49 protein-coding genes, 1 tRNA gene and 1 riboswitch (2 of these 51 only partly in view) are annotated in these 57,047 nt (G+C 68.0%); of the genes, 33 read left to right on the top strand and 17 right to left on the bottom strand.

Annotated elements, in window-relative coordinates; all coding sequences use genetic code 11:
* A protein-coding gene (locus J1C47_RS04070) for an MFS transporter (RefSeq protein ID WP_207349434.1) crosses the window boundary here: on the top strand, positions 1-450 show its 3' end. Its footprint begins 828 nt before the window's first position; the window shows 450 of its 1,278 coding nt (coding positions 829-1,278); its start codon lies off the left edge, out of view; the stop codon is at positions 448-450.
* Between the two features lie 270 nt (positions 451-720).
* Here the strand turns inward: J1C47_RS04070 and J1C47_RS04065 are convergent, their stop codons facing one another.
* The gene (locus J1C47_RS04065; RefSeq protein WP_207349458.1) at positions 721-1,167 is read right to left on the bottom strand and encodes a host attachment family protein; all 447 of its coding nucleotides are present in this window, start codon (positions 1,165-1,167) and stop codon (positions 721-723) included.
* Between the two features lie 245 nt (positions 1,168-1,412).
* Here J1C47_RS04065 and J1C47_RS04060 point away from each other — a divergent pair, with 245 nt between their 5' ends.
* Positions 1,413-2,180, top strand: coding sequence for a cell wall hydrolase (locus J1C47_RS04060; protein WP_245396333.1), 768 nt, complete (start codon positions 1,413-1,415; stop codon positions 2,178-2,180).
* A 46-nt stretch (positions 2,181-2,226) separates the two neighbouring features.
* Here the strand turns inward: J1C47_RS04060 and J1C47_RS04055 are convergent, their stop codons facing one another.
* The gene (locus tag J1C47_RS04055) at positions 2,227-3,129 is read right to left on the bottom strand and encodes a LysR substrate-binding domain-containing protein (protein WP_207349433.1); all 903 of its coding nucleotides are present in this window, start codon (positions 3,127-3,129) and stop codon (positions 2,227-2,229) included.
* A gap of 100 nt (positions 3,130-3,229) precedes the next feature.
* On the opposite strand from J1C47_RS04055, the gene J1C47_RS04050 reads away from it, so the two are divergent.
* The 4 genes from J1C47_RS04050 (at position 3,230) to J1C47_RS04035 (ending at position 8,333) form a co-directional block, all read left to right on the top strand.
* The gene (locus J1C47_RS04050) at positions 3,230-3,517 is read left to right on the top strand and encodes a hypothetical protein (RefSeq protein WP_207349432.1); all 288 of its coding nucleotides are present in this window, start codon (positions 3,230-3,232) and stop codon (positions 3,515-3,517) included.
* Positions 3,518-4,054: 537 nt separating this feature from the next.
* A complete protein-coding gene (locus J1C47_RS04045; RefSeq protein ID WP_245396332.1) occupies positions 4,055-5,833 on the top strand; it encodes a methyl-accepting chemotaxis protein in 1,779 nt (592 codons plus the stop codon).
* Positions 5,833-6,315, top strand: a complete 483-nt coding sequence (locus J1C47_RS04040; protein WP_207349431.1) for a chemotaxis protein CheW — start codon at positions 5,833-5,835, stop codon at positions 6,313-6,315. Before J1C47_RS04045 ends, J1C47_RS04040 begins: the two co-directional genes overlap by 1 nt.
* A 236-nt stretch (positions 6,316-6,551) precedes the next feature.
* Positions 6,552-8,333 carry an SLC13 family permease gene (locus J1C47_RS04035; RefSeq protein ID WP_207349430.1) on the top strand — a complete coding sequence of 594 codons (1,782 nt, stop codon included), beginning with the start codon at positions 6,552-6,554 and terminating at the stop codon, positions 8,331-8,333.
* 32 nt (positions 8,334-8,365) lie between these two features.
* On the opposite strand, the gene ppdK is transcribed toward J1C47_RS04035, so the two are convergent.
* The 3 genes from ppdK to J1C47_RS04020 form a co-directional block, all read right to left on the bottom strand.
* Positions 8,366-11,026, bottom strand: a complete 2,661-nt coding sequence (gene ppdK / locus J1C47_RS04030; RefSeq protein ID WP_207349429.1) for a pyruvate, phosphate dikinase — start codon at positions 11,024-11,026, stop codon at positions 8,366-8,368.
* A gap of 225 nt (positions 11,027-11,251) precedes the next feature.
* The gene (locus J1C47_RS04025; protein ID WP_207349428.1) at positions 11,252-12,052 is read right to left on the bottom strand and encodes a DsbA family protein; all 801 of its coding nucleotides are present in this window, start codon (positions 12,050-12,052) and stop codon (positions 11,252-11,254) included.
* A 160-nt stretch (positions 12,053-12,212) separates the two neighbouring features.
* Entirely contained in the window at positions 12,213-12,743 is a 531-nt protein-coding gene (locus J1C47_RS04020; RefSeq protein WP_207349427.1) for a DUF721 domain-containing protein, read from the bottom strand.
* Between the two features lie 315 nt (positions 12,744-13,058).
* Here J1C47_RS04020 and mutY point away from each other — a divergent pair, with 315 nt between their 5' ends.
* Both mutY and J1C47_RS04010 read left to right on the top strand, forming a co-directional pair.
* Positions 13,059-14,189 carry an A/G-specific adenine glycosylase gene (mutY, locus tag J1C47_RS04015; RefSeq protein WP_207349426.1) on the top strand — a complete coding sequence of 377 codons (1,131 nt, stop codon included), beginning with the start codon at positions 13,059-13,061 and terminating at the stop codon, positions 14,187-14,189.
* The gene (locus tag J1C47_RS04010) at positions 14,179-14,805 is read left to right on the top strand and encodes an HAD family hydrolase (protein ID WP_207349425.1); all 627 of its coding nucleotides are present in this window, start codon (positions 14,179-14,181) and stop codon (positions 14,803-14,805) included. The genes mutY and J1C47_RS04010 overlap by 11 nt, the downstream gene beginning before the upstream one ends.
* A 54-nt stretch (positions 14,806-14,859) precedes the next feature.
* Here the strand turns inward: J1C47_RS04010 and J1C47_RS04005 are convergent, their stop codons facing one another.
* Positions 14,860-16,377: a sensor histidine kinase gene (locus tag J1C47_RS04005; RefSeq protein ID WP_207349424.1), complete on the bottom strand. Its 1,518-nt coding sequence runs from the start codon at positions 16,375-16,377 to the stop codon at positions 14,860-14,862.
* A 236-nt stretch (positions 16,378-16,613) separates the two neighbouring features.
* Here J1C47_RS04005 and J1C47_RS04000 point away from each other — a divergent pair, with 236 nt between their 5' ends.
* From J1C47_RS04000 to J1C47_RS03980, 5 genes are all read left to right on the top strand, one after another.
* On the top strand, positions 16,614-18,101 hold the full coding sequence (locus J1C47_RS04000) for an RAD55 family ATPase (protein ID WP_207349423.1): 1,488 nt from the start codon (positions 16,614-16,616) through the stop codon (positions 18,099-18,101).
* A complete protein-coding gene (locus J1C47_RS03995) occupies positions 18,101-18,469 on the top strand; it encodes a response regulator transcription factor (RefSeq protein WP_207349422.1) in 369 nt (122 codons plus the stop codon). The genes J1C47_RS04000 and J1C47_RS03995 overlap by 1 nt, the downstream gene beginning before the upstream one ends.
* A 160-nt stretch (positions 18,470-18,629) precedes the next feature.
* Entirely contained in the window at positions 18,630-20,540 is a 1,911-nt protein-coding gene (locus tag J1C47_RS03990) for a propionyl-CoA synthetase (protein WP_207349421.1), read from the top strand.
* 257 nt (positions 20,541-20,797) lie between these two features.
* The gene (locus tag J1C47_RS03985; RefSeq protein ID WP_207349420.1) at positions 20,798-21,043 is read left to right on the top strand and encodes a type II toxin-antitoxin system VapB family antitoxin; all 246 of its coding nucleotides are present in this window, start codon (positions 20,798-20,800) and stop codon (positions 21,041-21,043) included.
* Positions 21,043-21,474 (top strand): type II toxin-antitoxin system VapC family toxin, encoded by a 432-nt coding sequence (locus tag J1C47_RS03980; RefSeq protein ID WP_207349419.1) that lies wholly within the window; start codon positions 21,043-21,045, stop codon positions 21,472-21,474. The genes J1C47_RS03985 and J1C47_RS03980 overlap by 1 nt, the downstream gene beginning before the upstream one ends.
* Positions 21,475-21,521: 47 nt before the next feature.
* Here the strand turns inward: J1C47_RS03980 and J1C47_RS03975 are convergent, their stop codons facing one another.
* Positions 21,522-22,040 carry a histidine phosphatase family protein gene (locus tag J1C47_RS03975; RefSeq protein WP_245396331.1) on the bottom strand — a complete coding sequence of 173 codons (519 nt, stop codon included), beginning with the start codon at positions 22,038-22,040 and terminating at the stop codon, positions 21,522-21,524.
* A gap of 268 nt (positions 22,041-22,308) precedes the next feature.
* Here J1C47_RS03975 and argB point away from each other — a divergent pair, with 268 nt between their 5' ends.
* Positions 22,309-23,208, top strand: a complete 900-nt coding sequence (argB, locus tag J1C47_RS03970; protein ID WP_207349417.1) for an acetylglutamate kinase — start codon at positions 22,309-22,311, stop codon at positions 23,206-23,208.
* 49 nt (positions 23,209-23,257) lie between these two features.
* Here argB and J1C47_RS03965 read toward each other — a convergent pair.
* The 3 genes from J1C47_RS03965 to J1C47_RS03955 form a co-directional block, all read right to left on the bottom strand.
* A tRNA-Pro gene (locus tag J1C47_RS03965) sits at positions 23,258-23,334 on the bottom strand.
* Between the two features lie 99 nt (positions 23,335-23,433).
* Positions 23,434-24,756 carry a nucleotide sugar dehydrogenase gene (locus J1C47_RS03960; protein WP_207349416.1) on the bottom strand — a complete coding sequence of 441 codons (1,323 nt, stop codon included), beginning with the start codon at positions 24,754-24,756 and terminating at the stop codon, positions 23,434-23,436.
* A gap of 172 nt (positions 24,757-24,928) precedes the next feature.
* Positions 24,929-26,008 carry a 2'-deoxycytidine 5'-triphosphate deaminase gene (locus tag J1C47_RS03955; RefSeq protein WP_342591926.1) on the bottom strand — a complete coding sequence of 360 codons (1,080 nt, stop codon included), beginning with the start codon at positions 26,006-26,008 and terminating at the stop codon, positions 24,929-24,931.
* Positions 26,009-26,114: 106 nt separating this feature from the next.
* Positions 26,115-26,192, top strand: a riboswitch (SAM riboswitch).
* 65 nt (positions 26,193-26,257) lie between these two features.
* Here J1C47_RS03955 and J1C47_RS03950 point away from each other — a divergent pair.
* Both J1C47_RS03950 and J1C47_RS03945 read left to right on the top strand, forming a co-directional pair.
* Complete coding sequence (locus J1C47_RS03950) at positions 26,258-27,454, top strand: O-succinylhomoserine sulfhydrylase (protein ID WP_207349414.1); 1,197 nt, start codon at positions 26,258-26,260, stop codon at positions 27,452-27,454.
* A gap of 118 nt (positions 27,455-27,572) precedes the next feature.
* Positions 27,573-28,544 carry a hypothetical protein gene (locus J1C47_RS03945; RefSeq protein WP_207349413.1) on the top strand — a complete coding sequence of 324 codons (972 nt, stop codon included), beginning with the start codon at positions 27,573-27,575 and terminating at the stop codon, positions 28,542-28,544.
* Positions 28,545-28,588: 44 nt separating this feature from the next.
* Here J1C47_RS03945 and J1C47_RS03940 read toward each other — a convergent pair whose 3' ends face one another.
* On the bottom strand, positions 28,589-29,194 hold the full coding sequence (locus J1C47_RS03940; RefSeq protein WP_207349412.1) for a CDP-alcohol phosphatidyltransferase family protein: 606 nt from the start codon (positions 29,192-29,194) through the stop codon (positions 28,589-28,591).
* 56 nt (positions 29,195-29,250) lie between these two features.
* Entirely contained in the window at positions 29,251-30,960 is a 1,710-nt protein-coding gene (locus tag J1C47_RS24090; protein ID WP_207349411.1) for an SEL1-like repeat protein, read from the bottom strand.
* Positions 30,961-31,131: 171 nt separating this feature from the next.
* On the opposite strand from J1C47_RS24090, the gene apaG reads away from it, so the two are divergent.
* The 4 genes from apaG to J1C47_RS03915 all read left to right on the top strand — a co-directional run bounded on the left by apaG (position 31,132) and on the right by J1C47_RS03915 (position 34,548).
* Positions 31,132-31,524 (top strand): Co2+/Mg2+ efflux protein ApaG, encoded by a 393-nt coding sequence (gene apaG / locus J1C47_RS03930; protein WP_207349410.1) that lies wholly within the window; start codon positions 31,132-31,134, stop codon positions 31,522-31,524.
* A gap of 132 nt (positions 31,525-31,656) precedes the next feature.
* The gene (gene pheA, locus J1C47_RS03925) at positions 31,657-32,463 is read left to right on the top strand and encodes a chorismate mutase (RefSeq protein WP_207349409.1); all 807 of its coding nucleotides are present in this window, start codon (positions 31,657-31,659) and stop codon (positions 32,461-32,463) included.
* A gap of 37 nt (positions 32,464-32,500) precedes the next feature.
* Entirely contained in the window at positions 32,501-33,598 is a 1,098-nt protein-coding gene (hisC, locus tag J1C47_RS03920; RefSeq protein ID WP_207349408.1) for a histidinol-phosphate transaminase, read from the top strand.
* Positions 33,595-34,548, top strand: a complete 954-nt coding sequence (locus J1C47_RS03915) for a prephenate/arogenate dehydrogenase family protein (RefSeq protein ID WP_207349407.1) — start codon at positions 33,595-33,597, stop codon at positions 34,546-34,548. The genes hisC and J1C47_RS03915 overlap by 4 nt, the downstream gene beginning before the upstream one ends.
* A gap of 156 nt (positions 34,549-34,704) precedes the next feature.
* Here the strand turns inward: J1C47_RS03915 and J1C47_RS03910 are convergent, their stop codons facing one another.
* Complete coding sequence (locus J1C47_RS03910) at positions 34,705-35,289, bottom strand: TetR/AcrR family transcriptional regulator (RefSeq protein WP_207349406.1); 585 nt, start codon at positions 35,287-35,289, stop codon at positions 34,705-34,707.
* Between the two features lie 216 nt (positions 35,290-35,505).
* On the opposite strand from J1C47_RS03910, the gene J1C47_RS03905 reads away from it, so the two are divergent.
* The 7 genes from J1C47_RS03905 to J1C47_RS03875 all read left to right on the top strand — a co-directional run bounded on the left by J1C47_RS03905 (position 35,506) and on the right by J1C47_RS03875 (position 44,714).
* Entirely contained in the window at positions 35,506-35,997 is a 492-nt protein-coding gene (locus J1C47_RS03905; protein ID WP_207349405.1) for a (2Fe-2S)-binding protein, read from the top strand.
* Positions 35,994-37,052: an FAD binding domain-containing protein gene (locus tag J1C47_RS03900; protein ID WP_207349404.1), complete on the top strand. Its 1,059-nt coding sequence runs from the start codon at positions 35,994-35,996 to the stop codon at positions 37,050-37,052. Before J1C47_RS03905 ends, J1C47_RS03900 begins: the two co-directional genes overlap by 4 nt.
* Positions 37,045-39,312, top strand: a complete 2,268-nt coding sequence (locus tag J1C47_RS03895; RefSeq protein ID WP_207349403.1) for a xanthine dehydrogenase family protein molybdopterin-binding subunit — start codon at positions 37,045-37,047, stop codon at positions 39,310-39,312. The genes J1C47_RS03900 and J1C47_RS03895 overlap by 8 nt, the downstream gene beginning before the upstream one ends.
* Positions 39,313-39,378: 66 nt before the next feature.
* Positions 39,379-41,646 carry a xanthine dehydrogenase family protein molybdopterin-binding subunit gene (locus J1C47_RS03890; protein WP_207349402.1) on the top strand — a complete coding sequence of 756 codons (2,268 nt, stop codon included), beginning with the start codon at positions 39,379-39,381 and terminating at the stop codon, positions 41,644-41,646.
* A 224-nt stretch (positions 41,647-41,870) separates the two neighbouring features.
* Positions 41,871-43,388 (top strand): acyl--CoA ligase, encoded by a 1,518-nt coding sequence (locus tag J1C47_RS03885; protein WP_207349401.1) that lies wholly within the window; start codon positions 41,871-41,873, stop codon positions 43,386-43,388.
* Complete coding sequence (locus tag J1C47_RS03880; RefSeq protein WP_207349400.1) at positions 43,385-44,362, top strand: 2-dehydropantoate 2-reductase; 978 nt, start codon at positions 43,385-43,387, stop codon at positions 44,360-44,362. Before J1C47_RS03885 ends, J1C47_RS03880 begins: the two co-directional genes overlap by 4 nt.
* A gap of 1 nt (position 44,363) precedes the next feature.
* On the top strand, positions 44,364-44,714 hold the full coding sequence (locus J1C47_RS03875) for a hypothetical protein (protein ID WP_207349399.1): 351 nt from the start codon (positions 44,364-44,366) through the stop codon (positions 44,712-44,714).
* A gap of 283 nt (positions 44,715-44,997) precedes the next feature.
* Here the strand turns inward: J1C47_RS03875 and J1C47_RS03870 are convergent, their stop codons facing one another.
* Positions 44,998-46,500 carry an NAD(P)H-hydrate dehydratase gene (locus J1C47_RS03870; protein ID WP_207349398.1) on the bottom strand — a complete coding sequence of 501 codons (1,503 nt, stop codon included), beginning with the start codon at positions 46,498-46,500 and terminating at the stop codon, positions 44,998-45,000.
* A gap of 292 nt (positions 46,501-46,792) precedes the next feature.
* Between J1C47_RS03870 and J1C47_RS03865 the strand changes: the two genes are divergently transcribed.
* From J1C47_RS03865 to parE, 3 genes are all read left to right on the top strand, one after another.
* Positions 46,793-47,131: a P-II family nitrogen regulator gene (locus J1C47_RS03865; RefSeq protein ID WP_134759306.1), complete on the top strand. Its 339-nt coding sequence runs from the start codon at positions 46,793-46,795 to the stop codon at positions 47,129-47,131.
* 147 nt (positions 47,132-47,278) lie between these two features.
* On the top strand, positions 47,279-48,688 hold the full coding sequence (glnA, locus tag J1C47_RS03860; RefSeq protein WP_207349397.1) for a type I glutamate--ammonia ligase: 1,410 nt from the start codon (positions 47,279-47,281) through the stop codon (positions 48,686-48,688).
* A gap of 291 nt (positions 48,689-48,979) precedes the next feature.
* Positions 48,980-51,004 (top strand): DNA topoisomerase IV subunit B, encoded by a 2,025-nt coding sequence (gene parE / locus J1C47_RS03855; RefSeq protein ID WP_207349396.1) that lies wholly within the window; start codon positions 48,980-48,982, stop codon positions 51,002-51,004.
* Between the two features lie 201 nt (positions 51,005-51,205).
* Here the strand turns inward: parE and J1C47_RS03850 are convergent, their stop codons facing one another.
* Entirely contained in the window at positions 51,206-51,658 is a 453-nt protein-coding gene (locus tag J1C47_RS03850; protein ID WP_207349395.1) for a hypothetical protein, read from the bottom strand.
* Here J1C47_RS03850 and J1C47_RS03845 point away from each other — a divergent pair.
* Positions 51,648-52,628, top strand: a complete 981-nt coding sequence (locus tag J1C47_RS03845; protein WP_207349394.1) for an omptin family outer membrane protease — start codon at positions 51,648-51,650, stop codon at positions 52,626-52,628. The two genes, J1C47_RS03850 and J1C47_RS03845, sit on opposite strands and share 11 nt — an antisense overlap.
* A 312-nt stretch (positions 52,629-52,940) precedes the next feature.
* Here J1C47_RS03845 and J1C47_RS03840 read toward each other — a convergent pair whose 3' ends face one another.
* Positions 52,941-53,750 (bottom strand): outer membrane protein, encoded by an 810-nt coding sequence (locus tag J1C47_RS03840; RefSeq protein ID WP_207349393.1) that lies wholly within the window; start codon positions 53,748-53,750, stop codon positions 52,941-52,943.
* Positions 53,751-54,035: 285 nt separating this feature from the next.
* Between J1C47_RS03840 and J1C47_RS03835 the strand changes: the two genes are divergently transcribed.
* On the top strand, positions 54,036-54,593 hold the full coding sequence (locus J1C47_RS03835; RefSeq protein WP_207349392.1) for a hypothetical protein: 558 nt from the start codon (positions 54,036-54,038) through the stop codon (positions 54,591-54,593).
* Between the two features lie 112 nt (positions 54,594-54,705).
* Here J1C47_RS03835 and J1C47_RS03830 read toward each other — a convergent pair whose 3' ends face one another.
* Positions 54,706-55,413, bottom strand: coding sequence for an alpha/beta fold hydrolase (locus J1C47_RS03830; RefSeq protein ID WP_207349391.1), 708 nt, complete (start codon positions 55,411-55,413; stop codon positions 54,706-54,708).
* A 140-nt stretch (positions 55,414-55,553) separates the two neighbouring features.
* Here J1C47_RS03830 and J1C47_RS03825 point away from each other — a divergent pair, with 140 nt between their 5' ends.
* Positions 55,554-57,047 carry the 5' portion of a DEAD/DEAH box helicase gene (locus tag J1C47_RS03825; RefSeq protein WP_207349390.1) on the top strand. It continues 54 nt past the right edge of the window, so only the first 1,494 of its 1,548 coding nucleotides appear in the window; the start codon lies at positions 55,554-55,556; its stop codon lies off the right edge, out of view.

Raw genomic sequence — 57,047 nt, 5'->3', positions numbered from 1 at the left:
TGGGGAAGTGGCCGTGTGCTTGCCGTCGGACTGATCCTGTTGACGGTCGGCGCGATGCTTCTGGCTCTTGCGCCAGATATGACGGGCGTCGGCGGCTATCTGTTGTCCATCATCGTGCTGACACCGGGATATCAGTTGTTTCAGGCGGCCAATAACACAGGCGCGCTGGCGAATGTGCCGAAGGACCGGCGCGGCACGGTTTCCGGCGCGTTGAACCTGTCGCGCAATATCGGGCTGATCGCCGGGGCATCGTTCATGGGAGCCGTCTTCGCCTTCGGCGTCGGAACCGAGGAGTTCACCAATGCCCTCCCGACGGATATCGCCGCCGGAATGCGCCTAACCTTCCTTCTGGCCGGTGCCATGATGCTCGTCGCGATGGGATCGCATTTGGCCGCCGTGAGCCCGCCAAACGCCCGCATTGACCGCCATTACCCACGCAATCGGCACTGAGACCGCCGATCGCGAAATAATTTCGATGATTTCCTCCGGGATCAGAGGCTCATGGCGGGCCCGTCCTGCCCGTCGTCGTCGGGCGCTGCCCGCCAGCGTCTCGAATGCCTGACCCGGCATGATTGCGGCCGGCGCCCACGGCCGGAATTTCATGGACGCATGCGGTCCCCGTGTCGTCCAACCAGGCGCCGGACGGCCGCCGCGGGGGTGGCCGTCCGGGCATTTGATCAATTGCGGCCGCGGCGGATGCCGCCGGGCGATGGTTCGCCGTCAGGCCGCGAGCAGCTGCTCGATCCTGTCGACCGGATGGTTGGTGAGGTCCTTCGCGACCTCGCCGACCACGCGCGCCTCGACCTCCTTGTGCAGATGCTGGCGCATCTCGCCGAGAATCTTCGGCGGCGCGACCAGGACGATCTTCTCGAAGCGGCCGCGATGCGCCATCCGGTAGAGCATCTCGGCGATCGATGCCGCAAAGCGCTCCTTGCCGAGTTCGTGCCAGTCGGTGTCCGCCACCGCCGAGCGGTGGCCGCTGCCGGCATCGCCGAGGCGGCCGGGGCGGTGGGCGCCCTGCTCGCGGTCCGGCGGGTTCTCCTGCTCCTCGACCCGGCGGATCTCGAAATTCGGCAGTTCGCCGTCGCCGACATTTTCCAGAAACAATGCCTTCTCCCCGTCGGCGACGAGGATCCAGGTCTTGTAGTCGATCGGCTTGTCGAACATGGCGATCTCCTTCTCGTTCGGCTGGCCGGCCATCGCCGGTCGTTTTTCTCCAACGTGCGAGACGGCGATTGCGTTTCGAGATCGCCGTTTGAGGCGGCGGCCGGCCGCTCGCATTTGAGGCAAATGTTAACCCTCTTGGCGAATTCTCAGCGATGCATGGCAAACGGGCACCACCCGTTAAGGCCCCGCCGACAATATCGCAGGCTCCAAACGCCCGAATCGAGACCGGTCATCCGAGTTCCTGCATGCTGTCACCGAAATCGGCACGAGCCCTGCGCAACCTCTCCCTCGTCCTTGTCGCCGCCAGCCTCACCGGCTGCGCCTCGTCCTCGATCTTCGGACGGCGGGTGATGAGCGAGCACGAATGCATGACGCGGGTCATGTATTTCGAATCCAACCGTTCGAGCCCCGAGGGCATGCTCGCCGTCGGCACGGTGGTGATGAACCGGGTGGAGAGCAAGCAGTATCCGAACAGCGTCTGCGCCGTCGTCGGCCAGCCGAACCAGTTCGCCCCGGGCGTCCTGACCCGCCGGATGGACCGCGGCAGCCGGCTTGCCGCCGCCATGGCGAGCAAGGTGCTGGACGGCGGGCGCCACCGCTACGTCGGCAACGCCAAGTTCTTCCATACCGCGGGCATGACCTTCCCCTACACCAACATGCACTATCTGGTGGAAGCCGGCGGCAACGTCTTCTACGAAAAGCGCAAGAACTCGCGCCAGAAGAGCGATCCCGCCTTCGTCAATCCGCCCGGGCTGGAGGCGGCCAACCGGGCCGCGCGGGTGATGCTGATGGGTTATCAGACGACGCCGGCCCAGACGATCTACGCCGCGCCCACGGCGCGCCTCGTCAAGTCCGCCCGGCAGGCGCAGCCCGCGGCGATCCCCCTGCCCGGGACGCCCCCGCAAGGCGATGTGGCAAGCCTCGGCGAGCGGCCGGCGCCGCGCGCCGGCGATGCCATGCTGGCGCCGATCAGCATCGACGAGATCATCGCCCAGGGCGGCGGCATCCAGTAGGCCCGCGCCCGGACCGGCGGCGCGGCGCGCCGCCGGCCAGCGGCCGTCAGGCGAAGATCCGTTCGCCGCGCCCGCCGATCTCCCTGAAGCTCGCGAGGACGTGCTGGCCGAGCTTTTCGGCGACCGGCCCCGCCCCCTCCCGGGTCATCAGATAGACGCGGTAGTTCGCGAGGGACGGCAGCCCGCCCGCCATGTCGAGGCGGACGAGATCGCGCGACAGGACGCTGATGGGCAGCGGCGCGATCGCAAGATCGGCGGCGACGGCGGCGATCTGCGCCTGGCAGTTCTTGCTCGTATAGGCGACCCGGTAGGCTAGGCCCGCTCTGTCCAGCGCGTCCAGCGCCGCGGCCCGCCACAGGCAGCCCTGGTCGGCGAGCGCCAGCGGCAGCGGATCGCGCCGCATCGCCGCGCCGTTGCGGTGGCCGACCCAGACCAGCGGCTCGCTATGCGCCTCGACGGACAGGAAGCCCGGATTTTCGTCGGTCGCGACCAGCGCCACGTCGAGCGTGCCCTCGATGCACTGGCGCTTCAGGTCGCCGCTCGATTCCAACCTGACGTCGACGTCCACCTGCGGGTGCGTCGAGGCGAACATCTTCAGGATCGTCGGGATCGCGAAGATCCCGGCATCGTAGGGAGCCCCGAGCGACACCCGGCCCTCGACCGGCGGCGTGCGGAAATAGTCGAGCGCCTCGTCGTTGAGCTTCAGCATGCGGCGGGCGACGCCGAGGAGATATTCGCCGTCGACCGTCAGTTCGACGGCGCGCGTCTCGCGCCTGAACAGCGCCCGCCCCACCGTCTCCTCCAGCCGCTTGACCTGCAGGCTGACCGCCGAGGGCGAGCGGAAGACCCGCTCGGCGGCGCGGCTGAAATTGCCGCTTTCGCAGATCGCGACGAAGGTACGCGCGAGGTCGATGTCGAGATTGGTGACGGTCGGGACGAGCTGGTTCACGGCGGCACAATCCTATTTATGAGCTTTCCTCACGATGTAAGTTAATTCTTTTCGTTAGACTCATCAATCCCGATCGCCCACCTTGTCCGTATCGAAGGACATGGAGGAAGCGATGCTTCAGAATATCTATCTGCCCACCGTCGACGGTCCGTCGCACAGCCGGGACGGCCTGGGACTGCGCGGCTGGCTGCGTTCGTGGACGGCCGAGCGCCGGCACCAGAAGCTGCGCCGCGACGCGATCGCGACGCTGCTGCGGGTCGACGACGACATCCTGCGTGACGTCACCGGCCTCGAACGCCGGCAGGTCGAGGCCGCGGCGCGGCTGCCTCTCTGTATCGACGCGCTCGAGCATCTGCAAAGGCTGCAGCAGCGGCAGATGCGGGGATGAACGGGCCGCGACCCGCGGGCACGAGGGATCCGCTGCGTCCGTCGGACGCGGCGGCTCTCGCCGCTCCGGACGGGAATGTTCCCGGCGCATGGAGGTGGCCGGTGTCGCATCGAAGCCTCGGCACTCCCGCCGCCTGCCGCAAATGCCTTTGCCGAGTTGCAAAGCGAATATTATAAAAATTGTCTCGTCCGTGCGATTCCAAGATGAATGCACGACTTATGTCTTCTGGGTCGATAACTTCTCGTTGTTCTATCAGATTTTTTCTTTGCTGCCGTTGTCCGATCGGGCCGTTCCGGTTGCCGCCGACAGTCGCCAGGACAAACGCAGATTTCGGCGACGGGCAGTACAATCATAGACTTGCATTGGATCACGCCTGAAGTTTTTGCACATTTTTAATCCGTTCTGCCTTATTCGTAGGCGGCGATACATCCAGGAAAATTAGTAAAATCCAATAAAACCAGCGCCGTGCGCATAGCTTTCCCTGCTGATCAGGGCCAGCGGCACGGTTGGCGAAACATGGACCGAATGGAGGAGTGCATGTTCGGTATCAACGGCAAGGCGGCGGCAGCGGCACAAGTCCTCGCGGCGCTCGACAAATCCCTGGCGATCATCGAGTTCAAGCCCGACGGAACGATCGTCACGGCAAACAAGAATTTCTGTGCGGCGCTGGGTTACGACCTGAGCGAGATCGCCGGCAAGCATCATTCGATGTTCGTCGATCCCCAGGAAGTCCAGTCGGCGGCCTATCGCGACTTCTGGACAAAGCTCGCCCGCGGCGAGTTCGATGCCCGCCAGTACAAGCGTTTCGGCAAGGGCGGCAAGGAGATCTGGATCGAGGCGTCCTACAACCCGGTGCTTTCCGGCCGGAGCGTCGTAAGGGTCGTCAAGGTCGCCACGGACATCACCGCCGCCAAGCGCGAGGCGAGCGAGCGGGCCGGCAAGCTCGACGCCCTCTCCCGCGCCCAGGCGACGATCGAATTCTCCCTCGATGGGACGATCCTCACCGCCAACGAGAACTTCTGCAAGGCTCTCGGCTACGCCCTCGACGAGATCAAGGGGCGCCATCATTCGATGTTCGTCGACCCGGCCTATGCTGCCAGCGGCGACTATCGGGAGTTCTGGGCGAAGCTCGGCCGGGGCGAATTCGTCGCGGACGAGTTCAAGCGCCTCGGCAAGGGCGGCAAGGCGGTTCACATCCAGGCCTCGTACAATCCGATCTTCGATCCGAACGGCCGGGTCAGCAAGGTCGTCAAGTTCGCCACCGACGTCACCGGCCGTGTCGAGGCCGTCGGAACCATCGCGAAGGCGCTCGGACGCCTTGCCGACGGCGACGTGTCGCAGGAACTCGATGTCGCCTTCATTCCCAGCCTCGACAGGCTGCGGCAGGACTTCAACGCCTCGGTGGCGGTGCTGCGCGACGCGCTCAACTGCGTGAGCGATACCGCTGCGACGATCGCCGCGGCCACCAGCGAGATCCGCGTCGCCTCCGACGATCTCGCCCGGCGCACCGAACAACAGGCCGCCTCGGTGGAGGAGACGTCGGCGGCGCTCGGCGAACTCACCGACACGGTGCGCGGGTCGGCGGCCCGGGCCGAAGAGGCCGGCGCGCTGGTCGGCAAGACCAAGGCGAGCGCCGAGGCCTCCGGCAAGGTGGTGACGCGGGCCGTCGCAGCGATGAGCGAGATCGAAGCGTCCTCGTCCCAGATCTCGCAGATCATCGGGGTCATCGACGAGATCGCCTTCCAGACCAACCTCCTGGCGCTGAATGCCGGCGTCGAGGCGGCGCGGGCCGGCGAGGCCGGCAAGGGTTTCGCCGTCGTCGCCCAGGAAGTCCGCGCCCTCGCCCAGCGTTCGGCCGAGGCCGCCAAGGAGATCAAGGGGCTGATCCAGAAGTCGTCGTCGCAGGTCGAAGAAGGCGTCAAGCTCGTCGGCGAGACCGGCGCGGCACTGCAGGGCATCGTCTCGGAGGTCCAGTTCATCGACCAGAACGTCCGGGCGATCGTCGAGGCGGCGCGTTCGCAGGCCGTCGGCCTTGCCGAGATCAACAAGGCGGTCGGGTCGATCGACGAGGGCACCCAGCAGAACGCCACGATGGTCGAGGAATCGACGGCGGCCTGCCACAACCTCGTCGAACAGACCCAGGAGCTCGACGCGCTGATCGGCCGCTTCTCCATCGCCCGCAAACGCGACGCCGCGAACGCCCCCCGCAAGCGGCCGGCCGAGTCCCCCGTGCGTAAACTTCAAAGCAACCTGAAGCATGCATATTCGACGGCGGGAAACACTGCGCTCAAGCAGAACGACTGGGAAGACTTCTGATGCTCGCTCAGACTTTGGACATCACCGATCTCGGCGCTGCCGCCATCGAGATCATCGCATTCGAGATCGGCGGCCAGCAGTTCTGCGTCCGCACGACGGCGGTCCGCGAAATCCGGGGGTGGACGAAATCCACCCCCCTGCCCGGCTCCCCGCACGAGGTCATGGGCATGATGAACCTGCGCGGTTCGATCATCCCCATCGTCAACATGGCGTCGAAGCTCGGCATGGCGCCGTCCGAGCCCGACGCCCGCAGCGCGGTGATCGTCGCCGAGGTGCAGAGCGCGGTGATCGGCCTCCTGGTCGACCGGGTGGCCGACATCCTGACGGTCGAGGCCAGCGCCGTCCAGCCGACGCCGGAAATGCGCGGCAGCTTCACCGGCGGCTACGTCACCGGCGTCCTCGCCACCGCCCACGGCATGATCTGCTTCCTCGACCTCGACAAGATGTTCGCCGGCTTCACGATGGACGAGGAAGCCGCCTGAGGCGAGCGGCGCCCCCGGCTTTCCGGCCTCACTGACGGGCACCGCAAGCGACCGCATGCGGTGCTTTTTTCGTGCGGCTCCGGCCCGATCCCGCGCCGCCGCCGGTAGCAACGCCGCCCGGCACAGCCGCGTCAGGCCTGCCTCGGGGTTGCGGATTCGGCGGTTTTCGCAATGGCCACCTTGCCTTGGCCACCGCCGACAACAGCTTTGTGCCGTCTCTCTCGATCCGGACGCACATGGCCGACTTTCTCGCGCAGCATTCCGCCCTCATCGGGCTGGCCATCATCACCCTCGTCTTCATCGCCTTCGCCATCGAGCGCTATCCGCCCGAAGTGGTCGCGGTGGGCGGTGCCGTCGCCTTCCTGCTCTGCGGCTACGTGAAGACCGAGGAGATCGCCTCGGTCTTCTCCAATCCCGCCCCGATCACCATCGCGGCGATGTTCGTCCTGTCGGGCACGCTGGTCCGCACCGGGCTTCTCGACGCGGCGGCGAGCTGGCTGGTCAGCCGGGCGGCGAGCCGACCGGCCGCAGCGCTCGTCGCGACCGCCGCCGGCGTCATCTTCGCCTCCGCCTTCATCAACAACACGCCGGTGGTGATCGTGCTCATCCCGATCGCCATCGAGATCGCCCGGACCCTGAACATCGCCGAGACGAAGCTGCTGATGCCGCTGTCCTTCGTCACCATCCTCGGCGGCACCTGTTCGATGATCGGCACCTCGACCAACCTCCTCGTCGACGGCGTCGCCCGTGGCCAGGGGCTCGAACCCTTCACGATCTTCGAGATCACCCCGGTCGGCATCGTCACGGCGGTGGTCGGGCTCCTCTATCTCGCCCTCGTCGGCTGGCGGCTGCTGCCGTCCCGCGACGGCGTCGGCAGCAAGCTCTCCGACGGCGGCGAGGAGGGCTATTTCACCGAGGTGGTCGTCAGGGAAGGCGCCAATGCCGTCGGCAAGCCGCTCGGCGAGGTCGGCGCGCTGTCGGCCCGCGGCATCAGGCCGGTGGCGGTGCGCCGCGGCGCCGAGACGCTGCGCCGGGACCTTGCCGAGGTGGTGCTGCAGAAGGCCGACCGGATCATCATGTATGCCAGTCCCGAGGAGATCCTGACGCTGCGGGCGAGCGACGGCTTTCGCATCGCCCGCAGCCAGCCGGTGCGCCCCGGCGAGGAGCGGATCGTCGTCGAGGCGACGGTCGCGCCGCACCGGCGCGGCATCGGCCGCGGCGCCTTCGAACTCTCGGGCCTTTCCGGCACCGGGACCTCCGTCCTCGGCGTGCAGCGGCACCGCCACGTGCCGGGGCCGAGCCTGCAGGAAGTCAGGCTGCGCCCCGCCGATCGGCTGCTGCTCGAGGGCCCGGTGGAGGCGATCGCGCGGATCTCCGACGAGAACGACCTCGTCGGCGTCAACGTCTCGGCTGCCCGCCGCTTCCGCCGCGAGAAGGCGCCGCTCGCCATCGCCGCCCTCGCTCTGGTGATTCTCGTCTCGGCCTTCGGCCTCGCCCGCATCCAGACCGCCGCCTTCGTCGCCATCGCCGCGATCCTGCTGCTCCGGGTGATCGACGCCGACGAAGCCTGGCGCACCATCCGCGGCGACCTGCTGATCCTGATCTTCGCCATGCTGGCGATCGGCACCGGCATGGAAAAGGCCGGGACGGCGCAGATGCTCGTCGACGCGTTCACGCCGCTGATCGAGCATGCGCCCTATTTCGTCGTGCTTCTGGTGGTCTACGGCCTGTCGTCCTTCCTCACCGAGATCGTCACCAACAACGCCGTCGCGGTGATCGTGACGCCGATCGCGGTGGCGCTGGCGACGAAGCTCGGGGTCGATCCGCGCGGGCTGGTGGTCGCGGTGATGTTCGGGGCCTCGGCCTCTTTCGCGACGCCGATCGGCTACCAGACCAACACGCTGGTCTATGCGGCGGGCAACTACCGCTTCATCGACTTCATCAAGGTCGGACTGCCGATGAACATCATCGTCGGCATCGCGACGACGATCGCGATCTATTTCTATTACGGCAGCTGACGGCGCACCGGCGCTTCGCCGAAAGCCATGGCTCAGCGGCGGCCCCGCGTCCGTCCCGAGCGGCTGAGCCGGATCGCCGACTGCGCCGCGGCGAGCCGCGCGATCGGCACGCGGAAGGGCGAGCAGGAGACGTAGTCGAGGCCGGTCTCCTCGAAGAAGGCGATCGACGCCGGGTCGCCGCCCTGTTCGCCGCAGACGCCGAGCGAGATGTCGGGCTTGGTGCGCCGCGCCTTCTCGCAGGCGAGCGCGATCATCTCGCCGACGCCGTCGACGTCGACGGTCTGGAACGGGTCGCGGGTGAGGATGCCCTGGCGGACGTAGGTGGACAGGAAGTTCGCCGCGTCGTCGCGCGAGATGCCGTAGACCGTCTGGGTCAGGTCGTTGGTGCCGAAGGAGAAGAACTCCGCCGCCTCGGCGATCGTGTCGGCCCTGATGATCGCCCGCGGCAGCTCGATCATCGTGCCGACGAGATAGTCGATGCGCCGTTCCCGCTCGGCCATGACGTCGCTCGCCACGGCGTCGATCCGGGCCTTGAGGAAGTCGAGTTCGCGCCTGAGGCTGACGAGCGGCACCATGATCTCCGGCACCACCGCCGCGCCGGCCCGCTCGCCGGCTTCGATCGCCGCCTCGAAGATCGCCCGCGCCTGCATCTCGGCGATCTCCGGATAGGAGATCGCGAGGCGGCAGCCGCGATGGCCGAGCATCGGGTTGAACTCCTCGAGCGCCGCGATGCGCTGGCGCACGAACGCCTCGTCGACGGCAAGCTGCAGCGCCGTCTCGGCGATTTCGCTCTCGCTCTTCGGCAGGAATTCGTGCAGCGGCGGATCGAGCAGCCGGATCGTCACCGGCAGCCCGGCCATGATCTCGAACAGCTCGATGAAGTCCGAGCGCTGGATCGGCAGCAGCTTGTCGAGCGCCCGGCGCCGGCCGGTCTCGTCGGAGGCGAGGATCATCTCCCGCATCGCCTGGATGCGGTCGCCCTCGAAGAACATGTGCTCGGTGCGGCAGAGGCCGATGCCCTCGGCCCCGAAGCTGCGGGCGGCGCGGGCCTCGTGCGGCGTCTCGGCATTGGTGCGCACGCCCATGCGCCGGGCCGTGTCGGCAAAGGACATCAGGGTCGCGAAGTCGCCGGTCAGACTCGGCCGGATCAGCGGCACCGCGCCCTCGATCACCTCGCCGGACGAGCCGTCGATGGTGATCCGGTCGCCTTCCCTCAGCACCCGGTCGCCGGCATGCAGGAGCCCGCGCTCGGCATTGATGCGCAGCGAACCGGCGCCGGTCACGCAGGGCTTGCCGATGCCGCGGGCGACCACCGCGGCATGGCTGGTGGTGCCGCCGCGGATGGTCAGAACCCCTTCGGCGACGTGCATGCCGTGGATGTCTTCGGGATGCGTCTCGTTGCGCACCAGGATCACCGGCCGCGATTCCGCCGCCATCGCCTGGGCCCGTTCGGAGGTGAAGGCGATCTCGCCGCTGGCGGCGCCGGGCGACGCCCCCATGCCGCGGGCGAGCACGCTCAGGCCGGCGTCCCGGTCGATCGCCGGATGCAGCAGGAGGTCGAGCGAGGCGGGATCGATGCGCAGGATCGCCTCCTGCGGCTCGATGATGCCGTCGGCGACGAGTTCCACCGCCACGCGCACGGCCTCCGCCGCCTCGCGCCTGGCGCTGCGCGACTGCATGAGGAACAGCTCGCCGTCCCCCACCATGAACTCGACCTCGACGGCGTCGCCGATATGCGCCTCGATGCGCCGCACGTGCCGTGCGAGATCGGCGATGACCGGCGCGAAGGCCGAATTCGCATCCGCCGCGAGGGTCGCGAGATCGACCGGCTCGGGAACCGCGTCGAAGGCCTCGATGCGTCCGCCGGGCGCGAACTCGCCGGTCAGCGCCGCCTTGCCGGTGGAAAGGTCGCGCGACAGCGCCCGCCCGCGGCCGGATTTCTGGTTCCGCTCGTTGAAGATCATGCCGTGGATGGTGACCGCCAGCCCGGCATTTTCGGGGATGGCGTGGAGCATGCGGTGATTGCTCGCCCCGAGGCTCCGCCAGCTCGCAAAGCTCGCCTGCACCACCTCGACCAGCTGCTGCAGCGGCGTCTGCGGCACCACCGCATCGAGCTCGCGCTCGAGGAAATCGTGATAGCGGCCGATCAGCATCCGCCATTCGCTGGCGTTGCGCGGCTCGAGCCGCCAGCCGACGCGATCCTTCTCGCGGTCGGCGAGATCCTCGAACTCGGCGAGGTCCGCGTCGAAGACCAGGGCCGCATAGCTCTCGATGAAGCGGCGATAGCTGCGATAGGCAAAAGCGGTGTCGTGGAGTTCGGACGCGACGATCTCGACCGTCCGGTCGGTCAGCCCGACGTCGAGGACGCTCTCCGCCAGCCCAGGCATCTGCGTTCCGGCGCTGGTGCGCACGGCGAGCAGCAGGGGAAAGTGGTCGCCGCCGAAGCGCCTGCCGGTGACCTCTTCCAGCCACTCGACCGCGGATCTCAGATCGGCCTTCAGCGACTGGGGAAGGTCGCCGCCCGCCCCCTTCATCTCGCGCCAGGCATGGGTCGCGATGGTGAAGCCGGGCGGCACCGGCGCATCCAGCGAGGCGAGCAGCGCGAGATTCGCCCCCTTCAGTCCGAGCGACGCAACGGCGTCCGCCGTGCGCTCGGCATCGCCCTGCCTGAAGGTGTAGATCCGCTTGGGCATCCCTCTGCCATGTGTTTGGACGAGACCTGCGGCCGGTCAGCCGGCCTTTCTGTCACTGGTCTAAAGCATAACCGTGCCGCAGCCAATTGCTGCAATGCAAAAGGCTTAACCGCCGCGCCGTGCCGCGCCCCCCGCATGACGATCGCCGGCGCCGAACGCGAACGGGCCGGAGCGACTGCCCCGGCCCGCGAAGAATGGCGAGATCCGGCCGCAGCCGGGCCGTGGTCACATGTGCTTTTCGATCACCGCGCCCATTTCGGCCGCGCCGAGGGCGCCGGCATATTTGTCGCCGTTGACGAAGAAGGTCGGCGTCGCATTGACGCCGAACTCGTTCTCGCCGGCCTGCTGCACGTCGACGACCTTCTTCTGCAGTTCCTTGTCGTTGAGACAGGCCTTGAACTGGTCCTCGGTCATGCCGGCGAGCCGCGAGATCTTCAGGAGTTCCGCCGAGGCCTGATTCGAATAGGCCCATTGCGGCTGCTGGTCGAAGAGGACGTCGACCATGGCGATGCGCTTGGCGTCGTCGCCGGCGCAGCGCGCCAGCATGAAGGCGGCGAGCGCACGCGGATCGAAGGGGAACTCGCGTATGATCAGCTTCGCCTTGCCGGTGTCGATGTAGTCCTTCTTGATCTGCGGATAGGATTCCTGGTGGAAATCGCGGCAGTGCGAGCAGGTCATCGAGGCGTATTCGACGATGGTCACCGGCGCCTTCGCGTCGCCGATGACGACGTCCGGCAGCGCCTGCTTGGCCATCAGCTTCTCGACGTCGACGTGGCCCTCGGGCTCAGGCAGCTTGACGTCGCCCTTGGCGGCCGTCTCCGCCGGCTTGGCGTCGCCCGCCGCGTCGGAGGAGGACGCCTGGGCGAGGAGCAGCGGCCGGGTGCCGTTCTCCGCGGCATCGGCGAGGCGCGTCGCCTGCGGCACGGCGCCGACGGCGAAAAGCGCCGCCAGCGCGGCGGTCGCGGCAAGGCTGCGGCGCGTCTTCTTCTGCAGGGAGGCCTCGGGTTTCGCGGACTGGACTGTCATTGACGAATGTTCCTCTCGTTGCCGTTGAGCGGCGCTTCGCCGGGGTTTACGAAACAAGCGTGCCTTTTGAAAGGCTGGCTTTTGAAGTTCCCCGCCCGCTTTACGCTCTTGTGTTCGCCGCGACGATTACATTTCGTTCATGGCGCGGCGTGCGCGGCGGTCACCGCGGCGGCAGGCGGGCGAGCGTCGCCTCGGCATAGGCGACCAGCGCCGCCTTCAGCTTCGGATCCTCGATCCGGGCGACCATCGCCGCGATCTTCTCCCTGTCCCCGGCGCCGAGCGTGCGCATTCGCGGGCGCATGTCGCGCTTCGCCCGGGCGACGGGCTTCTGGACGAAGCGGATCTTTGCCACCGCGTGGAACCCGAAGAAACCGTTGACCCGCGACAGGATCTCGCCGGTCTGGTGCTGCAGCCGCAGCGCCGCCTTCGGCTCGGCCGCGACGACGAGGGTCGCCGGCGAAAAGGCGTCGCCCTGGGCCCTGTCCTTCGGCCATTGCAGCTTCTCTGGCAGCGTCGTCTCGGCGAGGCGGTCGCCGACGATGCCGGCCCAGGCCGCGACGAGGCCGGTGGTCATGCCGGCCTTGCGGCGCAGGATCGGGTCCATCAGCTCGCCCGAGACCTCGGCGAGGGGGCGAGCCCCCCTTGGCCGGCGCGGCGCCGGGCGCCGGGTCTCGTCGGATCGTCCGCTCATCGCGACTTGCCTTCGGCCATTTCGGCGGTCGCCGGGCGGCCCGCCTGCATCGGATGGCGCCATCCATAGAACGGCCCCGGCGCGTCCCGCAACTCGGCCGCAACTCGCCCGCAACTCTGGTTGCCCGGCCCCAGGGCCCGCCGCGTCCTGCGGCGCACGGCCACGGGCGCAGTTCGGCGGTTGTAAAGCCTCTGGGAGCATGCGACGAGATCCGGACGCGCCGGCCGGGGCATTCGGCCCGGGCCGCCGCCCCGAAACGCCCGCCTCCGGACCAACTGCCGACCGACCGACCGACAACCGACCGAGCGCCAATCCATGCAGACCGACGGTCCGAAGACGTTTTCCGCCGCGCTGCTCGCCTGGTACGACGTCCATCACCGGGCCCTGCCCTGGCGCGTCTCGCCGCAGGACCGCGCCGCGGGCGTCGCGCCCGATCCCTATCGCGTCTGGCTGTCGGAGATCATGCTGCAGCAGACGACCGTGGCGGTGGTGAAGGCCTATTTCGAAAAGTTCATCCGCCGCTGGCCGGACGTTTCGGCCCTCGCCGCCGCCCCTGAAGGCGAGGTTCTCGCCGCATGGGCGGGGCTCGGCTACTACGCCCGCGCCCGCAACCTCCATGCCTGCGCGAAGACGGTGTCGCGCCTTCATGACGGCCGGTTTCCCGAAACGGCGGCCGCGCTCAAGGCCCTGCCGGGCGTCGGCGACTACACCTCCGCGGCGATCGCGGCGATCGCCTTCGACGAGCCGGCGCCCGTCGTCGACGGCAATGTCGAGCGGGTCGTGACCCGGCTCGAGGCGATCGAGACGGCGCTGCCGCGGGCCAAGCCTCAGATCCGGGCGAAGACGGCCGAGCTGACGCCGCCGAAGCGCCCCGGCGACTTCGCGCAGGCGATGATGGATCTCGGGGCGACGATCTGCACCCCGACCCGGCCGGCCTGCGCCATCTGCCCGGTCCGCCCGTTCTGCACGGCGGCAAGGCGCGCGGATCCCGAGCGCTTCCCGGTGAAGGAGAAGAAGAAGGCCGTCCCGGCGCGCCGCGGCGCGGCCTTCGTCGCGAGGCGCGGCGACGGCGCGGTGTTCCTGCGCCGGCGGCCCGGCACCGGCATGCTCGGTGGCATGAGCGAACCGCCGACCACCGCCTGGTCGGCCCATGCCGACGGGGCGACCGGGGCCGCCGCCGCCCCCTTCCCCGCCGCATGGGCGAAGACCGGCGAGATCGAGCACGGCTTCACGCATTTCCGCCTGACGCTGGAAGTCTGGACCGCCGATCTCGCCGGCGATCCACCGGTCGAGGGCTGGTGGTCGACGCCCGCCGATGTCGCCGGCGAGGCCCTGCCGACCGTCATGCGCAAGGTCCTGAAGGCGGCGGCGGGCAGCGGCTCCTCCACCGGGCATCCCTCTCACAAGACAGGCAACAGCGAGCAGGAACCGTTTCATGACAGCTGAGACACCCAAGCACGTGGTGTTCGACATCGGCCGCGTGCTGATCCACTACGATCCGCATCTCGGGCTCGAGGAAGTCATCCCCGACGAGGCGGAGCGGCGGTTCTTTCTCGCCGAGGTCTGTACGCACGAATGGAATCTCGAGCAGGACCGCGGCCGGCCCTGGGCGGAAGCCGAAGCCGAGGCGATCGCCCGGCATCCGGACCGCGCCGATCAGATCCGCTCGTTCCGCCGCAACTGGTCGAAGATGGTGCCCCATGCCTATGACGACAGCGTCGGCCTGATGCTCGGCCTGATCGAGGCGGGCGTCGACGTCACCATGCTGACGAATTTCGCGCCGGACACCTTCGTCGAGGCCCGCGCGAAGTTTCCGTTTCTCGACCGCCCGCGCGGCGTCACGGTCTCCGGCGAGGTCCGCGAGATCAAGCCGGACCGCGCGATCTACGACCTGCACGTCGAACGCTTCGGTCTCGATCCGTCGGCGAGCCTGTTCATCGACGATTCGCAAAAGAACGTCGACGGCGCCCGCGCCGCCGGCTGGCAGGCGGTCCTCTTCGTGTCCCCCGGCCAGCTCGCCCGGGACCTTTCGGAACGCGGGCTGCCGGTCGCGGCCGGCTGATCGCCGCGTCGCGGTTCGGCGGCGACAGGGTGCCGGCCGTTGCGGCTCAGGATTTCAGCGGGAGATCGTCCTCAGTGGAATTTCCGCCTCGAGCCGCATGCCGGCGGGCGGCCAGGCGACGTCCAGCGTGCCCTCGAGCTGGGTTTCGACGCAGAGGCTGATCAGCCGCGAGCCGAAGCCCTTTTCGGCCGGCGCTCCGGCCAGTTCCGGCCCGCCGGTCTCGACCCAGCGAAACCGCAGCGTCTCGGCGTCGACGCTCCAGCCGATCGCCAGCCTGCCGTCCTCGCCGGAGAGGGCCCCGTATTTGGCGGCGTTGGTGGCCAGCTCGTGGAGCAGAAGCGCTACATAGGTGATCGAATTGACGCCGAGGCGCAGCGGCTCGCCGTCGATGGTAAGCCGATCGCCGCCGGGCTTGCGGAACGGCTCCACCAGGATCCGCACGAGCTCCGAAAAGACGATGTCCTGATAGTCCTTCTCGCAGTCTCCCGAGGTGACGGGCCGGATGAGGTCGTGGGCGCGGGCGAGCGAGAACAGCCTTCCCTGCAGCGCCTCGGCCATCCGGGCCGGGTCGCTGGCACTGCGCGCCGTCATCGAGATCATGCCGCGCACGATGGCGAAGAGGTTCTTGATGCGGTGGTGGAGTTCGCGCACCAGGAGGTGGCGGGCTTCCAGCGTCCGCTGGCGGGCCGTGGCGTCGCTGAAGAACAGCGTCGTCGCCTCGTCGCCGGGCACCAGCCTCGCCTCCAGCCAGCGCCCCATGTCGCCGCAGTGCACGAGGCCCTCATTGCCGGCGCCCGTCATGCGGACCGCCTCCACCATTGCGACGAACCTGTCGTCGTCGCCGACGGGAAACACGTCCCACAGCCTTTGCCCGGCGAGCGGACCGTCGGCACCGAGCAGCGCATGGGCGCCCCGATTGGCGTAGCCGACGACGAGGTCGGGGCCGAACGTCATGACGCCGTCGCCGGTCTTTTCGAGAACCAGCGCCAGCCGGGCACGGTCGGCATCCGCCTTCTCCTGCAGCTGCCGGCGCCTCTCCACCTCGATCCGCAGGCGGATCTCGCTCTCGACGCCCTTGGCGATCGCCTGCAGCGTCGCGATCTCGTCGACGGTCCAGCTCCGCGGCACAGAGTCGATGGCACAGAAGGAGCCGAGGACATGGCCGTCGGACGTCACCACCGGCACGCCGATATAGGCGATCACGCCGAGATCGCGGATGGCGGCATTCTCCGCGACCAGCGGGTGCGCCCTCGCGTCCTCGACGACCAGCATCCTGCGGGTCGCGACGACGTGCTGGCAGAAGGAATGGGTCAGCGGCGTCTCGCGCAGGCTCGCCGTGGGTTCCGGCAGGCCGGCCTGCGCCTTGAAGAACTGGCGGTCGCGGTCGACGAGCGAAAGCAGCGCGACCTTGGTGCCGAGGAGCCGCGTCGCCAGCTGAACGCCGCGGTCGAATACCTCCTCGGCCTCGGAATCGAGAAGCTGGCTGCTCCTGAGAAGGCCGAGCCGCTCCGGATCCGTCAACGGGCTCTCGATGGTGGATTCGAATTCGGATGTCTGGACGCAGTCCCGCATCAAGCGAACTTTCGTAGTGTTCTTCAGGCGACATCTCGCCGCTGGCGCAGGAAAGCTCCGGTCCCCGCGGGGATGTCGGAATTGCCTGCCAGTCATGTATTGCCGACGCGTCGCGCCTTCCCCTATGACGAAATAGGGCCGCTCGACGGCCGCAGTGCGTCCGAGTTAGCCGGTTTCCGATCGCGGGCAACTGCCGATGCAGGAGATTTCCGAGACATGGTCAAGTCGACAATTTTATGAACACCCGATCCACCGAGCTTAAGGCGTCGCCGCTTGCGCGAATCGAGAGCGGGCTTCCGAGCCTGGACGGCATCCTCGGCGGCGGCTTCGTCGAAGGCGCCTGCTACATCCTCCAGGGCTCGCCCGGCACCGGCAAGACCATCCTCGCCAACCAGATCTGCTTCGCACAGGCGGAACGGGGGGCGAAGGCCCTCTACATGACCCTGCTCTCCGAGAGCTTCTCGCAGATGTTCGGGTTCCTGGCCTCGCTCGACTTCTTCGACCTGACGAAGGTCCCGGCATTCATCTACTACGCCAGCGTCTATTCGACCCTCAAGAACGAGGGGCTCGGCAAGCTGCTGCACCTCATCGTCCACGAGGTGCGCGAGCGGCGCCCCAAGGTGCTGGTGTTCGACGGCATCTTCACCATCGACGAGTTCTTCGAGCGGGAAGCCGGTGAAAACCAGTTCCGACGCTTCCTCAACGAGCTGAGCGCGCTTGCCGCCCAGAACCGTCTGACCATCATCCTGATCACCAATTCCGACCGGCGTCCCTCCTCGCCGGAATACACCATGGTCGACGGCTGGATCGAGCTGATCGACGATCTCGCGCCCGATCAGCCGCGCCGTTACCTCACCGTCCACAAGCATCGCGGCGGGCCGATCCTGCGCGGCCGGCACGAATACCGCATCGCCGCGCCTGGCCTCCTCGTCTATCCCCGAATCGAGACGCGGGCAGTGCCCCGCGCGCTCGCCGAGGCGCCCTCCGGCCGCCTGACCAGCGGCATCGCCAGCCTCGACGCGATGATGGCCGGCGGCGTGCCGACGCGCTCGACCACCGCGGTGATCGGGCCGACCGGAAGCGGCAAGACGACGGTGGGCCTGCATTTCCTCGCCGCCGCGTGCGAGGCCGAGCCGGCCCTGTTCTTCGGCTTCTACGAGCCGCCGGCAAGGCTGATGCAGAAGGCCGAGGGTCTCGGCCTGGCGCTCGGCGAAAAGGTCGCGGCCGGGACCGCGCGGCTGATCTGGCAGCCGCCGGGCGAACGGCTCATCGACGAAATCGGCGAGAGCATCCTTCATGCGGTCGAGGCGTCGTCGGCGAAGCGCATCGTCATCGACGGCCTCGCCGAGACCTGCCGGCCGCTCGCCGACGAACAACGGCTGCGAAGCTTCCTGCGCTGTCTCAACGGGCAACTGCTCGGCCGCGGCGCCACCGTCTTCTACACATACGAGGTGCCGCGCCTGTTCTTCCCCGACGAGCTGGTCTCCGGCCGGTTCTCGGGACTTGTCGACAATACGCTGCTCTTGCACTATGCCCTCTCGGGTGAAACGGTGGAGCGTCGGGCCACCCTCCTGAAGGTGCGCGACAGCGACTTCGACCATCGCGGTCGAAGCTTCGCGATCGGCGACCGGGGGCTGGTGCTCGACACGACCGCCGACAGGACGGAAGCCGTCGGTTCCGCGGGGTCGCTCGACCGGCGGCCGACGTTCGGAGGCGGCGAGTGATGGCACGCATCCTTGTCGTCGAAGACGAGGCCATGCTGTTGATGCTGGCCTCGATCGCGCTGGAGGACCACGGCTACGAGGTCCTCACCGCGGCGAACGGCCGCAAGGGTCTCGAAATCGTCCGTCACGAGCGGATCGACGTCATCGTCACCGACTTCATGATGCCGGAGATGGACGGCATCGCCATGCTCACCGCCCTGCGTGCCGAAGGCTGCCCGATCCCTGCGATCATGACGACGGCGATTCCGCGCAACCAGCTGCCGACGGCGGGCCAGGGCCTTTTCGACCTCTATGTCGGCAAGCCCTACAACGAGGATCTTCTCGCCGGCTCGATCGGCGAGATGCTGGAGCGCGCGCCGACGGGGTGACCTCCCCTCGCCCACGCCGGCCCTGATCGCCGGGTCGCACGCCCCGATCCCTTCGCTTCAGGGTCGACCATTCGCCCACCGCCTTTCGTCCCCCTTGATAAGGGCGGCATCAAAGCGGCTATAAGGAGGCTTCGGGAGGCGTCGGATCGGGGAGGACGAGATGACGAGCCGCTATGGTGAGGTCCTGCAACGCTGGCGGGAGGATCCCGCCCGGTTCTGGCTGGAGGCAGCCGGGGCGATCGACTGGACGAAGCCGCCGCAGATCGCCTTCGATCCGTCCGCCGGGATCTACGGCCGCTGGTTCCCCGACGGCGAACTCAACACCTGCCACAACGCCGTCGACCGGCACGTCGCCGCCGGCCATGGCGAGCGGGTGGCGATCATCTACGATTCGCCGGTCACCGGCACGATACGGCGCTTCACCTATGGCGAGCTCCTGAGGGAGGTGCAGGCGCTCGCCCTGACGCTGACCGGGCTCGGCGTCGGCAAGGGCGACCGGGTGATCGTCTACATGCCGATGATCCCCGAGGCGGTGTTCGCCATGCTCGCCTGCGCGCGCATCGGCGCGATCCATTCGGTGGTGTTCGGCGGCTTCGCGTCCAAGGAACTTGCCGCCCGCATCGACGATGCCGCGCCGAAGCTGATCCTGTCGGCGAGCTGCGGCATCGAGCCGGCCCGCAAGGTCGAGTACAAGCCGCTGCTCGACAAGGCGATCGAGCTCGCCCGCCACAAGCCGGACGCCGTCCTCCTGAAGCAGCGGCCGGAGCTTCGCGCCAGCCTGATCGAGGGGCGCGACCACGACTGGGATACCACCCGCGACGCGGCCATGGCGCGGCTCGACGCCGGCGCACCGAGCCCCTGCGTCCCGGTGCGGGCCACCGACCCGCTCTACGTCATCTACACCTCCGGCTCGACCGGCAAGCCGAAGGGCGTGGTGCGCGACAACGGCGGCAATGCCGTCGCGCTCAGCTGGTCGCTGAAGAACATCTTCGCCACCGGGGCCGGCGACACCTTCTTCTGCGCCTCCGACGTCGGCTGGGTCGTCGGTCACTGCTACATCGTCTACGCCCCGCTGATCTGCGGGGCGACGTCGATCCTCTTCGAGGGCAAGCCGATCGGAACGCCCGATGCCGGCACCTACTGGCGCGTCGTCGCCGAGCACGGCGCCAAGGTCCTGTTCACCGCGCCGACGGCGATCCGCGGCATCCGCAAGGAGGATCCGGACGGGACGTTGGCGAAGCGCCACGACCTTTCGGCCTTTGAGGCGCTGTTCCTCGCCGGCGAGCGTGCCGACCCGGAAACGATAATCTGGGCCGAAAAGGCGCTCGACCGGCCGGTGATCGATCACTGGTGGCAGACCGAATCCGGCTGGCCGATGGTCGCCAACCCGCTCGGCCTCGGCCTTCTGCCGGTCAAGCGCGGCAGCCCGACCGTCCCGATGCCGGGCTTCGACCTTGCGATCCTCGACCCGGCGGGCCAGCCGGTCGAGGCCGGCCGCATGGGGGCGATCGCGATCCGCCTGCCGCTGCCGCCCGGCGCGCTGCCGACGCTCTGGAACGCCGACGAACGGTTCCGCGAGAGCTATCTCACCGAATTTCCCGGCTATTACTCGACCTCCGACGCCGGCTTCCTCGACGAGGACGGCTATCTCTACGTGATGGGCCGGACCGACGACGTCATCAACGTCGCCGGCCACCGCCTCTCCACCGGCGAGATGGAGGAGGCCGTGGGAAGCCATCCGGCCGTCGCCGAATGCGCCGTGATCGGCATGGCCGACGATCTGAAGGGCGAGATCCCCTGCGGCTTCGTCGTCCTGAAGAAGGGTTCGCAGATCGACCGTGCCGCGATCGAGGCCGAGCTGATCGCCATCGTGCGCGAGGCGATCGGTCCGGTCGCCGCCTTCCGCAAGGTGCTGGTGGTCGACCGGCTGCCGAAGACCCGCTCCGGCAAGATCCTGCGCCGCACGATCAAAGCAATCGTCGACGACAAATCGTTCGAGACGCCGGCGACCATCGAGGACCCGGCGGCGATCGACGAGATCAAGGCGATCGTCGCGAACGGAGGGCGCTAAGGGTCCGATTTCGACATTTGGTCCCGTCTTGTGGAGACGCCCAGAAAATGTCGGACCGAAAAGACCATCAGTCGAGCTGACGATCCCCACGAATTTTTTGAATTCGACTTTGATACGATGCGTCTCTCGATCAGGACTCAAATGTGGAAATTCAATCCATGAGCTGCAAAACCGTGGAGAAGCTCCGTCGCCTTTGCTAGAATGGCGCCAGCGGCGACGTCGCTGCTCCACCATTCGAGCAAGCCGCAGAACAGGTCATGTCCCCTACTGTCAGCGACCCTACCGTCGATGAACTTGCCGAAGAGGTCCGTCGGGCGACGAACGCCGAAAACACGACGGAGGCCATCAAGCTGGCGCTCAGGCATGAACTTGAACGCCTCCGGCGGCGGGGTTCTTTCGAGGAGCGAAACGCCGCGGTCATGGCAATGGCCGATGCTCTTGGCGCCAGCGACCCACAATTCGATTTGAAGTCTTTCAGCGATGCCATGTGGGGCGGTCGCTGATGCTTCTCGATGCCTCGGCCATCGTCGCACTTTTGGCGCGGGAGGCCGGGGCGGACGAGATCCGGCAGAGACTGAGCGAGGCGGTGTCGCCTCTCTACGTCTGCTCGATCACCATCTTCGAAGCAACTCTTGCGCTCGCCCGCGCTAAGACTCGCGTTCGACAAACAGGGCGGAGCAGGCCGACGCAGGCAGACATCCGTCGAGCATTGCGTGTCGTACTGGCCTTCCTCGATGCCAACGAAATCCGCGAAAAAGCGGTGGACGCTGCAATCGTCGCCGAGGCGGTCGAGGCTGCCGCAGTCTATGGCAAGGCCGTCGGACATGCTGCGGACCTCAATTTCGGCGACTGCATGGTCTACGCCGCGGCAAAAGCTCTCGATGTTCCGCTGCTTTACATCGGCAACGACTTCGCCAAGACCGATCTGGCGTGACGAGAGCCGCCATCGGCCTTCGAGAGATCACCCTTCGGCAGCTCTTCTCAATCCGTTCGAATTTGCCCTTCCACGCTGATCCCGCCATCCTTGCCCAGCCTGATCACCACGATCTCGCCCGACGCGGGATAGACGCCGGTGAGGGCCGTGATGTTGACCTGATGGCTGACCATCGCGGCCTTTCGGCCGGCCGCGTCGAATTCGGCGATCCGCTGCTTCAGCGCCTCGGTCTGCTCGGCCCGGTCGCCCCGCCCCGCGAAGAACGAATTCAGCGCCGGTTCGTCCTTGACCGGTCGAAACCCAAGCCGTTCCGCCGTATCGCGTGCCCGGCACCACTGGCTGGTGAGGACGACGTCGATCGCCACGCCGTTCTCGACCAGCTTCCGGCCGATGCGCTCCGCCTGTTGGCGCCCAGCCTCCGACAGGTTGCGCTGGGTCGAACAGTCGCCGAGGGTGACATCGGCCGGGTCGCCGGTGCCGGGCGCGACGGCGTGGCGCATCAGGAGATGGGTGCCCCCGGCCCGGGCGGCGTCCCAGGCGTCCCGTGCCGCCGCAGGCGCGGCCATGAGGGCCGCAACGACCGCCGCTATGGCAATCCTCCCGGTCCGACGCTTTATCATCGAAACCCTCCGTCGCATGCGGTCAGGCGCTGCCGCATGGTGCAAGTCGCGCAGCGCGCCGTGATGGCCAGCGATTTGCCGCCAACGATCGCGTGAACCCGCGCGTGATCGCCCTTCCTCTTCGCGTCGTGGCGCCCGTCAAGACCGGTTCCGCTTGCGATCTTTTCACGCTAGAAGCCCGACGATCCCATCTACGACGCCTGCGGAGCGCGCCATGAGCCAATCCCCCGACAGCGACACCGGCGAGACCAGAGCCCGGGTGCTCGCCGAAGCGCTGCCCTTCATGCAGGCCTACGAGAACAAGACCGTCGTCGTGAAATATGGCGGTCACGCCATGGGCAATGCCGAACTCGGCCAGGCCTTCGCCCGCGACATCGCGCTTCTGAAGCAGTCCGGCGTCAACCCGATCGTCGTCCATGGCGGCGGCCCGCAGATCGGCAGGATGCTTTCGCAGATGGGCATCGAATCGCGCTTCGAGGGTGGCCTCCGGGTGACCGACGAGGAGACGGTGAAGATCGTCGAGATGGTCCTCGCCGGCTCGATCAACAAGGAGATCGTCGCGCTGATCAATGCCGAGGGCGAATGGGCGATCGGGCTCTGCGGCAAGGACGGCAACATGGTCTTTGCCGAAAAGGCTAGGAAGACCGTGGTCGACCCGGACTCCCACATCGAGCGGGTGCTCGATCTCGGCTATGTCGGCGAGCCGGTCGAGGTCGACCGCACGCTGCTCGACCTTCTCGCCCGTTCGGAGATGATCCCGGTCATCGCCCCGGTCGCCCCGGGGCGCGACGGCGCCACCTACAACATCAATGCCGACACCTTCGCCGGCGCGATCGCCGGGGCGCTGGAGGCCTCGCGCCTGCTCTTCCTCACCGACGTTCCCGGCGTCCTCGACAGACAGGGGGAGCTGATCAAGGAACTGTCGGCTGCCGAAGCGAAGAACCTGATCCGCAACGGCACGATCTCAGGCGGCATGATTCCCAAGGTCGAGACCTGCATCGAGGCGATCGAGCGCGGCGTCGAGGGCGTCGTCATCCTCAACGGCAAGACCCGCCATTCGGTGCTTCTGGAACTTTTGACCGAGCACGGCGCCGGCACGCTGATCGTCAGGTGAGCCGGGGCGGCCGTGCGCGTAATTCGCCGGAAGGATGTTTTGGGATAACTGGTCGGAGCGAGAGGATTCGAACCTCCGACCCCCTGAACCCCATTCAGGTGCGCTACCAGGCTGCGCTACGCTCCGACGCCCCAAGCTCCTAGAGAAGGCGGCGGGACGACGCAAGCCCCGATCAGGCGGGCTCCGTCGAAAAGTCCGACCCGCCGCGCGCAAGTTTCACCCCCCTCACCCGCTCGCCCGAATCAGGGGCGAGCCGATGCGTTCGATATCCCAGCGCCGCGCCCAGGGCGCCTTGATGTCGACGATGCGGCGCATGTCAAAGATGTAGCGCCGCTCCACCGCCTCCTCGACGGCGGTAAAGTCGAAGGTGCGGAATTCGCCCCATTCGGTCGCGACGAGGACGGCGCTGGCGCCCTCGCATGCCGCCGCGATCGTCTCGCACTGGCGGTAGCCGCGATGCTTGACGGTAAGCTTTGCCACCGGGTCGTAGCTGCGGACCGCCGCCCCCTCTTCGAGCAGCGCATGGACGATTTCGACCGCCGGGCTGTCGCGCACGTCGTCGGTGTCGGCCTTGAAGGCGAGGCCGAGCACCGCGACGCGCTTGCCCGACAGCTTGTCGCCCATCGCCGCCTCGATCCGCTTCAGAATGTGGAAGCGGCGCGAGTCGTTGATCCTGATCACCGTCTCGACGATCTGCTGCTGCACGCCGTGGCGGCGGCCGATGGTGGCGAGCGCCAGCGTGTCCTTCGGAAAGCACGAGCCGCCATAGCCAGGGCCGGCCTTCAAAAACTGCGGGCCGATGCGGCTGTCGAGCCCGATGCCCCGCGCCACCTCGTCGATGTCGCCGCCCACCGTCTCGACGAGGTCGGAGATCTCGTTGATGAAGGTGACCTTGGTGGCGAGGAAGGCGTTGGCGGCGTATTTGATCGTCTCGCTGGTGAACGTGTCGCTTTCGATCACCGGCACGCCGCGCTCCTCGAAGCCGGCATAGCTTTTGCGCACCCGCTCACGGGCCGGCCTGCTCGCCCCGCCGATGACGATGCGCTCGGGGTTGAAGAAGTCGTGGAGCGCCGTTCCCTCGCGCAGGAATTCCGGATTGGATACGATCGCCAGGAGCTTTTCCGGGTGGTCTCGGTCGAGGCGCGCCTGAAGGGCCGCGCAGGTGCCGATCGGCACCGTCGACTTGACGGTGATGACCGCCTCGGGCGGGGCGACGGCGGCAATACCCGAGACGGCCGCTTCCAGATAATCGAGCCGGGCGTTGCCCGTCCGCTCGCTGGTTGGCGTTCCGACGGCGACGAAATAAAGCGGGGCGGCGGCGGCCTCGGCGATGTCGGTCGAAAAGCCGATCAGCCCGCGGTCGATCGCCTGGCGCAGCGCCTCTTCGAGCCCCGCCTCGAAAATCGGCGGCACGCCGCGCCGCAGCATGTCGATCTTGGCCGGATCGAGATCGACGCATGTCACCTTCAGCCCGAAGCTCGCCAGCCCCACCGCCTGGATCAGCCCGACATAGCCGACCCCGACCACACAGATTTCGTCTGTCTTCACGGTTTTCTTCCCCTCATCAACCCTTGCGCCGCGATACGCCGCTCGTCCCGACAGTCAAGCGGGAACGGACGAGGAGGTGACAGACGAGGCCGACGCGTGGCAAAGTTGCCACGCCGGAGCCCGTGCCGGCACCGCGCGACCAAAGGAGGTCAGCGCGGCGTCGAACGGTCCATCAGGCGAAGTGCTTCGACAGCTTCAGCCCCTGCGCCTGGTAGTTCGAGGCGAGGTCGGCGCCGTAGAGCCGGTCCGGCCGCCCGGCCATCCGCTCGTAGACCAGCCGGCCGACGATCTGTCCGTCCTCGAGGATGAAGGGCACGTCGTGGCTCCTGACCTCGAGCACCGCCCGGCTGCCCGTGCCACCGGCGGCCGAATGGCCGAAGCCCGGATCGAAGAAGCCGGCATAGTGGACGCGGAACTCGCCGACCAGCGGGTCGAAGGGCGTCATCTCCGCCGCGTGGTCCGGCGGCACGTGCACCGCCTCCTTCGACACGAGGATGTAGAATTCGTCCGGATCGAGCACCAGTTCGCCGGCCGCGCCGCGCCGGATCGGCTCCCAGTATTCGGCGACGGCATAGGCGCCGCGCCGGTCGACGTCGATAAGGCCGGTGTGGCGCTTGCCGCGATAGCCGACGAGGCTGCCCGGGGCGCCGGCAAGGTCGATCGAGACGGCGATGCCCGCCTCGGAAATGTTGGCGGCATCGGCGCTGGTCAGCTGCATGCGCGCGTGCAGCGCCGCGAGCTCGGCGGCCGAGAGCATCGGCTCGCCGCCGCGGAAGCGGATCTGCGACAGCCGCGAGCCCTCGCGCACCAGGATCGGGAAGGTGCGCGGCGAGATTTCCAGATAGAGCGGGCCGCGATAGCCGGCCGGCAGCTTGTCGAACTCCTGGGCGTTGTCGGCGAGGACGCGAGTGAAGATGTCGAGCCGGCCGGTCGAGGATTTCGGGTTGGCCGTCGCCCGCACGGTCTTTGGCAGGGCGAGGCGCTCCATCAGCGGCACGACGTAGACGCAGCCGGTCTCGAGCACCGCCCCCTTTTCCAGGCCGAACTCGTGCAGCGAAAAGCGCTGGAGCTTCTCGGCGACCGAATGGCGGCCGCCCGGCAGGAAGCTGGCGCGGACCCGATAGGCCACCGGCCCGAGGCGCAGGTCGAGCGAGGCGGGCTGGATCTGGTCCGCCTCGCGCGCGCGCGAAGCTGAGACGGCACCGGTTTCGAACAGCGCCGCGATCGACCGATCCGGCAAGATTCCGCTCACGCTCGCGTCCAACTTCGCGCCGTCCTTCCCGTCCGCGAGTGCCGCGCCCTTGCGGCGCGCCCCGAGATTGCGATGGATTGACGCCTAACCCCATCGGAGCTATTTGCAAAGCCGTCGTGGTGATTTGGCCGGCCGGCTTGCAGCCACGTAAAACAACTCGCTAAAGGGCCGATCCGAAGACCAAGGCGTTTTCGAAGACCGGCGTTGCGGGATCGCAAGGGCCGGTTTTTTGTTGTCCGGAGACGAGAGATGCCCCAGCCGACCGACCAGACCCGAAACTTCAAGCCCGCGACGCTGATGGTCCACGGCGGCACGACGCGTTCCGGCTTCGGCGAGACCTCCGAAGCGCTCTTCCTGACCCAGGGCTTCGTCTATGAGACGGCCGAGGCCGCAGAGGCGCGCTTCAAGGGCGAGGAGCCCGGCTTCATCTATTCACGCTACGCCAATCCGACGACGCGCATGTTCGAGGAGCGGATGATGGCGCTGGAAGGCGCCGGCGACGCCCGCGGCACCGCCTCCGGCATGGCGGCGGTGGCGGCGGCGATCCAATGCCAGGTCAAGGCCGGCGACCACGTCGTCGCGGCGCGGGCGCTGTTCGGCTCCTGCCGCTACGTGGTCGAGACGGTGATGGCCCGCATGGGCGTCGACTGCACCCTCGTCGACGGCCGCAACCTCGACGAATGGCAGAAGGCGGTGCGGCCGAACACCCGCGTCTTCTTCATGGAGACGCCCACCAACCCGACGCTTGAGGTGATCGACATCGCCGCCGTCGCCGCGATCGCCCACGCAGCCGGCGCGACGCTCGTCGTCGACAACGTCTTCGCGACGCCGATCCACCAGAAGCCGCTCGCCCTCGGCGCCGACGTCGTCGTCTATTCGGCGACGAAGCACATCGACGGCCAGGGTCGCTGCCTCGGCGGCATCATCCTCTCCTCGAAGGACTGGATCGACGAGAATCTCCACGACTACTACCGCCACACCGGCCCGGCCCTGTCGCCCTTCAACGCCTGGACGCTGCTGAAGGGGCTCGAGACCCTGCCGCTGCGGGTCGCCCAGCAGACCCGCTCGGCGGCGACCGTTGCGGACCGGCTGGCGGAGAGCCCCAAGATTTCGCGCGTCCTCTATCCGGGGCGCGAGGACCATCCGGATTTCGCCGTCGCGCGGCGCCAGATGGCGGCCGGCTCGACCCTCGTCGCCTTCGACGTCGCGGGCGGCAAGGAAGCGGCCTTCCGCTTCCTCAACGCGCTGAGGATCATCCTGATCTCCAACAATCTCGGCGACGCCAAGAGCCTGGTGACGCATCCGGCGACGACCACCCACAAGAACCTTTCCGCCGAGGCGCGGGCCGAGCTCGGGATCGACGACGGTCTGGTGCGCCTGTCGCTCGGGCTCGAAGACGTCGAGGATCTGTGGGACGACATCGAGGGGGCGCTCAATTCGATTTAATCGAGCGTTGCATTTTGTCCGTAAGTGCACGTACTGTGCCTTTTTCCCAGCGGGAACAATCTGGGTCGGAATAGGAGTCCCGACAAACATGTCGGTTCGGATTTTTTGAACAAATTAAGTGGCCAACATTTTATGGAGCAGTACAATGCTGTTGTGTAGAATTGCCTTTCTGATTTCTTTTTTCTTTACGTTCACGGCTTTTTCCCAAGAAAATCCTCCTGCACTCTCATCCCCACAGCCTTTTAATAGCATGCCGGTTGACAAAGACGCCATTGAAATCTCAAGTCAAAGACAACAAATACTACGGGAGGCAGAGAATTTATTTTGGTCGAGATATCTCGATATATTCTTATCACTTCTTGCGGTTTTAGCCACCATTATCGCTGGTTTTGGTATAGCCGTGTACATTGGAGTCCGGAAAACCTTGATGCAAGTAATTGATCAGATAGTAAGGCACCGAACTGAGCTTTCTGTTGCAAGATCAATCGGGCTCACTTATAATGAATTTTCATTCATGTGGTGGTCGATGTATCGGCGTTCATTTGAGAAATTTCTCAACGGAGAGAATTTGTCGCCGCAAGAATTGGAGGTGTGTAGTCTGTCAATTGAAAACGCGATGACAGCGGCCGGACGCGGTCTTGAGCAGATCGAGTTAGTTTTTGAAAAAATCGATCACGCTGAGAAGTCCGACAAGGCACTGCACAAAACATATATCTACCTCTTAAATCAGTACATATATAATACATCTGCAATCTCAATCATTGAGAATCGGCAAATGTCAGAAGCATTTATAAAAGAAATAATACGAGATCTTGAAAAACTTGACAGTATTTCTGTAAATAAAAATGCATTGACTCCAGACTTTCTATGGTATGAAGTGTACGAAACGATTTCGTTCGTGAAGTTTTATCTCGGCCGAATGATAAACGACCCTGTTTTGCAGAGTGAGGGTAGACGAATTTTGATCGATTTGGCGCAAGGGCGCAGACCAAGTCGACACTTGGTGGTGCCACCCAAAGAATGGCGAGAGACAATTTTAAGCGAACATGGCCACAGAAATCGAATGAATATTCAGGATGTTGTCATTTAGCTGAGAATTCTGCGATACGTTAATAGCGGAGATTAACTGAATGTTTACCCGAACGTACTCACCGCCAGCCACACCCTTGCCCCGAACGTCCAGGCGGTCATCGCCGCAAAGCCGTAGGCGATCGCCGGAAACCACGCCGGAAACAGGCAGAACAGACAGAAGGCGATGATCGTCTCGCTGGCCTCCGCGAGACCGGTCGAGAAGAAGAACGCCTTCGGCCCCCTGGCCGTCGTCGCGATCTTCCGCTTCTCCGCAAGGATCGCATAGGCGAGGAAGCTGGCGCCGTTGGCATAGAAGGTCAGCAGCAGGACGGCGGCCGGAAGAGCGTTTCGCGTCGGATCGAGCAGCGCGAAGCCGAGCGGGATCGCGCCGTAGAAGACGAAATCGAAGGTGATGTCGAGATAGCCGCCGAGATCGGTGGGCCGGGTCATCTTGGCGATCGCCCCGTCGAGCCCGTCGCACAGCCTGGACAAAAGGATCAGCACCAGTCCCGCCGGCGGGCTGCCGAGCGCGATGGCGGCGGCGGCGGCGAGGCCGATGGCGAGGCCCGCGACGGTGACGGCATCGGCCCCGACGCCGCGCGACGCCAGAACCGCCGCCAGCCTCTCGACCGGCGGATCGATCCGTCGCCTCAGCACTGCGTCGAGCACACCCGCCCCTTTCGTCCTCAGATGTCGGGACGATCTTCGCGCCCGGGCGAAAAACGTTACAGCTTGCCGAGCCGTTGCAGGATGTCGCGCGCCTTGTCGTCGCCCTGCTCGGCTGCCTTCCTGTACCAGCGGACCGCCTCCGTCTGGTCCTTGGCGACGCCGTCGCCTGTCAGGAAGATGTTGCCGAGGTAATATTGCGCCGGCGCGTAGCCCTGGTCGGCGGCAAGGCGCAGGAAGCGCAGTCCCTCGGCATCGTTCTTCGGCGCGTCGCCGCCGGCCTTGAACATGTAGCCGAGCGCGTACTGGGCCAGCGAATAGCCCTTGGCCGCCGAGCGCCGGTACCAGCGCTCCGCCTGCTTGGGATCCTTCGGCACGCCGTCGCCCGTCGCGTACATCAGCCCGAGCTGGTACTGCGCGGTGGTGTCCTCCTGCTCCGCCGCCAGACGGAACAGCCGCAGCGCCTCCACGTCGTTCTTCGGTACGCCCGCGCCGGTGTGATAGAGCAGGCCGAGGCCGTATTGCGCGTTGGAATAGCCCTGGTCGACGGCCAATTTGTACCAGCGGGCCGCGGCCGCCTCGTCCTTCGGTACGCCGGTGCCGTAGGCGAGCATCAGCCCGAGATTGGACTGCGCGGCGGGATAGCCCTGCTCGGCCGCCCGCCGGTACCAGTCGGCCGCCGCCGCGCCGTCCTGCGGCACGCCCGTGCCGTTGGCGTAGAAGATCGCCAGATTGTACTGGGCTTCAACATAACCCCGGTCGGCGGCCAGCCGGTACCAGCGGGCGGCCTCGTCGTTGTCGGTCCCGACGCCCCGGCCGTAGGCATATGACAGGCCGAGACTGTATTCGCCGAAGGCGTTTTGCTGCTCGGCCGCCTTGCGGAACATGGCGACCGCCTCCTGGTCGCGGCCCGCCCGCTGCAGGCTGCGCCCGAGCATCGATTCCACCCGGGCGTCGCCCGGCGCGAGGTCGAGCGCCTTCTGGCAGGCCGGAATCGCCCGCGACGCGTCGATCTGGTCGTTGCCGACGCCCGCGACGCCGGCCGGCCTGGCAGCGTCGAAGGGGCTTGCCGCGACTTCGGCGCAGGCCCGGAAGGCGGCTTCGGCCGCCGCCGTCAGAACCGGCGCCTCCGGCTGCTGCTTCGGCTGAGGCCGCTGCTCCTCAGGCTGCGGCGTCGGCCGTTCCACCGGCCCGGGCGACCGGCCGCCGCGGTCGAGGCCGAAGCGCGTGATCTCGTCCCTGTCGAAAATGTGCATCTGGTCGGCGGGCGTCGCCAGCATGATGGCGAGGATCTCGGGATTGGTGTCGGCCTTCTGCAGGAACCGTGCGACCCGCGACAGGGCGGCCTGGGCGAAGGCGAAATCGCCCGAATCCGTCGAGGCGACCTGATGCACGCCGAGCCGGCCCTCGACCTCCCGCTCCCGTCCGGCGAGGAACAGGAAGGCGCAGGCCGACAGACAGACGGAATTCTGCGGAATGACGGTCTTGAAGTCGGACTGGAGCAGCCTGTCGGCGATCCCGAGGGCGATGATCAAATTGCCGCCGGGACTGTCGAGCATCAGGGTGCGGGCGTTCGGCGCGGCGTCCCGCGCGTCGTCGAAGCTGAACTGGTCGAGCGCCCCGATCTGGCCGTCGAGGCGGATGACGGAAGGCTGGTCGCTGTCGACGACGAAGGGGCCGAAGCGCTTCGGCGCGGCATCCGCGACCGAGAGCGCGCCGGGCAGCAGCACGGCGCCCGCGACCAAACCGAAGAGTAACGCCCTGACCACGATCGCCGTCCTTCGATGTTTTCGCCCGGAGCTGCGGGCCAGTGAGCTTACCTTAGGGAGGCTTGCAGGCAAGCGTCTTTGCCGAACGAACGGAAAGGTGAATTCGCCGCCGATCCGCGCTAGGCTGACCGTCGGTTCGACGAGGTTTCGCAAAGAGGGGCAGCGACTGCCATGTACCAGGCGACGACGCGGCAGATCATCGTCACCGTGAAGCCCGCCTATCTTGAGGAACAGTCGGACCCCGAGGCCGGCCGATGGGTCTTCGCCTATCAGGTCGAGATCGAGAATGCCGGCGAGGAGGCGGTGCAGCTGCAGTCGCGCTTCTGGCAGATCACCGACGCAGCCGGTCATGTCGAGGAAGTCACCGGCCCCGGCGTCGTCGGCGAGCAACCGGTGATTCTGCCGGGCGACAGCTTTTCCTACACCTCCGGCTGCCCGCTGCCGACGCCGTCCGGCATCATGCGCGGGCGCTACTTCATGCGCTCGGCCGCCGGCGAGACCTTCGCGGTGGAGATCCCCGCCTTTTCGCTCGACCTGCCGTGCGGCGCCCGGACCCTCAACTGACGGCTCCATCGAAAATCGCCGAACCGTCGCGCCGGCCCGGCCGGCCGCATTCGTCCCGCTGCGGCGCGCCGCTCGCCTTTGCCAAGCCGGGGGCGAGCCGCTAGAAGCGCCCGGAACGAGACGGAGGGGACGATGGACGAGGCGGCCAAGGCAGATCCCTCGCGGCTGCTCGAGCTCAGGGCGAAGATCGACGCGATCGACGAGTCGGTCCACCGCCTGCTGATGCAGCGGGCCGCGGTGATCGACGAACTCATCAGGGTGAAGGGCACGGCGAAGAACGGCGCCGCCTTCCGCCCGGGCCGCGAGGCCGAGATGATGCGCCGGCTCGCCGAGCGGCATTCCGGCCACCTGCCGCTCACGGCGGTCGAACATCTCTGGCGCGAGATCATCTCGACCTTCACCGCCCTGCAGGCGCCCTTCGAGGTCGTGGCCTGCGGCGAGGCGGTCGCGACCGTCGAGACGGCCCGCTTCTATTTCGGTTTCTCGGTGCCGCTGTCGCTCGCCGGGTCTCCGGCCGCGGTTATCGGGGCGATCGAGGGCGGCCGTCACGACCGGCTCGGCGTCGTCCCCCTGCCCGCCGCTTCGGCTCCCGACGATTTCCCCTGGTGGGACGAACTGCGGACCGGCCAGATCGTCGCGCGGCTGCCGTTCTTCGCCCTCGAAGGCCGGCCGGCCGCAACGCCCTGCCTCGTCGTCGCTCCGCCGCTCGCCGATCCGGTGCCGCCGGAGATCGGCTGCTACGCCGTGCGTTTTTCCGGCGAGGCGCCCCGGGCCGATGGCGACGTCGCCGTCCTCGCCCGCGCCGCGGCCGAAGGAACGACGAGCTGCCTCGTCGCCACGCCGCTTTCCGAGGACGCGCTGCGGGCGCGGCTCTCCAGCCATCTCGACATCCGCCCGATTGGCGGATATGCGGCTCCCCTGGCGCCCGCTGCGGCCTGAGCGGGGGCCGCGAACTCCTCTTTCGAAAGTCCCGGCGATGAAACCGCAACCGAAGTCCGGCGTGCTCGACATCGAGATCTACGTTCCCGGCAAGAGCCGGGCGCCGGAGGGGATCAAGCTCCACAAGCTCTCCTCGAACGAGACGCCGCTCGGCCCGCCGCCCGCCGCCGTCGAGGCGGCCCGGCAGGCGCTTCTCCATCTCGAGCAGTATCCCGACGGCCAGGCGAGCGACCTCAAGGCGGCGATCGCCGAGGTGCACGGCCTCAATCCGAAGAACATCCTCTGCGGCAACGGCTCCGACGAGCTGCTCGGGCTTCTGTGCCAGTGCTATCTCGGCCCGGGCGACGAGGCGATCCACACCGAGCACGGCTTCCTCGTCTACGGCATCCAGATCCGCGCCGCCGGCGCGACACCCGTCGTCGCGCCCGAAAAGGACCGGACCGCCGACGTCGACGCGATCCTCGCGCGCGTCACCGAGAAGACGAAGCTCGTCTTCCTCGCCAATCCCAACAATCCGACCGGCACCTATCTGCCCTTCGACGAGGTGCGCCGCCTGCAGGCGGGACTGCCCGGCAACGTCGTCCTCGTCCTCGACGCGGCCTATGCCGAATATGTCCGCCGCAACGACTACGGCGCCGGCGTCGAGCTCGTATCGGCGACCGACAACGTCGTGATGACCCGGACCTTCTCGAAGATCTACGGGCTCGCGGGCCTGAGGGTCGGCTGGCTCTACGGGCCGGAAACGATCGTCTCGACGCTCGACAGGGTGCGCGGCCCGTTCAACCTCAATGCCGCCGCCATCGCCGCCGGGGCTGCCGCCGCGCGCGACCGGGCCTTCGTCGAGGAGGCCGCGCGCTTCAACGCCGAATGGCTGGAATGGACAGCGAAGGCGCTGGAGGGGCTCGGCCTCGAGGTGACGCCGAGCGTCGGCAACTTCCTCCTCGTCCACTTCGACGACGCGGCCGGCCGCGGCGCGGCCGAGGCCGACGCCTTCCTGACGGAGCGCGGCTTCATCATGCGCCGCGTCGCCGGCTACGGCTTTCCCAACGCGCTGCGCATGTCGATCGGCACGGAGGAGGCCAATCGCGGCGCGGTGGCCGCGCTTGCCGAATTCCTCGGCAGGTCGTCGTCATGACGGCACCGCTCTTCGATCGCGTCGCGCTGATCGGCATCGGCCTCATCGGCTCGTCGCTGGCGCTCAACGTCAAGGCGGGCGGGCTGGCGCGCCACGTCGCCGTCACCACGCGCCGACGCGAGACGCTGGAGAAGGCCGAGGCGCTCGGCCTCGGCGACAGCTATCATCTGGAGGCGGCCGAGGCGGTCAAGGATGCGGACTTCGTCATCCTGTCGGTGCCGGTCGGCGTCTGCGGGGCGATCGCAAGGGAGATCGCACCACATCTGAGACAGGGCGCGATCGTCTCCGACGTCGGCTCGGTCAAGGGCGCGGTCATCGAGCAGATGCGCCCGCATCTGCCCGAGACGGCAGAGTTCGTCCCGGCCCATCCCCTCGCCGGCACCGAGCATTCGGGCCCGGAAGCCGGCTTCGTCGAACTCTTCCGCAATCGCTGGTGCATCCTGACCCCGCTCGCCGACACCGATCCGGCGGCGGTGGCGAAGGTCAGGACGTTCTGGGAGGCCTGCGGCGCCAATGTCGAGACGATGACCGCCGAGCACCACGACCTGGTGCTGGCGATCGTCAGCCACGTGCCGCATCTCATCGCCTACAACATCGTCGGAACGGCGGCCGACCTCGAGACGGTGACGCAGCAAGAAGTCGTGAAGTTCTCCGCGTCGGGCTTTCGCGACTTCACCCGCATCGCCGCCTCCGACCCGACGATGTGGCGGGACGTCTTCCTGACCAACCGGGACGCGGTCCTAGAGATGCTCGCCCGCTTCTCGGAGGATCTCGCCTCGCTGCAGCGGGCGATCCGCTGGGGCGACGGCGACACGCTGTTCGACCTCTTCACCCGCACGCGGGCGATCCGCCGCGGCATCATCGAGGCCGGCCAGGACACCGCCAAGCCGAATTTCGGCCGCGAAGCGACGGCGACCCCCGCCCGGGAACCGGCGCCCGGCGAGCGCTGATCCCTGCGGCAGGCTGGCGCCGGCCGAGGCGTCGGACGCGCCGCCGGCCGCCGGCCTTGGAACGCCGTTCCCGCTGGATCAATGCCCGGCCCGGATCCTGTCAGGTTGCGTCGAAGCAGGACCGTCCGCGGAGCTTGCGAAGAGCCGGCCGGCCGCTCAGGCCCTGTCGATGCGCAGCCCGTCGAGAAAGACGTCGCTGAGGCGGCTCACCGCCGCCTCCCAGCGCTCGTCGCGGCGGGCGATGCACATGCCGACCACCGTCTGCAGCACGTCCTCGGCCGAGACGTCGGGCCGCAGCCTGCCCGCGGCGATCGCCGGCGCGTGCACCCGCTGCATCGCGGATAGGAGCGTCGCCTGCGAATAGTTGGTGATCTCGCAGGAGCCGTCGAGGACGATGGCGAGCGCGCGGATCATGCCCTTCTTGGTGGCGATCAGCCCGACCATGGCATGCAGGAAGCCGCGCAGGTTCTCGACCGGATCGCCGGAACCTTCGAGATCGCGCGCCAGCTCTGCCAGTTGGTCGATCTCGCGCCGGTAGACCGCCTCGAACAGCGCCTCGCGCGTTGGAAAATGCCGGTAGAGCGTGCCGATGCCGACCGTTGCCCGGCGCGCAACCGCCTCCAGCGTCCCCTCGCCGCCGGTCTCGCGAAACACTGCCGCCGCCGCGACGAGCAGCTTCTCGCGGTTGCGCTGGGAGTCCGCGCGCGGACGCCGGATTGCCTTCGTCGATGCCGCTTCCATTTCGAAAATTATAATCCTTCCACACTTGAAAGCGGAGGGTGCCTCCGTATAATTGGTCGCGGGCAGCCGTTCGGCCGCATCTGCCGCCGTCCTCCAGACCATGGCCCGGGCCCGAAGGCAAACCGCCGTCCGCGACTGCGGCAGATATCCCGACCGCCGCGGCGGCCGGGCGGACGACCGCCCCCACCATCCGACCATTCCTCGAAAGGTAACACGATGAACCTTTCCCTCACGGTCAATGGCGAACCTCGCCAGATCGTTCTCGACGATCCGCGGGTGACGCTGCTCGACCTCCTGCGCGAGCGCATGCATCTCACCGGCTCCAAGAAGGGCTGCGACCGCGGCCAGTGCGGCGCCTGCACCGTCCTCGTCGACGGCAGGCGCGTCAATTCCTGCCTCACCCTCGCCGTCAGCCTCGACGGCGCGAGCGTCACCACGATCGAAGGCCTCGCCGACGGCGATCGCCTGCATCCGGTGCAGCAGGCCTTCATCGACCATGACGGCTTCCAGTGCGGCTTCTGCACGCCCGGCCAGATCATGAGCGCCGTCGGGCTGATCCTCGAAGGCGAGGCCGGCGACGATCCGGAGCGCGTCCGGGAGGCGATGAGCGGCAACATCTGCCGCTGCGGCGCCTACAAGGGCATCACCGAGGCCGTCATCGACGCGGCGGCGAAGATCGCCTCCGACAAGCAAAGGGACGCGGCATGAACCTCTTCGAATATGTCCGGCCCGCGAGCGTCGACGAAGCCGTCGCCGCCGCGTCCGAGCCCGGCTCGGCCTATCTCGGCGCCGGCACCAACCTTCTCGACCTGATGAAGGGCGGCGTTTCGACGCCGGACCGGCTGGTCGACCTCACCCATCTGCCGGATCTCGACCGCATCGAGACGCTTCCCGACGGATCGACGCGCATCGGCGCGCTGGTGCGCAACGCCGCGCTGCCGCGCGACGCCGACTTCGCGCGCCGCTTTCCGGCCGTCGCCGAGGCGCTGCTCTCCGGCGCGTCGGCACAGCTGCGCAACGCCGCGACGCTTGCCGGCAATCTGATGCAGCGCACCCGCTGCGCCTATTTCTACGACACCGCCAGCGCTTGCAACAAGCGGATGCCCGGCGCCGGCTGCGACGCCGTCGGCGGCGAGAACCGCGCGCATGCCGTGCTCGGCTGGAGCGACCACTGCATCGCCGTCCACCCGTCGGATCTCTGCGTCGCGCTGACGGCGCTCGGGGCGATCGTCGAGATCGCCGGCACGGCCGGGCGACGCGACGTGCCGATCGCCGACTTCTACCGCCTGCCCGGCGAGACGCCGGAGAAGGAGACGGCGCTCGCCGCCGGCGAGATGGTCGTCGCCGTCAGGCTGCCGGCGGATGCCGCCGCCTTCGCCGCCAACCAGCGCTATCTGAAGGTGCGCGAGCGGACCTCCTACGCCTTCGCCCTCGCCTCTGCGGCGGCGGCGCTGACGATCGCCGACGGCCGGATCGTCGAGGCCCGCGTCGCGCTCGGCGGCGTCGCCCCGGTTCCCTGGCGCGCCGTCGCCGCCGAAGCTGCGCTCGCCGGAGCGGCGCCGGAAAGGGCGGCGTTCGAGCGGGCCGCCGAGGCGGCCTTCGCCGAGGCGAGGCCCTCCGGCGACAATGCCTACAAGATCGAGCTCGGCAGGCGGGTCGTCGCCCGCGTGCTGGCGATGGCGGCGGCCGGAACGCCCGAGCGGCTGCCCGCCCTGCCTGCCTCGCCCTTCGCCGAACCGGCCGGAGTTGCCGCCCATGTCTAGCGTCGTTCCCATGCCGGCCGCGCAGCGGCGCTTCGGCTCCAACAGCGGCCAGCCGATGACCCGCCGCGACGGCGTGCTCAAGGTCACCGGCGCGGCCACCTATGCCGCCGACAATCACCCCGACGGCATGCTCTATGCGGTCACCGCGGACGCGACGATCGCGCGAGGCCGCGTCGTCGGCCTCAACGTCGCGGCGGCCAAAGCCCATCCGGGCGTCGTCGAGGTGCTGACGCCGGCGAACCGCCCGGCGCTGGCGATGGATCCGGACGCCAAGCCGCACATGTTCGCCTTCCGCACCGAGGTGCTGCAGGACGAGACGGTGCGCTATGCGGGCCAGCCGATCGCCCTCGTCGTCGCCGAGACTCTCGAGGCGGCGAGCGAAGGCGCCCGGCTGCTCGCCCCGCGCTACGAGGCGGAGACGCCGCGGCTCGGCTTCGACGGCGTCGAGAGCTTCGAGCCCGAAGCCGTTGGCGTCGGCTCGCCGCCGACCACCGTCAAGGGCGACGTCGAAGCCGGGCTCGCGGGCGCGGCAAGGACCGTCGAGGCGCGGTTCGAGACGCCGCCGCAATATCACAACGCCATGGAACCCCACGCCATCGTCGCGGCGTGGGACGGCGACCGGCTGACCCTCGACACGCCGAACCAGGCGCTGGTGATGTCGACCGCCGCCTTCGGCGCCTGGTTCGGCGTCCCGGCCGAGAACGTCACGATCCGCAGCCCCTTCCTCGGCGGCGGCTTCGGCTCCAAGGCAATCATCTTCGGGGCGCAGGTGCTGACGATCCTCGCCGCCAAGATGCTCGACCGGCCGGTCAAATACGTGCTGCGGCGCGACCAGATGTTCGGCCCGGTCGGCCATCGCGGCGCCACCCGACAGGACTTCCGCATCGGCCTCGACGATGCGGGACGCCTGACGGCGCTGGAGCACGTCACGACCTCGTCGACGTCGAGCTTCGAGAACTTCCTCGAACCGGCCTCCAACGCCTCGCACAACCTTTATGCCACGCCGGCGCTCGCCGCCCGCCACAGTGGGGTGCGCTGGGACGTCGGAACGCCCGGCCCGATGCGGGCGCCCGGCGAGGCATCGGGCTCGGCCGCGCTCGAATCGGCGATCGACGAGGCGGCGTTCGCCGCCGGCCTCGATCCGCTCGAATTCCGCCTGCGGAACTATGCGGAGGAGGATCCCGCCTCCGGCAAGCCGTTTTCTGCCAAGGCGCTGCGCGAATGCTACGCCGAGGGCGCCCGGCGCTTCGGCTGGGCGGATCGGCCGCTTGCGCCGCGGCAGATGACGGACGGGGCCGGGCGGCTCGTCGGCTGGGGCATGGGCACCGCGCTCTTCCACGCGCCGATGTTCCAGGCGAAGGCGCGGGCGGTTCTGAAGGCGGACGGCACGGCGGTGGTCGAGACGGCCGGCGTCGACATGGGCCAGGGCGCCTGGACCGCCCTCGCCCAGCTTGCCGCCGACGGGGTCGGGCTCGACATCGACGCCGTCGAGTTCCGCTCCGGCCATTCCGGCCTTCCCGACGGCGGCATTGCCGGCGGCTCCGGCCACACGGCGACGGCCGGCGGCGCCCTCCATGCCGCGGGCCGCGACGCCATCGCCCGGCTGACCGAGCTTGCCGTCGCCGACGAGCGCTCGCCGCTCTTCGGGGCCGGCAATGTCGGCGTCGAAGCGCGGGACGGACGGCTGCACCGAGCCGACGATCCGTCGCGCTCGGAAAGCTACGGGGAGATCCTCGCACGCGCCGGGCTGGACGCGATCGAGGGCACCGGCCAGGGCGCCCGCGACCCGGCGAGCGCCGGGGACTACGCCATGTTCTCGCATGGCGCGGTGTTCGCCGAGGTGAAGGTCGATCCCGAACTCGGCCAGATCCGCGTCAGCCGGCTGGTCGGCGCCTTTGCCGCCGGGCGCATCGTCAATCCGCGCCTCGCCTCCAGCCAGCTCTATGGCGGCATGGTCTGGGGCCTCGGCTTCGCGCTCGAGGAGGAAGCCGTCCACGACAGGCGGTCCGGCCGGATCATGAACGCCGATCTCGCCGGCTACCACGTGCCGGTGAATGCCGACGTCGCGGAGATGGACGTGATCCTCGTCGACGAGGTCGATCCGCACGTCAATCCGCTTGGCATCAAGGGCGTCGGCGAGATCGGGATCACCGGCACCGTCGGGGCGATCGCCAACGCCGTGTTCCACGCGACGGGCATCCGCGTCCGCCGCTTCCCGATCCTGCCGGCAGACCTCCTCGGCGCCGCCGGCGCGGCTTGAAGCACGGCGGCCGGCATTCCGGCCGCCGCCTCGTTCTTCCGAATCGTCATTCGAAAGGTGTCGCAGATGTCTGACATCGCTTCGCTTCAAACCGGCGCGCGGCTTCGCCAGGGCTCCAATATCGGCCAGCCGATGACCCGCCGGGACGGCGTCCTCAAGGTCACCGGCAGGGCCACCTATGCGGCGGACAACAACCCCGAAGGCCTGCTCCATGCCGTCGTCGCGGCGGCGACGATCGCCCGCGGACGCGTCAGCCGCCTCGACGTCGCGGCCGCGAAGGCCCATCCCGGCGTCGTCGCGGTGATAACGCCGGAAAACCGGCCGCAGCTTGCCGCCGACCCCGACGACAAGCCGAACCCCCTCGCCTTCCGGCTGGATCTGCTCCAGAGCGATGCCGTCCGATATGCCGGCCAGCCGGTCGCGGTGGTGATCGCGACGTCGCTCGAGGCGGCGAGCGAAGGTGCCGCCCTGCTCGCTCCGCAATACGAGGTCGAGGCGCCGCGCGTCGATCTCGGCGGCGAGAGTTTCGAGGCGAAGATCGTCGGCCCGGGCTTTCCGGGCAGGGCCGAATCCGGCGACTTCGACGCCGAATATGCCGCTTGCGATCAGACGCTGGAGGCGACCTACGAGACGCCCGCCCAGTATCACAACGCCATGGAGCCGCATGCGATCGTGGCGCGCTGGGACGGCGACCGGATCGAGATCGACACGCCGACCCAGGCGCCGGCGATCGCGCTCGGAACGGTCGCGCGCTTCTTCGGCATCGCCCCGGAGAACATCCTGATCCGCAGCCCGTTTCTCGGCGGCGGCTTCGGCTCGAAGGGGATGCTCGCCGGCCCGCAGGTCCTCGGCGTCATGGCGGCGAAAATGGTCGGCGCGCCGGTGAAGCTGGTGCTCTCCCGCCCGCAGATGTACGGCCCCGTCGGCCACCGCGCCCAGACTCGCCAGACGCTGCGGCTCGGCATGGCGGCGGATGGCCGGATGACCGCGATCGCGCACCACACGCTGGCCGCGACCAGCCGCTTCGACGACTTCGTCGAGCCGGCCTCCAACGCCTCGCATGCGCTTTATGCGGCAAAGGCGATCCGCGCGACCCACGACGCCACGCGGATCGACGTCGGCACGCCGCGCTTCATGCGGGCACCCGGCGAGGCGCCCGGCTCTGCGGCGCTCGAATGCGCCATCGACGAGGCGGCCTTCGCGGCGGGGATCGATCCGCTCGACTTCCGGCTGAGAAATTATGCCGAGGTCGAGCCGATGCACGGCAAGCCGTTTTCCTCCAAGGCGCTGCGCGAATGCTACCTCCAGGGCGCCGAGCGCTTCGGCTGGGCGGGCCGGCCGCTCGAACCGCAGAAGCTGCGCGACGAAAAAGGCCGGCTCGTCGGCCGCGGCGTCGGCACCGCGCAGTTTCCGGCGATCATGTTCGAAGGAAAGGCGCGCGCCGTGATCCGCGCCGACGGTGGCGGTCTCGCCGAGACCAGCGCCGAGGACATGGGCCAGGGCGCCTGGACGGCACTCCACCAGATCGCCGCCGACAGCCTCGGCCTTGCGATCGACGCAGTCGAGTTCCGTGCCGGATCCTCCGACCTTCCCGATGCCGGCATCGCCGGCGGCTCCGGCCACACGGCGACCGCCGGCACGGCGCTCTATCGCGCCGGCGAGGACGCGATCGCAAGGCTCACCGCACTCGCCGTCGGGGACCGCCGGTCGCCGCTCTTCGGCGCCGGCAACGTCGGCGTCGTGGCGCGCGACGGCCGGCTGTCGCGCCAGGACGACGAAAGCCGCGGCGAGAGCTACGCCGCGATCCTCGCCCGCGCCGGCCTGTCGGAGATCGAAGGGAGCGGCCGCGGCGTCGCCGATCCCGCCACCGAGGAGGCCTATGCCAAATACGCCCACGGTGCGGTCTTCGCCGAGGTCGCGGTCGACCCGGATCTCTGCCAGATCCGCGTGACGCGGCTCACCGGCGCCTTCGCCGCCGGCCGGATCATCAATCCGCGGCTGGTCGAGAGCCAGTATTACGGCGGCATGGTCTGGGGCCTGTCCTTCGCGCTGCACGAAGAGGCCGTCCACGACCGGCGTTCCGGCCGCATCATGAATGCCAATCTCGCCGAATACCACGTGCCGGTGAATGCCGACGTGCCGTCGCTGGAGGCGATCCTCGTCGAAGAGGACGACCCCCACGTCAATCCGCTCGGCGTCAAGGGCGTCGGGGAGATCGGCATCACCGGAACCGTCGGGGCGATCGCCAACGCCGTGTTCCATGCGACGGGCATCCGCGTCCGGCGCTTTCCGATCCTGCCGGCCGATCTTCTGCGGGAGATGGCCCGCGGCTGATGACGGGCCGGCGCCGCGGCCGCCCGGCCCCTGACCTCCCCATATCGCCGGAGGCTCACGGGCGACGAAGACTGCGACGCCGGACGGGTCGCCGGGGACATCGACAAAGCGGGCACCGCGACCTAGAAACCTGCCATTCGCCGGCCCGGGCGGCGGCAGGCAGCTCACCGGCACGGCCGGCGCCCTCCGCCCGTCGGCCGGCAGGTCTCATCCGGAGGGAAACGATGCTCGATCTCTTGAAGGCCGGCGGTGCGGACGATCCGGCGATCGGGGCCCCGGACCGGCCGTTCCTCTCCTACCGCCGGCTTTCGGAACTCGTCGAGGCGACGGTCGGAACGCTGAACCGCCTCGGGATCGGCCGCGGCGACCGGGTGGCGATCGTCCTGCCCAACGGCCCGGAGATGGCGACCGCCTTCGTCGCCGTCGCCGCGGGGGCGAGCGCCGCGCCGCTCAATCCGGCCTACCGGGCCGAGGAGCTGGAATTCTATCTCGGCGATCTCGGGGCGAAGGCGCTGATCCTCGACGAGGTCGGCCACGAAGCCGCTGAACGCGTCGCGGCAAAGCTCGGCATCCCGGTGCTGCGGCTGTCGGCCCGGCCGGATGCGCCGGCCGGCGCCTTCACGCTGTCCGGCGAGCCGGTCGGCGAGGCCGCCCGGCCCGGCTTGTCCGGCGAAGGGGACGAGGCGCTCGTCCTCCACACCTCCGGCACCACCTCGCGGCCGAAGATCGTGCCGCTCAGCCTCGGCAATCTGGCGGCCTCGGCGCGCCACATCCGCAGCTCGCTCGCCCTCGCCCCGGGCGACCGCTGCCTCAACGTCATGCCGCTGTTCCATATCCACGGGCTGATCGCGGCGGTGCTCTCCTCGCTGTCGGCCGGCGCCTCGGTGACCTGCACCCCCGGCTTCAACGCGCTGAAGTTCTTCCAGTGGCTCGATGACGCGGCGCCGAGCTGGTACACCGCGGTTCCGACGATGCATCAGGCGATCCTGGCGCGCGCCCCGCGCAATTTGGACAGCGTCGCCCGCGCCGAGCTGCGCTTCATCCGCTCGTCCTCCTCCTCGCTGCCGCCGCAGGTGATGGCCGAGCTCGAAAAGACCTTCGACTGCCCGGTGATCGAGGCCTACGGCATGACCGAGGCTTCGCATCAGATGACCTCGAACCTCTTGCCGCCCGGCGCGCGCAAGGCCGGCAGCGTCGGCCCGGCGGCGGGGCCCGAGGTCGCGGTGCTCTCGCCGGACGGCGAGGTGCTTGCGGCCGGCGAGATCGGCGAGATCTGCATCCGCGGGCCGAACGTCACTTCGGGCTACGAGAACAACGACAAGGCCAATGCCGAGGCCTTCGCCCATGGCTGGTTTCATACCGGCGATCAGGGGCGGATCGACGCGGACGGCTTCCTGTTCCTCACCGGCCGCCTGAAGGAGATCATCAATCGCGGCGGCGAGAAGATCTCGCCGCGCGAGGTCGACGAGGTGCTGATGGACCATCCGGCCGTCGCGCAGGTGGTCTGCTTCGCCATGCCGCACGACAAGCTCGGCGAGGAGGTCGCGGCGGCGATCGTCCTGCGCGAGGGCGCCAAGGCGGGCGAACACGAGATCCGCGCCTTCGCGGCGACGCGCCTTGCCGACTTCAAGGTGCCGCGCAAGCTCGTCTTCCTCGACGAGATCCCGAAGGGCGCCACCGGCAAGCTGCAGCGCATCGGCCTCGCCGACAAGCTCGGTCTCGGCAAGGGCGGAGCGTCGTGAAGGTCGCGATCTTCGGCGCCGGCGCCATCGGCGGCCTCGTCGGCGCCCGGCTCGCCGAGCGCACCGACGCCGACGTCTCCCTCGTCGCCCGCGGGCCGCATCTCGCCGCCATGCGGGAAAACGGCCTCCTGGTGCGCTCGGCCGCCGGCGAGACGCGGGTCAAGGTCCGCGCCACCGACGATGCCGCCTCGCTCGGCCCGCAGGACGTCGTCGTCATCGCGCTGAAGGCGCATTCGGTGCCGGCGGTCTTGCCGTCCCTCGAACCGCTGCTCGGGCCGGACACCGCCGTGGTCACCGCCCAGAACGGCCTGCCCTGGTGGTATTTCTATAAAAGCGGCGGCGCGCATGACGGCCGCCGGATCGAGGCCGTCGATCCGGGCGGGGCGATCTGGCAGACGCTCGGGCCGGAGCGCGCCATCGGCTGCGTCGTCCATCCGGCCGCCGACATCGAGGCGCCGGGGATCATCCGGCACGTGGAGGGCGAGCGCCTGCCGCTCGGCGAGCCTTCCGGGGAAAGGACCACCCGTGTCGAGGCCCTGTCGAAACTGCTCGTCACCGCCGGCTTCCGGGCGCCGGTGCGGCCGCAGATCCGCACCGAGATCTGGGTGAAGCTGTGGGGCAACCTCTCCTTCAATCCCATCTCCGCCCTGACCGGCGCGACGCTGGCGGCGATCTGCGCCCATGACGGTAGCCGCGCCGTCGCGCGGGCGATGATGCTGGAGGCCGAGGCGATCGCGACGGCGCTCGGCATCCGCTTTCCGATCGACGTCGACAAGCGGATCGCCGGCGCCGCCGAGGTCGGCGAGCACAAGACGTCGATGCTGCAGGATCTGGAACTCGGACGGCCGATGGAGATCGACGCGCTGGTCGCCTCGGTCGCCGAACTGGGCCGGCTGACCGGCATCCCGACCCCGGCGATCGACACCGTCCTCGGCCTCGTCCGCCTGCGGGCGGCAACGCCGCTGGCGCGGTGACTTGCGCAAGGAAAACCCGGGGCAGACGCCTCACCACCTCGATCTTTGGCACGGATTTCTCGTCATGCCGGTCGCACGCCCTTCCACTCTTCGCCGGGTCGTTCTGGTTCTCGGTTCGATCGAAGCCGCGTTTCTGCTCGCGTTCCTTCTCATGATGCTGCGCGGGGCCGAAACGAGTGATCCGATCGGCCGCTCCATCGCGACGGGGATGGCGCAGATCACGGCCATCCCGCTCGCAGCGCTGGTCGCTCCCGCGATCACACTCGGATATGTCGGTCGCGCATTGCCATTGGCGCTCGGCCTCCTCGTGCTCGCCCTGCCGATTTCAGCCATGCTCTGGCTCTTCGCCTGACAGAAGAACCGGAAGCGCAGCGCCGCTGCAACGCCTCGACCGCGAGAGGCTCGACGATCGTCATCATGCCCGCCCGCATGCGATTTTTTGACGCCGGACAGCATCTGCTTCCTTGGCTTGGCGGACCCGCCATCCCGCGAATCCATCGACCGGAAGCCGTCTGACGACCGGGCACCGACTCCTCATATGGTTTCCGGCAGATCACTTCGTGATGCCGGAAAAAAGACGCTCACTCGCCGCGCGGGCTTGATACGAGCCCCGCTCTGATCGAGCGGATCTCGTTTCACCCGCAGAGCCCCGCGAACACTTTCGGCAGCATCTGTGGCAGATCCTCGGCGATCAGCCCCGGCCCGAAGGCCTCGGCCGCCTTGCCGTGCATCCAGACGCCAGCCGCCGCGGCCTCGAAGCTCGGCGTCCCCTGCGCCAGTTGCGCGGCGACGATGCCGGCGAGGACGTCGCCGGTGCCGGCCGTCGCGAGCCAGGCCGTGCCGCTCGCATTGATCGCGGCGCGCCCGTCCGGTGCGGCAATCACCGTGTCGCGCCCCTTGAGGACGACGACGGCACCGGCGCGCGCCGCGGCCCGGCGGGCCAGGTCGAGCTTCGACAGGCCGTCTTCCGCCGCAAGGTCCGGGAAGAGACGTTTGAACTCGCCGGCATGCGGCGTCAGCACCAGCGCCGGCTCGCCGCCCGGCCGTCCCCGCGCCGCTTCGCCCGCCGCCGCAAACAGCGCCTGCGGCTCGTCCTTGAACGCGGTAATGCCGTCGGCATCGAGCACCAGCCGGCGCCCGGCACCGAGCACCGCCTGGGCGAAGTCCCGCGCCTTGTCCCCTGCGCCGAAGCCCGGGCCGAGCACGAAGACGTTCAGCCGGTCGTCGGCGAGGCGCTCTCGAAGCTCCGCCGCATCGTCGCAGCGCCTCAGCATCACTGCGGTCAGCTGCGCGGCGACGACGAGGACGGCGCTTGCGGGGGCGAAGACCGTGACGAGCCCTGCCCCGCCGCGCAGCGCCGCCGTTGCGGCAAGCCGTGCCGCGCCGGTCTGATGCGCCGGACCGGAAAAGACCACCGCATGGCCGCGGTCGTATTTGTGGCCGGCATCGGCCGGCACCTTCAGCCGGCCCTGAAAGAGCGCCGGGCCGGCCTCGAAGGTCGTCGGCGCGATGGTGTCGAGGACGTCGTCGGAAATCCCGATGTCGGCGACGGTGATCTCGCCGCAATACGAGCGGCCGGGTTCCAGAAGGTGGCCGGGCTTCCTGCGGAAGAAGGTGACGGTCGCATCGGCCTTCACCGCCGTCCCGAGCACGGCTCCCGTCGCGCCGGAGATCCCCGACGGCAGGTCGATGGCGAGCACCTTGACCGGCGCGGCGTTCGCCCGGTCGACGGCCGCCGCCGCCTCGCCCTCGAGCGGCCGCGCTAGCCCTGCCCCGAAAAGGCCGTCGACCACCAGCGCGAAATCCCCGGGCCGGAAGCTCGAAAGCGTTTCGGCCGGCCCGTCATAGGCTCCGGCGGCGATCGCGGCATCGCCGGCGAGCCCCTCCTTCGCGACGAGATGGAAAAGCCGAACGGCACGCCCCGCCGACTTCAGGAGAGCGGCGGCGGCATAGGCGTCGCCGCCGTTGTTGCCCGGCCCGGCGAGAAGCGCTATCGGCCCGTCGCCGGAAAGCCGCATCGCTGCCGCGGCGACCGCGGCGGCTGCCCGCTCCATCAGGAGGATGCCGGGCGTGCCGGCGGCGATCGTCGCCCGGTCTGCCGCCCCCATCTCCTCCGGTGTGAGCAGTGCGGCGTCCATTGCCCGATTTCGCATCATCAATTCTGCCTATCAGAAATGCAATTTGCCTAGACTTTCGACATTTCCCCGCGCCAGTCGGATTCGACGCGCCCTTTCTCAAAGGATAGGACACCGCATCGCGCGGCAATGTCCATGGTGCGGCCGATGCGCCGCCGCGGTTCCATTGCCGGGGCGGCGCCTGCCGCTAATTCGTGTATGCTCTCTCCCGCCGGCTGTTGGCACGACACCTGCATCGCCGGCTGCGACCGGCGCACAGCCCGGCGACAATCGAGATATGAAAAAAGGTCAGTCGATGAAAAAGGTCGAGGCGATCATCAAGCCGTTCAAGCTGGATGAGGTGAAGGAGGCGCTGCAGGAAGTCGGCCTCCAGGGCATCACCGTCACCGAGGCCAAGGGATTCGGCCGCCAGAAGGGCCACACCGAGCTCTATCGCGGCGCCGAATACGTCGTCGACTTCCTTCCCAAGGTGAAGGTCGAGATCGTGCTTTCCGACGAGACGGTCGAGGCGGCCGTCGAAGCGATCCGCAAGGCCGCCCAGACCGGCCGCATCGGCGACGGCAAGATCTTCGTCTCGCCGATCGAGGAAGCGATCCGCATCCGCACCGGCGAATCCGGCACCGACGCGATCTGAGGCCGGCCGGTCCGTCGCGGGGCGCGGCGGACCGGGGCCACCATCGAAAATGACCCATCGCGGGATGGATCACGACCCCGCCATGCGCTAACGAGCGGACGGTCCGGCCCGGAACCAGACGAACCAAATCAACAGGGAAGGAAGGCCATGACGAGCGCCAACGAGATTCTGAAGCAGATCAAGGACAACGACGTGAAGTTCGTCGACCTGCGCTTCACCGATCCCAAGGGCAAGATGCAGCATGTCACGATGGACGTCTCCATCGTCGACGAGGACATGTTCTCGGAAGGCTCGATGTTCGACGGCTCGTCGATCGCCGGCTGGAAGGCGATCAACGAGTCCGACATGGTGCTGATGCCGGATCCCGAGACCGCCCACATGGATCCGTTCTTCGCCCAGGCCACCATGGCGGTGACCTGCGACATCCTCGATCCAATCTCCGGCGAGGCGTACAACCGCGATCCGCGCTCGACCGCCCGCAAGGCCGAGGCCTATCTCTCCCAGTCCGGCATCGGCGACACCTGCTATTTCGGCCCCGAGGCGGAATTCTTCGTCTTCGACGACGTGCGCTACAAGGCCGACCCCTACAACACCGGCTTCCGGGTCGATTCGACGGAACTTCCCTCCAACGACGACACCGAATACGAGACCGGCAATCTCGGCCATCGTCCGCGCATCAAGGGCGGCTACTTCCCCGTGCCGCCGATCGATTCCTGCCAGGACATGCGCTCGGAGATGCTGACGGTGATGGCCGAGATGGGCGTTTCCGTCGAGAAGCACCATCACGAGGTCGCCGCCGCCCAGCACGAGCTCGGCATCAAGTTCGACACGCTGACCCGCAACGCCGACAAGATGCAGATCTACAAATACGTCATCCACCAGGTGGCGAACGCCTACGGCAAGACGGCGACCTTCATGCCGAAGCCGGTCTATGGCGACAACGGCTCGGGCATGCACGTCCACCAGTCGATCTGGAAGGGCGACAAGCCGGCCTTCGCCGGCAACGAATATGCCGGCCTCTCGGAGACCTGCCTGTTCTACATCGGCGGCATCATCAAGCACGCCAAGGCGCTCAACGCCTTCACCAACCCCTCGACCAACTCCTACAAGCGGCTGGTGCCGGGCTTCGAGGCGCCGGTGCTGCTGGCCTATTCCTCGCGCAACCGCTCGGCCTCCTGCCGCATCCCCTTCGGCCAGTCGCCGAAGGCCAAGCGCGTCGAGGTCCGCTTCCCCGATCCGACGGCGAACCCCTACCTCGCCTTCTCGGCCATGCTGATGGCCGGCCTCGACGGCATCCGCAACAAGATCCATCCGGGCCAGGCCATGGACAAGGACCTCTACGACCTGCCGCCGGAGGAGCTGAAGGAAATCCCGACGGTGTGCCGCAGCCTGCGCGAGGCGATGGAGAGCCTCGACGCCGACCGCGAGTTCCTAAAGGCCGGCGGCGTCTTCGACGACGACCAGATCGACGCCTTCATCGACCTGAAGATGGCCGAGGTGCTGCGCTTCGAGATGACGCCGCACCCGATCGAATACGACATGTACTATTCGGTCTGAGCCGCGGCCTCAGGCCCTTCGGCCTTTTTGCGATCGGGACGGGGCGGCCGGCGACGGCCGCCCCGTCTTTTCGTTTTCGGCGCCGCTTCGCCCGCCGGGCTCCCGGCAGGCGCTGCGGTGTCGCGATCGGCCGGCAAGCCGCGCGATTTTCCGTGGAAAACGGCGGAATCCGGCTTGTCCGGCCCGTCATGTGCCCCATGCGCCTTGAAGAACATTTCGTGAAAGTATAGGCAGGGGCATGGTTGCGGCCCCCAGACCATCCCCTTCACGCCAGCGAGGACTTTCCGGCCGATGAGCGACGACCTGTTTTCGGGCAACGCCGCGCGCCAGCCGAGAGCGCCGAGGCCCTCCGCCCCGACGCGCAAGCCCGCGCAGGATTTCGTGCCCGGCGCCGACTATACGGCGGCCGACATCGAGGTCCTGGAAGGGCTGGAGCCGGTGCGCCGGCGGCCGGGCATGTATATCGGCGGCACCGACGAGAAGGCCGTCCACCACCTCTTCGCCGAGGTCATCGACAATTCGATGGACGAGGCGACGGCCGGCCATGCCAACTTCATCGAGGTCGCGCTCGAGGCGGACGGTTTTCTGTCGGTGACCGACAACGGCCGCGGCATCCCGATCGATCCGCATCCGAAATACAAGGACCGCTCGGCGCTCGAAGTCATCATGACGACGCTGCATGCGGGCGGCAAGTTCGACTCCAAGGTCTACGAGACCTCGGGCGGCCTGCACGGCGTCGGCGTCTCGGTGGTCAACGCCCTGTCGGAGCATCTCGAGGTCGAGGTCGCCCGCAACCGCAAGCTCTACCGGCAGACCTATTCGCGCGGCCTCGTCACCTCGCCGCTGCAGGAAGTCGGCGACATCCAGAACCGCCGCGGCACCAGGATCCGTTTCCGGCCCGATCCCGAGATCTTCGGGGCGAACTGCCGGTTCCGCCCCGAGCGGCTGATGGCGATGGCCCGCTCCAAGGCCTATCTCTTCGGCGGCGTCGAGATCCGCTGGTCCTGCGATCCCTCCCTGCTCGCCGCAGATTCCGGCGTTCCGACCCGCGAGACCTTCCATTTCCCGGGCGGCCTGAAGGACTATCTCGACACCACCCTCGGGACCGAACACCGGGTCACCTCGCAGATCTTTTCCGGCCGGACCGAGAAGACCTCCGGCCACGGCGCCGTCGAATGGGCGGTGTCCTGGACGGCCGACGACGGCTTCGTCCGCTCCTACTGCAACACGATCCCCACCCCGGAGGGCGGCACCCACGAATCCGGGCTGCGCTCGGTGCTCCTGCGCGGTCTCAAGGCTTTCGCGGAAGTCTCTGGAAACAAACGCGCTTCTGTGATCACCGGTGACGACGTGATGCAGACCGCCTCGGCGATGCTGTCGGTGTTCATCCGCGAGCCGGAATTCGTCGGCCAGACCAAGGACCGGCTGGCCACCGCCGAGGCCCAGCGCATCGTCGAGCAGTCGATGCGCGACAGCTTCGACATCTGGCTCGCCTCCTCGCCGCAGGATGCCGCGCGGCTGATCGACTGGGTGGTCGAGCGGGCCGACGAGCGGCTGCGGCGGCGCCAGGAAAAGGAGGTCAGCCGCAAGTCGGCGACCCGCAAGCTGCGGCTGCCCGGCAAGCTGGCGGACTGTTCGCAGACCGGCGCGGCCGGCGCTGAGATCTTCATCGTCGAGGGCGATTCGGCCGGCGGCTCGGCCAAGCAGGCGCGCGACCGCATGCGCCAGGCGATCCTGCCGCTGCGCGGCAAGATCCTCAACGTCGCCAGTGCCGGCCGCGACAAGCTCGGCGCCAACCAGCAGCTCGCCGACCTGACGCTGGCGCTCGGCTGCGGCACCCGCTCGAAATACCGGCAGGAGGATCTGCGCTACGAGCGGGTGATCATCATGACGGATGCCGACGTCGACGGCGCCCACATCGCCTCGCTGCTGATCACCTTCTTCTACCGCGAGATGCCGGAACTGATCCGCGGCGGCCACCTGTTTCTGGCGGTGCCGCCGCTCTACAAGCTGTCCGGCGGCGGCAAGACCTTCTATGCGCGGGACGACCGCCACCGCGAGGAGATTGTGGCGCGGGAATTCAAGGGCCGCAAAGTCGAGGTCGGGCGCTTCAAGGGTCTCGGCGAGATGCTGCCCGGGCAGCTCAAGGAAACGACGATGGACCCGAAGAAGCGCACGCTGCTGCGCGTCGTCGTCGACGAGACCCCGGAGGCCGGCACATCGAGCGCGGTCGACGCGCTGATGGGCAACAAGCCGGAATCGCGCTTCCGCTTCATCCAGGAGCGCGCGGCCTTCGTCTCGGACCTCGACATCTGAACCACCCCGTCGCGCCGCATGGCTTGGTTCGGTGCGGGTTCGGTGCGGTTTGCCGGACGGTATGACCGGCCGATCGGGCCTGCTGCGCCGCCGCACGCTTCATATGGTTTCCGGCAGATCACTTCGTGATGCCGGAAACAAAGACGCTCAATCCCCGCGCGGGCTTCATACGAGCCCCACTCTGATCGAGCGGATCTCGTATCACAGCGTGATTGGGCCAGGCGCCCCGTTCCTTTCGGGGTGCTTCGCCTTGCAGGCCTCGAGCTGGGCGCGGCAGATCCGTCGAGCCCGCGCCGGCGAGGCGCCGCTGCGCTCGGCGGCCTTCGAACACCGTGCGACCCAGTTCCGCTCGCCGATCCGTGCGATCGCTTGGGCGATAGCGGTGCAGGGGGAGATGACCGTCGCCAGCCGCGAGCCGGGAGACTGATTCGCGAGCGCCAGGACGATCATCGCGACGGCGACGATCCCGCCGTAAGCCGTTGCGCCGAAACGGTTCGACGGCGGCGCTCCCGTCATTTCGTGACCTAGCGGCAACAGCGTCCCTCCCTCGGCGATCCGCGTCGCCAGTCTTCGCGGGATGTCGATTGACGTCAACCTGTCGTGGTGCAACCGGTCGATCGTCCAATTTGGGGGATCTACCGACATGGCATTCATCAGGCAATCACTGCGTCGTCTCGCATGCGGCGCTCTCGGCATCGGCATTCTCGCGCCGATGCTCAGCGCGCCGGCCCGCGCCGAGGAGGAGGTGGCGGTCGAGGCGCCGGACTTCACGGCCAGCTTCGGCACCCGCTACTTCCTGAGCAGCGGACGCACCCGCTACGACCTCTTCACCGTCAGCGGCGACGACGAAGTCTCGCGCCTCACCTTCGACGACATGACGACGAGCTCTCTGGAGCTTTTCGGTGCGATCAAGCACTCCTCCGGCGTCTTCCTCAACGGCATGATCGGACTCGGCTGGTCTGACTCGGGAAACCTGCAGGACGAGGATTTCGAGCCCTACATCTTCCCCTACTCGTCGACGGATTCAGAGCTCGACGACAACCGCCTGCATTACGGCCAGGTCGACCTCGGCTACGAATTCCTGCAGCGCCCGACCTACAGCCTCGGCGCCTTCGCCGGCTATTTCTACCTTCATGAGCGGGAAAACGCCTACGGCTGCCAGCAGACCGCCGGCAATCCCTTCATCTGCGGGGCGTTTTCCGGGACGATCGGCAACGACATCGCGGTGATTTCCAACGAGGGCGACTGGCACGCGCTGCGGATCGGCCTGTCCGGCCAGGTGATGCTCACCGACCGGCTGACGCTGAGCGGCAACGCCGCCTATCTCCCCTATGTCAAGCTTTCCGGCGAAGACACCCATTGGCTGCGCATCGGCACCGACTTCGTCGGGCCGACCCCCTATGACGGCGACGGCGACGGCTATCAGCTGGAAGCCAAACTGGATTACGCGGTCTCCGACGCCTTCTCGGTGGGCCTCGGCGCCCGCTACTGGCACCTTTCCACCGACGGCGGCGATTTCCACTTCGAAAAGAGCGCCTTTCCGCTCGGCTTCTACAGCGCCCAGAAGACCGATTTCGAGACGAGCCGCGTCGGCGGCTTCATCGACGTCGCCTATCACTTCTGAGCCAAACGAGGCGCGACGCCTGCGTCGCGCCTTTCGCGGTCTTCGGCAAGGCCTTTCCCGCGCGGCAGGCGGCGCCGGGCTTCGATGTCCGGCCGCCGTTGCGGCGACCCGAGAGGCGCGAAAGGCCGGCGAGGCCCGCCTCCGGCGCGAGGCCGACCCGCAGGCCGCCTAGTTTGCAAGAAGAATGCAGCGCCCCTGCCCCCGGTTGATGCCGGTCCGCCGGGACGCGTCGCAAAACGAAATCGGCCCGGGAGTGGACCCGGGCCGAAGGGGCCGGCGCCGCAGGGCGCCGGTTCGCTCTGATCAGGCGGCTCAGTTGAACTTGTAGTTCAGGCCGACCCGGATCGTGTGGATGTCGAGGCTGACCTCGTGGTCGAGCGGCTGGTTCGGGATGTTGGCGTTGACGGTCCGGAAGGGTTCGTCCCCGAAGTCGATGTACTGATACTCGACCTTCGCCGTGAAATTCTCGGTGAAGGCATATTCGAGGCCGGCGCCGACGGTGTAGCCGATGTCGAAGTCCTCTTCGCCGACGTGGCATCGCTGCAGACCGCCGCCCACCGGCGGGCAGCCGTCGGCAAAGCTCCAGTCGAGATTGCGGCGGACCGTGGCGTCGGACCAGGCGAGACCGCCGGTGCCGTAGACCAGCAGGCGGTCCATGGCATAGCCCAGGCGGCCGCGCACGGTCGCCAGGACGTTCATGTCCAGATCGTCCGTCGTGCGGGCATTGAAGCCGCCGAGCGTGAAGATGCCGGAGTCACGCGTGTCGTCGAGGCCGGACCAGTCGACGTCGGCCTCGACGCCGACGACGTAAGGGCCGGTCTGGTAGTTGTAGCCGACCTGCACGCCGGCGAGGCCGCCGTTGCTGTCGAAACCCCCGGTGCCCGACGCGATCGCGAGAGCCGAAGCGACCCCGTTGATGTTGCTACCGGCCGGGATGGTCGTGCTCGTGTCGACGTTGCCCCAGGCGTAACCACCGTTGATACCGATGTAGAGTCCGCTCCAGTCGTAGACGGACGAAACATACGGTGCCGGGGCGGCGGGCTCGACGAGCACGTCTGCGGCCATTGCAGTGCCTGCCATGCCGATCAGGGCCGACGTGGTCAGCATCAGTCTGCGAATCATGTGCTATTCCCCCTCGTTTCCAACATTGACGTTTTTGCAAGTTTCGATCCCTTGCACTACTGCATCAAAGCAACAGTCACCCCGTTTCTATAAGGCCTTATGCGCTTATGCATAGTTTTGTTTGAAACGATTGCCGATTGGCAGACTATCCTTCGAAGGGACTTCGTTCGCGCTGAGGAAGCGGAGCCGCGCGCCGATCTCGCGGCGGTCGCATTCCTCCTGTAAGAAGCGAGCGAGGGGGCGGCCGCATTCGTGCCGCCCGAGCGCCGTCTGGAGATGCCACCGATGTCGAAGCTTTCATTCCGTTCCTGCGCCGGCCTCGTCGCCGCGTCGCTGATGCTTGCCGCGCCGAGCCTTGCCGAGGATGCCGCCAAGACGCCCGCGGCGGGCACCGCCGGCACCCCGGACGCCGCCGCCGGCCAGACCGCCGCGACGACTGCCGCCGCCTCGTCCGACGAATTCTCCGCGGCGGCCGAAGGTCTCTCGCCCCTCGTCCAGGACGTCCAGGTGGTGGGACCCTGGTCCGACGGGGACGAACACGGCGTCTGGCGCACGGTGATGGTCCAGCCCGCCGGCGAAGACGCCAAGACGCATTTCTTCCTCCAGCAGCTCGATGCCTCCGGCCACAACGGGCTTGCCTTGCGCTCGACCACCGAGATCCCGGAGATCGCCAAGATGGAGGGGCAGGTCGTCGGCTATCGCCCGGACGATCCGAACGAGGCCGAGCCGAACAGCATCACCCTGTTCTTCGAGGTGGTGCCGAACGACGGCGAGGTGAGCGAGACCTACGAGCTGCACTTCACGCCCGGCCAGCCCTACAGCTTCGGTCCGGCCTCGAACTGAACCGTCGCCTCCGCTAGGAGCGCCGTTTCTTTTCCCCGCCGCGGCCGGCAGGCCACGCGCCGCGTGGCGGCGACGCTCGGAGGCGTACCCTGCAGGCGGTGCCGTGGGCGTATCACTCGAAAGCCGAAACGAGCCGCCGGAGAGCGCCCGTCGCGACCTCCGGCGCCTCCCAGGTGACGAGGTGTCCGATGCCCTCGATCATCTGGAACTCCGCCTGCGGCATGGCGGCGGCCATCGCCCGGGACGCCGCCGGATCGATCACCTCGTCCGCCGTCCCTGCCAGGATTGCCGTCGGCACGGCGATGCGGGGCAGCAGCGCCGTCTTGTCGCGGCGGTCGATGATCGCCTGCTGCTGGCGGGCGAAAGCCTCCGCCCCGACCGCTTCGGCCATCGCCACCGAACGCCGGCGGAGGTCGGGATCCTGCCGCGCCTTCGGCCCGAACAGCTTCTCGGCGATGACCGCCGCCACCGCCGCGACGCCGCGTTCCCTCGCCACTTCGACGAGCCGGCGCCGCCGCTCCGTCGCCGCCGGCGTATCGGGCCACGGGCTCGTCGCCATCAGCGCCAGCGCCTGCACCCGCTGCGGTTCCAGGCGCATCGCTTCCAGCGCGACATAGCCGCCCATCGACAGGCCGCACAGGACGAATTCTGCCGGCGCCTCGGCCAAAAGCCGCTCGGCCATGGCGGTGATCGACGCGTCGGACAGCGTGTCGGCGACGTGGCACGAGGCGTCGAGCGCTGCCAGCGCCTCGATCTGGGCGGCATAGAGCGCGCGGGTGCACAAAAGGCCCGGAACGAACACGATCTGGCGGTTTTTCATGAAAATGCCCCTGCAACCGGCCGAAAGACGCCCCATATGACGTGTCGAGGTTGACTCGCGTCTGCGGTCGCCCTATCGCCCACGCAAGGGCCTTGTAAGGCGCTCCTGCGCCATTTCTCCAGTCGTAGAGACACGCCAGCTTGACACTTTTTTCCGAACTCGGTCTCAGCGCCAAGGTGCTGGCGGCTGTCGAAGCCTCCGGCTACACCGAACCGACGCCGATCCAGGCAGAGGCGATCCCGCACGCCCTCGAGCGGCGCGACGTGCTCGGCATCGCCCAGACCGGGACGGGCAAGACCGCTTCCTTCGTCCTGCCGATGCTGACCCTCCTTGAAAAAGGCCGGGCTCGGGCGCGCATGCCGCGCACCCTGATCATCGAGCCGACGCGCGAGCTCGCCGCGCAGGTGGAAGAGTCCTTCGCACGCTACGGCAAGGACCAGAAGCTCAACGTCGCGCTTTTGATCGGTGGCATGTCCTTCGACGAGCAGGACCGCAAGATCGATCGCGGCGCCGACGTGCTGATCGCGACGCCGGGCCGGCTGCTGGATCATTTCGAGCGCGGCAAGCTGCTCCTGACCGGCGTCGAGATCCTGGTCATAGACGAGGCGGACCGGATGCTCGACATGGGCTTCATTCCGGACATCGAGCGGATCTGCAAGCTGCTGCCCTTCACCCGCCAGACGCTGTTCTTCTCGGCCACCATGCCGCCGGAGATCACCCGCCTCACCGAGCAGTTCCTGCAGAACCCGGTCCGGGTCGAGGTCGCCAAGCAGGCCTCCGCCGCCCTCACCGTGACCCAGCGCCTCGTCGCCACCGGCGGCAAGGAGTGGGACAAGCGCGAGACGCTGCGCCGCGTCCTGCGCGAAGAGGACGAGCTCACCAACGCGATCATCTTCTGCAATCGCAAGCGCGACGTCTCGACCCTGTTCCGGTCGCTGGAAAAGCACGGCTTTTCCGCCGGCGCCCTGCATGGCGACATGGACCAGCGCGCCCGCATGGCGATGCTGCAGGGCTTTCGCGACAACAAGATCCAGCTCCTCGTCGCCTCCGACGTCGCGGCGCGCGGGCTCGACATCCCGAAGGTCAGCCACGTCTTCAATTTCGACGTGCCGATCCATGCCGAGGACTACGTCCACCGCATCGGCCGCACCGGCCGGGCCGGGCGCTCGGGCAAGGCCTTCACGCTGGTGACGAAGTCCGATCGCAAGTATCTCGATGCGATCGAGAGGATGATCGCGAATTCCATCGAATGGCACGGTCCGACCGTCGCCGAACTTCCGGTCGACACCGAGGAGGACGACCGCCCGAGGCGCGGTCGCGGCCGCACCAAGGCGCAGGGCGAAAAGCCCGAGCGGCGTCCCCGCCGCGCGAGGGGCGAGCCGAAGCCGGCCGCCGAGGAAGTGGTCGGCGCCGAGACGGTCGACGTGCTTGAGCGGGCGGAAGCGGGCGAACTCGCGGTTCCCGTCGACGCGATGGCGGACCTGCCCGTTGCCGGCGACGCTGCGGCGCTCCCCGCGGCTTCGAGCTATGCCCGGCCGGGCGCGTCTTCCCGCAACCGGCCGAAGCGCGGCACCGACAAGCCGGGCAACAACAACCGGCAGCGCGGCGGCAACGACGGCGGCGGCAAGCAGCCG

Source organism: Jiella sonneratiae (genome assembly GCF_017353515.1).
Lineage (GTDB): Bacteria > Pseudomonadota > Alphaproteobacteria > Rhizobiales > Rhizobiaceae > Jiella > Jiella sonneratiae.
The sequence above is the reverse complement of the archived record's forward strand: the minus strand, read 5'-3'. Positions and strand labels throughout refer to the sequence as shown.

Bases quoted from the DNA above. Each gene is read 5' to 3' on its own strand.
- J1C47_RS04065 (WP_207349458.1), bottom strand. From the start codon at position 1,167: ATGTTCGACAAGCCGATCGACTACAAGACCTGGATCCTCGTCGCCGAC.
- J1C47_RS04060 (WP_245396333.1), top strand. From the start codon at position 1,413: ATGCTGTCACCGAAATCGGCACGAGCCCTGCGCAACCTCTCCCTCGTC.
- J1C47_RS04050 (WP_207349432.1), top strand. From the start codon at position 3,230: ATGGAGGAAGCGATGCTTCAGAATATCTATCTGCCCACCGTCGACGGT.
- J1C47_RS04045 (WP_245396332.1), top strand. From the start codon at position 4,055: ATGTTCGGTATCAACGGCAAGGCGGCGGCAGCGGCACAAGTCCTCGCG.
- J1C47_RS04040 (WP_207349431.1), top strand. From the start codon at position 5,833: ATGCTCGCTCAGACTTTGGACATCACCGATCTCGGCGCTGCCGCCATC.
- J1C47_RS04035 (WP_207349430.1), top strand. From the start codon at position 6,552: ATGGCCGACTTTCTCGCGCAGCATTCCGCCCTCATCGGGCTGGCCATC.
- ppdK (WP_207349429.1), bottom strand. From the start codon at position 11,026: ATGCCCAAGCGGATCTACACCTTCAGGCAGGGCGATGCCGAGCGCACG.
- J1C47_RS04025 (WP_207349428.1), bottom strand. From the start codon at position 12,052: ATGACAGTCCAGTCCGCGAAACCCGAGGCCTCCCTGCAGAAGAAGACG.
- J1C47_RS04020 (WP_207349427.1), bottom strand. From the start codon at position 12,743: ATGAGCGGACGATCCGACGAGACCCGGCGCCCGGCGCCGCGCCGGCCA.
- mutY (WP_207349426.1), top strand. From the start codon at position 13,059: ATGCAGACCGACGGTCCGAAGACGTTTTCCGCCGCGCTGCTCGCCTGG.
- J1C47_RS04010 (WP_207349425.1), top strand. From the start codon at position 14,179: ATGACAGCTGAGACACCCAAGCACGTGGTGTTCGACATCGGCCGCGTG.
- J1C47_RS04005 (WP_207349424.1), bottom strand. From the start codon at position 16,377: ATGCGGGACTGCGTCCAGACATCCGAATTCGAATCCACCATCGAGAGC.
- J1C47_RS04000 (WP_207349423.1), top strand. From the start codon at position 16,614: ATGAACACCCGATCCACCGAGCTTAAGGCGTCGCCGCTTGCGCGAATC.
- J1C47_RS03995 (WP_207349422.1), top strand. From the start codon at position 18,101: ATGGCACGCATCCTTGTCGTCGAAGACGAGGCCATGCTGTTGATGCTG.
- J1C47_RS03990 (WP_207349421.1), top strand. From the start codon at position 18,630: ATGACGAGCCGCTATGGTGAGGTCCTGCAACGCTGGCGGGAGGATCCC.
- J1C47_RS03985 (WP_207349420.1), top strand. From the start codon at position 20,798: ATGTCCCCTACTGTCAGCGACCCTACCGTCGATGAACTTGCCGAAGAG.
- J1C47_RS03980 (WP_207349419.1), top strand. From the start codon at position 21,043: ATGCTTCTCGATGCCTCGGCCATCGTCGCACTTTTGGCGCGGGAGGCC.
- J1C47_RS03975 (WP_245396331.1), bottom strand. From the start codon at position 22,040: ATGGCCGCGCCTGCGGCGGCACGGGACGCCTGGGACGCCGCCCGGGCC.
- argB (WP_207349417.1), top strand. From the start codon at position 22,309: ATGAGCCAATCCCCCGACAGCGACACCGGCGAGACCAGAGCCCGGGTG.
- J1C47_RS03950 (WP_207349414.1), top strand. From the start codon at position 26,258: ATGCCCCAGCCGACCGACCAGACCCGAAACTTCAAGCCCGCGACGCTG.
- apaG (WP_207349410.1), top strand. From the start codon at position 31,132: ATGTACCAGGCGACGACGCGGCAGATCATCGTCACCGTGAAGCCCGCC.
- pheA (WP_207349409.1), top strand. From the start codon at position 31,657: ATGGACGAGGCGGCCAAGGCAGATCCCTCGCGGCTGCTCGAGCTCAGG.
- hisC (WP_207349408.1), top strand. From the start codon at position 32,501: ATGAAACCGCAACCGAAGTCCGGCGTGCTCGACATCGAGATCTACGTT.
- J1C47_RS03915 (WP_207349407.1), top strand. From the start codon at position 33,595: ATGACGGCACCGCTCTTCGATCGCGTCGCGCTGATCGGCATCGGCCTC.
- J1C47_RS03910 (WP_207349406.1), bottom strand. From the start codon at position 35,289: ATGGAAGCGGCATCGACGAAGGCAATCCGGCGTCCGCGCGCGGACTCC.
- J1C47_RS03905 (WP_207349405.1), top strand. From the start codon at position 35,506: ATGAACCTTTCCCTCACGGTCAATGGCGAACCTCGCCAGATCGTTCTC.
- J1C47_RS03900 (WP_207349404.1), top strand. From the start codon at position 35,994: ATGAACCTCTTCGAATATGTCCGGCCCGCGAGCGTCGACGAAGCCGTC.
- J1C47_RS03895 (WP_207349403.1), top strand. From the start codon at position 37,045: ATGTCTAGCGTCGTTCCCATGCCGGCCGCGCAGCGGCGCTTCGGCTCC.
- J1C47_RS03890 (WP_207349402.1), top strand. From the start codon at position 39,379: ATGTCTGACATCGCTTCGCTTCAAACCGGCGCGCGGCTTCGCCAGGGC.
- J1C47_RS03885 (WP_207349401.1), top strand. From the start codon at position 41,871: ATGCTCGATCTCTTGAAGGCCGGCGGTGCGGACGATCCGGCGATCGGG.
- J1C47_RS03870 (WP_207349398.1), bottom strand. From the start codon at position 46,500: ATGGACGCCGCACTGCTCACACCGGAGGAGATGGGGGCGGCAGACCGG.
- J1C47_RS03865 (WP_134759306.1), top strand. From the start codon at position 46,793: ATGAAAAAGGTCGAGGCGATCATCAAGCCGTTCAAGCTGGATGAGGTG.
- glnA (WP_207349397.1), top strand. From the start codon at position 47,279: ATGACGAGCGCCAACGAGATTCTGAAGCAGATCAAGGACAACGACGTG.
- parE (WP_207349396.1), top strand. From the start codon at position 48,980: ATGAGCGACGACCTGTTTTCGGGCAACGCCGCGCGCCAGCCGAGAGCG.
- J1C47_RS03845 (WP_207349394.1), top strand. From the start codon at position 51,648: ATGGCATTCATCAGGCAATCACTGCGTCGTCTCGCATGCGGCGCTCTC.
- J1C47_RS03850 (WP_207349395.1), bottom strand. From the start codon at position 51,658: ATGAATGCCATGTCGGTAGATCCCCCAAATTGGACGATCGACCGGTTG.
- J1C47_RS03840 (WP_207349393.1), bottom strand. From the start codon at position 53,750: ATGATTCGCAGACTGATGCTGACCACGTCGGCCCTGATCGGCATGGCA.
- J1C47_RS03835 (WP_207349392.1), top strand. From the start codon at position 54,036: ATGTCGAAGCTTTCATTCCGTTCCTGCGCCGGCCTCGTCGCCGCGTCG.
- J1C47_RS03830 (WP_207349391.1), bottom strand. From the start codon at position 55,413: ATGAAAAACCGCCAGATCGTGTTCGTTCCGGGCCTTTTGTGCACCCGC.